At 72.9% G+C, this 55,914-nt stretch carries 52 protein-coding genes and 1 tRNA gene (1 of these 53 only partly in view); 24 read left to right on the plus strand and 29 right to left on the minus strand.

Going from position 1 to position 55,914, the window contains the following annotated elements; translation table 11 throughout:
• Positions 1–105: 105 nt before the first annotated feature.
• The 6 genes from SM793_RS15935 to SM793_RS15960 all read right to left on the minus strand — a co-directional run bounded on the left by SM793_RS15935 (position 106) and on the right by SM793_RS15960 (position 3,162).
• The gene (locus SM793_RS15935; protein WP_320438840.1) at positions 106–951 is read right to left on the minus strand and encodes a helix-turn-helix transcriptional regulator; all 846 of its coding nucleotides are present in this window, start codon (positions 949–951) and stop codon (positions 106–108) included.
• Positions 935–1,462 carry a DUF6879 family protein gene (locus tag SM793_RS15940; protein ID WP_320438841.1) on the minus strand — a complete coding sequence of 176 codons (528 nt, stop codon included), beginning with the start codon at positions 1,460–1,462 and terminating at the stop codon, positions 935–937. Before SM793_RS15940 ends, SM793_RS15935 begins: the two co-directional genes overlap by 17 nt.
• Positions 1,446–1,667 carry a hypothetical protein gene (locus SM793_RS15945; protein ID WP_320438842.1) on the minus strand — a complete coding sequence of 74 codons (222 nt, stop codon included), beginning with the start codon at positions 1,665–1,667 and terminating at the stop codon, positions 1,446–1,448. Before SM793_RS15945 ends, SM793_RS15940 begins: the two co-directional genes overlap by 17 nt.
• A gap of 181 nt (positions 1,668–1,848) precedes the next feature.
• Positions 1,849–2,040 carry a DUF397 domain-containing protein gene (locus SM793_RS15950; protein WP_320438843.1) on the minus strand — a complete coding sequence of 64 codons (192 nt, stop codon included), beginning with the start codon at positions 2,038–2,040 and terminating at the stop codon, positions 1,849–1,851.
• Between the two features lie 70 nt (positions 2,041–2,110).
• Complete coding sequence (locus SM793_RS15955) at positions 2,111–2,302, minus strand: DUF397 domain-containing protein (RefSeq protein ID WP_320438844.1); 192 nt, start codon at positions 2,300–2,302, stop codon at positions 2,111–2,113.
• Positions 2,303–2,310: 8 nt separating this feature from the next.
• Positions 2,311–3,162 (minus strand): helix-turn-helix transcriptional regulator, encoded by an 852-nt coding sequence (locus tag SM793_RS15960; RefSeq protein ID WP_320438845.1) that lies wholly within the window; start codon positions 3,160–3,162, stop codon positions 2,311–2,313.
• A 258-nt stretch (positions 3,163–3,420) separates the two neighbouring features.
• On the opposite strand from SM793_RS15960, the gene SM793_RS15965 reads away from it, so the two are divergent.
• Both SM793_RS15965 and SM793_RS15970 read left to right on the plus strand, forming a co-directional pair.
• On the plus strand, positions 3,421–3,837 hold the full coding sequence (locus SM793_RS15965; RefSeq protein ID WP_320438846.1) for an ATP-binding protein: 417 nt from the start codon (positions 3,421–3,423) through the stop codon (positions 3,835–3,837).
• Between the two features lie 5 nt (positions 3,838–3,842).
• A complete protein-coding gene (locus SM793_RS15970; RefSeq protein WP_320438847.1) occupies positions 3,843–3,971 on the plus strand; it encodes a hypothetical protein in 129 nt (42 codons plus the stop codon).
• Positions 3,972–3,974: 3 nt separating this feature from the next.
• Here the strand turns inward: SM793_RS15970 and SM793_RS15975 are convergent, their stop codons facing one another.
• Both SM793_RS15975 and SM793_RS15980 read right to left on the minus strand, forming a co-directional pair.
• Positions 3,975–4,577 (minus strand): GNAT family protein, encoded by a 603-nt coding sequence (locus SM793_RS15975; RefSeq protein ID WP_320438848.1) that lies wholly within the window; start codon positions 4,575–4,577, stop codon positions 3,975–3,977.
• A 124-nt stretch (positions 4,578–4,701) separates the two neighbouring features.
• The gene (locus tag SM793_RS15980) at positions 4,702–5,985 is read right to left on the minus strand and encodes an adenylosuccinate synthase (protein ID WP_320438849.1); all 1,284 of its coding nucleotides are present in this window, start codon (positions 5,983–5,985) and stop codon (positions 4,702–4,704) included.
• A gap of 126 nt (positions 5,986–6,111) precedes the next feature.
• On the opposite strand from SM793_RS15980, the gene SM793_RS15985 reads away from it, so the two are divergent.
• The 3 genes from SM793_RS15985 to purM all read left to right on the plus strand — a co-directional run bounded on the left by SM793_RS15985 (position 6,112) and on the right by purM (position 10,158).
• Entirely contained in the window at positions 6,112–7,104 is a 993-nt protein-coding gene (locus SM793_RS15985; RefSeq protein ID WP_320438850.1) for a diacylglycerol kinase, read from the plus strand.
• Between the two features lie 304 nt (positions 7,105–7,408).
• Entirely contained in the window at positions 7,409–8,992 is a 1,584-nt protein-coding gene (gene purF / locus SM793_RS15990; protein ID WP_030306023.1) for an amidophosphoribosyltransferase, read from the plus strand.
• Between the two features lie 80 nt (positions 8,993–9,072).
• Positions 9,073–10,158 carry a phosphoribosylformylglycinamidine cyclo-ligase gene (gene purM / locus SM793_RS15995; RefSeq protein WP_045941017.1) on the plus strand — a complete coding sequence of 362 codons (1,086 nt, stop codon included), beginning with the start codon at positions 9,073–9,075 and terminating at the stop codon, positions 10,156–10,158.
• Positions 10,159–10,368: 210 nt separating this feature from the next.
• Here purM and SM793_RS16000 read toward each other — a convergent pair whose 3' ends face one another.
• Together SM793_RS16000 and SM793_RS16005 are read right to left on the minus strand one after the other, a co-directional pair.
• Positions 10,369–10,632, minus strand: a complete 264-nt coding sequence (locus SM793_RS16000; RefSeq protein WP_320438851.1) for a DUF3073 domain-containing protein — start codon at positions 10,630–10,632, stop codon at positions 10,369–10,371.
• A 373-nt stretch (positions 10,633–11,005) separates the two neighbouring features.
• Complete coding sequence (locus SM793_RS16005) at positions 11,006–12,121, minus strand: Glu/Leu/Phe/Val dehydrogenase dimerization domain-containing protein (RefSeq protein WP_320438919.1); 1,116 nt, start codon at positions 12,119–12,121, stop codon at positions 11,006–11,008.
• A gap of 278 nt (positions 12,122–12,399) precedes the next feature.
• Between SM793_RS16005 and SM793_RS16010 the strand changes: the two genes are divergently transcribed.
• Positions 12,400–13,311 (plus strand): hypothetical protein, encoded by a 912-nt coding sequence (locus tag SM793_RS16010; RefSeq protein WP_320438852.1) that lies wholly within the window; start codon positions 12,400–12,402, stop codon positions 13,309–13,311.
• A 542-nt stretch (positions 13,312–13,853) separates the two neighbouring features.
• Complete coding sequence (gene bldC, locus SM793_RS16015) at positions 13,854–14,060, plus strand: developmental transcriptional regulator BldC (RefSeq protein WP_014137253.1); 207 nt, start codon at positions 13,854–13,856, stop codon at positions 14,058–14,060.
• A 408-nt stretch (positions 14,061–14,468) separates the two neighbouring features.
• Here bldC and SM793_RS16020 read toward each other — a convergent pair.
• The 6 genes from SM793_RS16020 to SM793_RS16045 form a co-directional block, all read right to left on the minus strand.
• A tRNA-Asp gene (locus tag SM793_RS16020) sits at positions 14,469–14,542 on the minus strand.
• Positions 14,543–14,688: 146 nt separating this feature from the next.
• Entirely contained in the window at positions 14,689–18,687 is a 3,999-nt protein-coding gene (gene hrpA, locus SM793_RS16025) for an ATP-dependent RNA helicase HrpA (protein ID WP_413815970.1), read from the minus strand.
• 206 nt (positions 18,688–18,893) lie between these two features.
• Positions 18,894–19,457 (minus strand): hypothetical protein, encoded by a 564-nt coding sequence (locus SM793_RS16030; RefSeq protein WP_320438853.1) that lies wholly within the window; start codon positions 19,455–19,457, stop codon positions 18,894–18,896.
• Positions 19,458–19,665: 208 nt separating this feature from the next.
• Positions 19,666–20,451: an alpha/beta hydrolase gene (locus SM793_RS16035; protein ID WP_320438854.1), complete on the minus strand. Its 786-nt coding sequence runs from the start codon at positions 20,449–20,451 to the stop codon at positions 19,666–19,668.
• A 47-nt stretch (positions 20,452–20,498) separates the two neighbouring features.
• Positions 20,499–21,959 carry an MFS transporter gene (locus SM793_RS16040; RefSeq protein WP_320438855.1) on the minus strand — a complete coding sequence of 487 codons (1,461 nt, stop codon included), beginning with the start codon at positions 21,957–21,959 and terminating at the stop codon, positions 20,499–20,501.
• An 81-nt stretch (positions 21,960–22,040) separates the two neighbouring features.
• Positions 22,041–23,024 (minus strand): NADPH:quinone reductase, encoded by a 984-nt coding sequence (locus tag SM793_RS16045; protein WP_320438856.1) that lies wholly within the window; start codon positions 23,022–23,024, stop codon positions 22,041–22,043.
• A 230-nt stretch (positions 23,025–23,254) separates the two neighbouring features.
• On the opposite strand from SM793_RS16045, the gene SM793_RS16050 reads away from it, so the two are divergent.
• From SM793_RS16050 to SM793_RS16060, 3 genes are all read left to right on the plus strand, one after another.
• The gene (locus SM793_RS16050) at positions 23,255–24,445 is read left to right on the plus strand and encodes an acyltransferase (RefSeq protein ID WP_320438857.1); all 1,191 of its coding nucleotides are present in this window, start codon (positions 23,255–23,257) and stop codon (positions 24,443–24,445) included.
• Positions 24,446–24,488: 43 nt separating this feature from the next.
• On the plus strand, positions 24,489–25,337 hold the full coding sequence (locus SM793_RS16055) for an NAD(P)H-binding protein (RefSeq protein WP_320438858.1): 849 nt from the start codon (positions 24,489–24,491) through the stop codon (positions 25,335–25,337).
• 186 nt (positions 25,338–25,523) lie between these two features.
• Complete coding sequence (locus SM793_RS16060; protein ID WP_320438859.1) at positions 25,524–26,726, plus strand: transposase; 1,203 nt, start codon at positions 25,524–25,526, stop codon at positions 26,724–26,726.
• 10 nt (positions 26,727–26,736) lie between these two features.
• Here the strand turns inward: SM793_RS16060 and SM793_RS16065 are convergent, their stop codons facing one another.
• Positions 26,737–28,875, minus strand: coding sequence for a helix-turn-helix domain-containing protein (locus SM793_RS16065; RefSeq protein ID WP_320438860.1), 2,139 nt, complete (start codon positions 28,873–28,875; stop codon positions 26,737–26,739).
• A gap of 373 nt (positions 28,876–29,248) precedes the next feature.
• On the minus strand, positions 29,249–30,412 hold the full coding sequence (locus SM793_RS16070) for a transaldolase family protein (protein ID WP_320438861.1): 1,164 nt from the start codon (positions 30,410–30,412) through the stop codon (positions 29,249–29,251).
• A gap of 303 nt (positions 30,413–30,715) precedes the next feature.
• Between SM793_RS16070 and SM793_RS16075 the strand changes: the two genes are divergently transcribed.
• From SM793_RS16075 to SM793_RS16110, 8 genes are all read left to right on the plus strand, one after another.
• The gene (locus SM793_RS16075) at positions 30,716–31,333 is read left to right on the plus strand and encodes a flavodoxin family protein (protein ID WP_320438862.1); all 618 of its coding nucleotides are present in this window, start codon (positions 30,716–30,718) and stop codon (positions 31,331–31,333) included.
• 30 nt (positions 31,334–31,363) lie between these two features.
• Entirely contained in the window at positions 31,364–32,539 is a 1,176-nt protein-coding gene (locus tag SM793_RS16080) for a 3-deoxy-7-phosphoheptulonate synthase (protein ID WP_320438863.1), read from the plus strand.
• Positions 32,540–32,763: 224 nt separating this feature from the next.
• Positions 32,764–33,537 carry a 2,3-dihydro-2,3-dihydroxybenzoate dehydrogenase gene (locus tag SM793_RS16085; protein ID WP_320438864.1) on the plus strand — a complete coding sequence of 258 codons (774 nt, stop codon included), beginning with the start codon at positions 32,764–32,766 and terminating at the stop codon, positions 33,535–33,537.
• Positions 33,530–35,602 (plus strand): anthranilate synthase family protein, encoded by a 2,073-nt coding sequence (locus tag SM793_RS16090; protein WP_320438865.1) that lies wholly within the window; start codon positions 33,530–33,532, stop codon positions 35,600–35,602. Before SM793_RS16085 ends, SM793_RS16090 begins: the two co-directional genes overlap by 8 nt.
• Before the next feature lie 99 nt (positions 35,603–35,701).
• Entirely contained in the window at positions 35,702–36,505 is an 804-nt protein-coding gene (locus tag SM793_RS16095) for an arylamine N-acetyltransferase family protein (protein WP_320438866.1), read from the plus strand.
• Between the two features lie 7 nt (positions 36,506–36,512).
• Positions 36,513–36,923 (plus strand): YybH family protein, encoded by a 411-nt coding sequence (locus tag SM793_RS16100; RefSeq protein WP_320438867.1) that lies wholly within the window; start codon positions 36,513–36,515, stop codon positions 36,921–36,923.
• Between the two features lie 17 nt (positions 36,924–36,940).
• Complete coding sequence (locus tag SM793_RS16105) at positions 36,941–38,053, plus strand: phenazine antibiotic biosynthesis protein (protein WP_320438868.1); 1,113 nt, start codon at positions 36,941–36,943, stop codon at positions 38,051–38,053.
• The gene (locus tag SM793_RS16110) at positions 38,053–39,480 is read left to right on the plus strand and encodes an aldehyde dehydrogenase family protein (protein WP_413815971.1); all 1,428 of its coding nucleotides are present in this window, start codon (positions 38,053–38,055) and stop codon (positions 39,478–39,480) included. The genes SM793_RS16105 and SM793_RS16110 overlap by 1 nt, the downstream gene beginning before the upstream one ends.
• A 52-nt stretch (positions 39,481–39,532) precedes the next feature.
• Here SM793_RS16110 and SM793_RS16115 read toward each other — a convergent pair whose 3' ends face one another.
• The 7 genes from SM793_RS16115 to SM793_RS16145 form a co-directional block, all read right to left on the minus strand.
• Positions 39,533–40,948, minus strand: a complete 1,416-nt coding sequence (locus SM793_RS16115; RefSeq protein WP_320438869.1) for a lyase family protein — start codon at positions 40,946–40,948, stop codon at positions 39,533–39,535.
• Complete coding sequence (locus SM793_RS16120; protein WP_320438870.1) at positions 40,945–43,086, minus strand: FAD/NAD(P)-binding protein; 2,142 nt, start codon at positions 43,084–43,086, stop codon at positions 40,945–40,947. The genes SM793_RS16115 and SM793_RS16120 overlap by 4 nt, the downstream gene beginning before the upstream one ends.
• Positions 43,083–44,318 (minus strand): FAD-dependent monooxygenase, encoded by a 1,236-nt coding sequence (locus tag SM793_RS16125; RefSeq protein ID WP_320438871.1) that lies wholly within the window; start codon positions 44,316–44,318, stop codon positions 43,083–43,085. The genes SM793_RS16120 and SM793_RS16125 overlap by 4 nt, the downstream gene beginning before the upstream one ends.
• Positions 44,315–45,895, minus strand: coding sequence for a class I adenylate-forming enzyme family protein (locus tag SM793_RS16130; protein ID WP_320438872.1), 1,581 nt, complete (start codon positions 45,893–45,895; stop codon positions 44,315–44,317). Before SM793_RS16130 ends, SM793_RS16125 begins: the two co-directional genes overlap by 4 nt.
• Positions 45,896–46,016: 121 nt before the next feature.
• Positions 46,017–46,574 (minus strand): SRPBCC family protein, encoded by a 558-nt coding sequence (locus SM793_RS16135; RefSeq protein WP_320438873.1) that lies wholly within the window; start codon positions 46,572–46,574, stop codon positions 46,017–46,019.
• Between the two features lie 319 nt (positions 46,575–46,893).
• The gene (locus SM793_RS16140) at positions 46,894–47,325 is read right to left on the minus strand and encodes a GNAT family N-acetyltransferase (RefSeq protein WP_320438874.1); all 432 of its coding nucleotides are present in this window, start codon (positions 47,323–47,325) and stop codon (positions 46,894–46,896) included.
• 31 nt (positions 47,326–47,356) lie between these two features.
• Complete coding sequence (locus SM793_RS16145; RefSeq protein WP_320438875.1) at positions 47,357–48,046, minus strand: TetR/AcrR family transcriptional regulator; 690 nt, start codon at positions 48,044–48,046, stop codon at positions 47,357–47,359.
• A gap of 117 nt (positions 48,047–48,163) precedes the next feature.
• Here SM793_RS16145 and SM793_RS16150 point away from each other — a divergent pair, with 117 nt between their 5' ends.
• From SM793_RS16150 to SM793_RS16165, 4 genes are all read left to right on the plus strand, one after another.
• Complete coding sequence (locus SM793_RS16150) at positions 48,164–48,547, plus strand: VOC family protein (protein ID WP_043467156.1); 384 nt, start codon at positions 48,164–48,166, stop codon at positions 48,545–48,547.
• A gap of 154 nt (positions 48,548–48,701) precedes the next feature.
• On the plus strand, positions 48,702–50,048 hold the full coding sequence (locus tag SM793_RS16155; protein ID WP_320438876.1) for an FAD-binding oxidoreductase: 1,347 nt from the start codon (positions 48,702–48,704) through the stop codon (positions 50,046–50,048).
• Between the two features lie 191 nt (positions 50,049–50,239).
• Positions 50,240–50,761, plus strand: a complete 522-nt coding sequence (locus tag SM793_RS16160; protein ID WP_053648632.1) for a SigE family RNA polymerase sigma factor — start codon at positions 50,240–50,242, stop codon at positions 50,759–50,761.
• Complete coding sequence (locus tag SM793_RS16165; RefSeq protein ID WP_320438877.1) at positions 50,758–51,702, plus strand: hypothetical protein; 945 nt, start codon at positions 50,758–50,760, stop codon at positions 51,700–51,702. Before SM793_RS16160 ends, SM793_RS16165 begins: the two co-directional genes overlap by 4 nt.
• A gap of 145 nt (positions 51,703–51,847) precedes the next feature.
• On the opposite strand, the gene SM793_RS16170 is transcribed toward SM793_RS16165, so the two are convergent.
• The 3 genes from SM793_RS16170 to SM793_RS16180 form a co-directional block, all read right to left on the minus strand.
• Entirely contained in the window at positions 51,848–52,534 is a 687-nt protein-coding gene (locus SM793_RS16170) for a 2-phosphosulfolactate phosphatase (protein ID WP_320438878.1), read from the minus strand.
• A 47-nt stretch (positions 52,535–52,581) separates the two neighbouring features.
• Complete coding sequence (locus SM793_RS16175; protein ID WP_320438879.1) at positions 52,582–53,127, minus strand: Uma2 family endonuclease; 546 nt, start codon at positions 53,125–53,127, stop codon at positions 52,582–52,584.
• 215 nt (positions 53,128–53,342) lie between these two features.
• Positions 53,343–53,567, minus strand: a complete 225-nt coding sequence (locus SM793_RS16180) for a hypothetical protein (protein ID WP_045940986.1) — start codon at positions 53,565–53,567, stop codon at positions 53,343–53,345.
• A gap of 376 nt (positions 53,568–53,943) precedes the next feature.
• On the opposite strand from SM793_RS16180, the gene SM793_RS16185 reads away from it, so the two are divergent.
• Entirely contained in the window at positions 53,944–54,147 is a 204-nt protein-coding gene (locus SM793_RS16185) for a cold-shock protein (RefSeq protein ID WP_030918248.1), read from the plus strand.
• Positions 54,148–54,222: 75 nt separating this feature from the next.
• Here SM793_RS16185 and SM793_RS16190 read toward each other — a convergent pair whose 3' ends face one another.
• Complete coding sequence (locus SM793_RS16190; protein WP_320438922.1) at positions 54,223–54,990, minus strand: IS1096 element passenger TnpR family protein; 768 nt, start codon at positions 54,988–54,990, stop codon at positions 54,223–54,225.
• Positions 54,991–55,074: 84 nt separating this feature from the next.
• On the opposite strand from SM793_RS16190, the gene SM793_RS16195 reads away from it, so the two are divergent.
• On the plus strand, positions 55,075–55,914 hold the 5' portion of the coding sequence (locus SM793_RS16195) for a hypothetical protein (protein WP_320438880.1). It continues 294 nt past the right edge of the window; only the first 840 of its 1,134 coding nucleotides appear in the window; its start codon is at positions 55,075–55,077; its stop codon lies beyond the right edge, outside the window.

The raw sequence follows: 55,914 nt of genomic DNA on the forward strand, positions 1-55,914 counted from the left end.
GGTGCTTCACGAATTTCCAGTCACTCATTCGACCGTCCTTCCGGGCAGGGCTTGGACGGAACAAAGCTAAAGGGCGATCGGTCGTCAAGTCCCGATCATTCCTGTTCAGGACTGAAGATCTTCCCTGCAGTCGTCCGCCCATTCGGAGAGCCTTCGCCTGGCGGCCTCACCGAACAGGGCCTGACGTTCGTACGACTCGAATTCCGCCAGATAGCTGCCGACATCTCTGGGATCGCGAAACACTATGGCGCCGGTCGAAATCTCGACGGTTGCCATGCTGTCGTCGTACACGGTGAAGGTGTTGAGGGGGCAGCCCGGCAGGTGGCCACCGATCGGGATGACCCCGATCCGCACGCTCGGCAGCCGCGAGACCGACACGAGGCGGTCGATCTGGAGTGCCATGTGGGAGGGCGGGACCAGCGGCCACCGGACGGCCTGCTCGGTGAGGACGAACGTGAACCGCTTGGTGGGGTCGTGGAGCACCCTTTGGCGATCGAGTTTTCGGGCCATGGTCCTCGTGTGATCGCCCGGGACGTGAGCCAGGGTCGCCCTGATGTATTCCGGCGTGGAGAGCAGCCCCGTGATCATGGACAGGAGGAAGAACCGGAACTCGCGAGTTCCCTCCTCCAAGTCGGCCAGTTCGGCCTGTTTCGATTCGAGTCCCCTGCGCCGCAATGCGCGCGCGTCCTGCCATTCGGTGAGGGCGATCCGTGCGATCGACATCACCTCGGCAGTGGTTTCCGGAGTGGCGCCGAGTGCGCGGAGAATGCGTTCGACATCGACGGAGGATGGCACCGTCCGGCCGGTCTCGATCTTGCTGATCTTCGACTGGGACATGGCGCAACGCCGAGCGAGCCGGTCTCCGCTGAGACCGGCTCGCTTGCGCAGTTCTCTCAGCGCGCGGGCCAAGTCGGCCTTGCCCCGGCCCAGGTCCTCAGGGGCGAACGTCAAGAGAGTTCACGTACTCCAGGAACGGGACCGATTCGGCCATGGCGATCCGCTGGTACTCCCGGTAGGGGGTCGGGTCACCCTGGTGGAGCTCCCGGTTGATCTGTCGGCCGTCCGGTTCGTAGTGCATGAGGACCACGGCCTCCCGGTCGAACATCCAGAAGTCCTGAACCCCGGCGAGGGGATCCGCCCGATCGGTGACATCGAGGATTCGGATGTCCTCGCCGGCCCGGGCGCTGTGGGCGTAGTAGCGCTGGAACTCGAAGCGGAGGTAGTCGGACAGCGGGCGCCGGACGACATGGACCCGCCCCATCGTGCCGCCGTTCTCGCGGTGTTGCCGGATCAGGCCGGTCCACTGGTCCTCGAATGGACCGGCGAAGCGCTCACCGTCCAGGAAGCGCCGGAACTCCTCCGACTCCTGGGGCACCCGGTACCCGGGCAGGGTCTCGAGCCGCCATGCCTCGCGTTGGAAATCGCGGAACCTGGCCTGCCATTCGTCACCATCCAAGAACACGGAAAGCCTCCCGGAGCACCGGTTCCGGGATCTCCACCAGCCCTTCGCCTTCCGGCGGCGTGAAGCCGTCGTAGAGGTCACCTTGGACGACGAACGAGCCGCGGTCGGTCGCGTAGACGTTCGGGCAGTCGTTTTGGCCGCACTCCCCGGATCCTTCGCCGCTACCAGTAGTGGTCAGCCGAGTGAGCCCCACTGTGTCGGCCATACCAACTCCCTTCGACGGGCCCATGACTGAGCCCACTGAGGTTGAAGCTAGGGAGTGGAATGTGTCGTTGTCCACGCGCGCGCGACGGTATTCCCGTGTTCGACTAAGGATCATGGTCGAGGTGTGCCGGTCGCTTCCGTTGCCCCCTCGCGAGGTGCGAGGGGGCAACGGGGGGAGGGGGCTACTCGGCGACGAAGTGGTCGAACTCGCCGGCCTTCACGCCGAGGACGAAGGCGGCCCACTTGCGGGGGGTGGTGCGGACGATGATGGCGTCGTTCTTGGGGTCGCGGAGTTCGACCATGCCGTTGACGGTGCGGATCTCGAGGGCGTCCTCGCCCTCGCCGCCGGGGGCGGCCTTCTGCCAGGTGTCCATGGGTGACGGGTCCCTTCGGGGTCGGCCGGTGGCCCCTCGCGGTGCGCGAGGGGCCACCGGAAGGATGGGGTCAGGCGTGGGTGAAGTGGTCGAACTCGCCGCGCTTGACGCCTTCGAGCCAGAGCGCGAACTTCGTGGGAGTGGTGACGACGATCGATTCGGGGGCGTCGGACTCGCGGATCTCGATCTGGCCGCCGGCGGTGCGTACTTCGACGCACTGGTTGCTGTTGCCGCTTATCGAGGACTTCTGCCAGTCGGTCATCGGGATTGCTAGCCTTTCAGGTCCGTCATGATGCGCCGGATGAAGTCGCTGGACTCCTCGGGGCCGAGGGCGAGGGAGTCGGACTCGGCGACCATGGCGCGGTAGGCCGCCAAGTCCGCTTCGGAGTCGATGAACTGCGGTCCCTGGGTCAGGTCGATCTGAACGGTGTCCAGTTCGGGAACCGGTCCTCGTGCGAGGAAGAGGTCCTCGCCCGAGCCGGGGTACGTGTCGACACTGAAAGGGATCGCGCGGAGGGTGACGCCGGGGCGCTGGGCATCGTCGAGCAGGCTGGCGAGCTGTTCCCTGAGGACCGCGGGGCCACCGAACTGCATCCGTAGCGCGGCCTCGTGTATGAACGCCGTGAACGGCCGCCCACCGGAGAGGACTTGTTGACGCTCGGTGCGGAAGGCGGTCCGTACGTCGGCGTCGTGGCGCGGCAGCGGCGGGCGCAGGCGGGCGAACATCGCGGCGGCGTAGCGGCTGGTCTGGAGCAGGCCCGGGATCGAGGTCGTGTTCAGGACGAGGAGTGACTCGGCGTGGTGCTCGAGTTCGGCGATGTCGAGCATTCCGGCGGGAAGTCGGCCTCGGAAGTGGTGCCACCAGTGCTTTCCGCGGTCCTGCGTCATCAGGGTGAGGGCCTCGATGAGCGATGGATCGGCGCACTTGCAGGCCGATGCCCAGGAGCGGAGGCGGTCGGCGCTGATGCCCGACTTCCCGGTCTCCATCTGGGAGATCTTGGGGACGTCGGTGCCCAGCTCCGCCGCCATGGCCTTGGGAGTCAGGCCCGCGTGTTCGCGCAGCCTGCGCAGCTCCGAGCCGAGGCGCTGCTGGCGCACGCTGGGCGACAGGCGTGGTGGCATGCGTGCCCCTCCTCGGTGGGTGCTTTCGGTGCAGTTTGCCGCGCCGTGGACAGCGGGTCCACAGAGTAGCTCTATCGGGTGAAGTGCTCCAGAAGTAGTAGCAACAATTGCCCCTTGAATCCTAACGTTGTCGACGCAGGGCAGCCTGACGACCCACCAGCTACTCCGAAGCGCACCCCGAGCCGATGGGGGCAGGCCACGGGTGGTGGGCCTGTGCGGGCAGCCGACTTCATCCCTCAACTGGACTGGAGACAGTCGATGTTGCTTCCGCTCCTGCGCCCTCTCGACACCGACCCCCACCGGGAATTCCGGGTCGATCTCTCCCCGCCCGCGAGCCTCGAAATGGTGGGGGTGGTGCGGCGGCTGCTCCGCGACCTGCTGGTGGCCGCCGGCGCCGATCCGGACGGGGCGTGCCTGATCCTCTCCGAACTCCTCGCGAACGCCCTGCTCCACGGGGCCGGCGCACCCAGCGTCGCGCTCGAACTCCGGTGCGGGCGGCTCTACATCGCCGTCGCCGACGGGTCGACCGCCGCGCCCGCCAGACCTGAGCCGGATCTGGCTCGAACGTGTGGGCGGGGGCTTGACCTCGTCGCCGCTTTGGCCGATGACTGGGGTGTGGAACTCATCGGGGTGTGCGGCAAGGCGGTCTGGGCCGTGGCGGCGGTCGATCGCTGATGGCCGTGGTGTTGCTGACGGGCCTGTTGGTGTCGGTGGTCTTCGTCGGGGTGGTGGCGCAGATCATCGCGACCCGTCAGCCGAGGGAACGGCGCTCCGGCGGAGCGGACTTGGCGCCGCGGAAGGACAAGTAGCGGTCAGCCCGCGGCGAGCCGCTGCTCCAGCCGGGCCCGCGCGGCCGGCCACTCCTCGCGCAGCATCGAGAAGTACGCGGTGTCGCGCCACACGCCGCTGGCGCGCCGCTTCTCGCGCCGGTGGACGCCCTCGAACTGCGCGCCCAGCCGCTGGATCGCGTTGCGGGAGCGGTCGTTGAGCGCGTCGGTCTTCCAGAACACCCGGCCCATGCCCAGGTCCTCGAACGCGTGGGTGAGCAGCAGCAGCTTCGACTCGGTGTTGACGGCGGTGCGCCACACGGACCGCGCGTACCAGGTGCCGCCGATCTCGACGAGCTCGTCCTCCGCGTGGAACGCGTAGTAGCCGGTGACGCCGACGGCCCGCCCGCTCGCGAGCTCGATCACGGCGAACTTCACGGCGTTCCCGGCCGCCACCTCGCCGAGGCGGACGTCCAGCATCGCGCCCAACTCCTCCTCCGACGCGGGCATGCTGAACGGGACCCAGCGCCACACCTCGGGGTCCGGGCCGACGGTGGCCCACAGGTCGGACAGGTGGCGCCGGTCCAGCGGCTCCAGTCGGACGTGACGGCCGGTGAGGGTGGTGGGGGAGGGAAGCTTCGCGGTCATGATCGAAAGGTAGCCCGCGACTGCACTAGATGCAATGGACTATTGCCTTAGTTCAAACTCCCGCAGCCAAGAGCAGGGCCCCGCGGGAGATCCCGCGGGGCCCGGCCCGAAAAAGCCGTGAGTCCTAGACGAACGAGTTGATCTGGATCGTCTCGTACCGGCCCGGGCCGACGCCGATGGCGGAGATCGGGGCGCCCGACATCTCCTCCAGCGCCTTCACGTACGCCTGGGCGTTCTTCGGCAGCTCGGCGAAGGTCTTCGCCCCGCTGATGTCCTCGGTCCAGCCGGGGAGGTTCTCGTAGATCGGCTTGGCGTGGTGGAAGTCCGACTGGTTGTACGGCAGCTCCTCGACCCGCTTGCCGTCCACCTCGTACGCGACGCAGACCGGGATCTGCTCCCAGCCGGTCAGCACGTCCAGCTTGGTGAGGAAGAAGTCGGTGAGGCCGTTGACCCGGGTCGCGTAGCGGGCGATCACCGCGTCGAACCAGCCGCAGCGGCGGTCACGGCCGGTGGTGACACCGCGCTCGCCGCCGATCCGGCGCAGCGCCTCGCCGTCGGCGTCCAGCAGCTCGGTCGGGAACGGGCCCGAGCCGACGCGGGTGGTGTACGCCTTCAGGATGCCGATGACCCGGTCGATCTTCGTCGGGCCGATGCCGGCACCGGTGCAGGCACCGCCGGCGGTCGGGTTCGACGAGGTGACGAAGGGGTACGTGCCGTGGTCGACGTCCAGCAGGGTGCCCTGGCCGCCCTCCAGCAGGACGACCTTGTTCGCCTTCAGCGCCTCGTCCAGGACGAGGGTGGTGTCGGCCAGGAAGGGGCGGAGCTTGTCGGCGAAGCCGAGGTACTCCTGGACCACCAGGTCGGCCGGGATGGCGCGGCGGTTGTAGAGCTTGACCAGCAGCTGGTTCTTGTCGTGCAGCGCCGCTTCGACCTTCTGGATCAGGATCGACTCGTCGAAGAGGTCCTGCACCCGGATGCCGACGCGGTTGATCTTGTCCGCGTAGGTCGGGCCGATGCCGCGGCCGGTGGTGCCGATCCGGCGCTTGCCGAGGAAGCGCTCGGTGACCTTGTCCAGGGTGCGGTGGTACGGCGTGATCAGGTGGGCGTTGCCCGAGATCAGCAGCTTGGAGGTGTCGATGCCGCGCTCGTCGAGCCCGCTGAGCTCGGAGAGCAGCACGCCCGGGTCGATCACGACGCCGTTGCCGATGACCGGCGTCACGTTCGGGCTGAGGATGCCGGAAGGCAGGAGGTGCAGCGCGTACTTCTGGTCGCCGATGACCACCGTGTGACCGGCGTTGTTGCCGCCCTGGTAGCGAACGACGTAGTCGACGGAGCCGCCGAGGAGGTCGGTCGCCTTCCCCTTGCCCTCGTCTCCCCACTGAGCGCCAACGAGCACGAGTGCCGGCACAGGCGTACACCCCTTCCGGTTGGGGCATCCTGCGTAGGCCGCAGTCTGCCCCGAGATAGACGAAGCCCCTGGCGCAATAGCGCAAGGGGCTCTTGCACCGAGAGATTACCTGAGGAAGGACCGGTTGTGTCGTCCCTGTCCACGCCCGCAACCGGCGGCCCGGAGCCGCTTCTCCTGCTCCTCGACCCGGCGGCCCGGCAGTCCGACGGGGAGTCGGTGCGGATCGCGAAGGACGTTCTCTCCGGTGGGGCGGACGTCAAGGTGGCCTGTCCGGAGACGCCTTCCGAGCTCGATCGGGTGCTTTCGCACCGGGGCCGGAGGCGACCGGTGGTGATCGGTTCCGACCTCGCGCTGCAGCGGGTGCTCCAGGCGCTGTACCGCCAACGTGAGCTGGGCGCCGACCCGGTGGGCCTGGTTCCGGTCGGCCGGCCGGAGGAGCTGGCGGCGGCCCGGGCGCTCGGGGTGCCGGTCGCGCCGGTCGCGGCGGCGCGCGCGGTGCTGGCCGGGGCGGCCCGCAAGCTGGACCTGCTGGTGGACGACGGCGGCGGGGTGGCGCTCGGCGGGGTGCGGATCTCGGGCGGCGGGACGAGGCGCCCGGGGGGCCGTCCGGGCGGGTGGCGTTCGCTATGGGCGAAACTGGCTGCGGCCGAGCAGGCGACCGCCCTCACCCCGGGACGGACCGGGGCGGGCGCGGGGCCGGAGGGCAGGGTCACCTGGACCACCCGGCTCGGGCCGGTCGGCCGGGCCGGGCCGATCGAACGGACCGGGCCGATCGAAAGGATCGAGCGGATCGAGCGGATCGAGCCGGCCAGGGGCGAGCACAGCGCCCGGCTGCGGGTCGAGGCCGACGGCCGGCTGCTCGCCGACGTCCACCGGCCGGTCCGGGTGGTCCAGGTGACCCTGCCCTGCGGCGCGGCCGCGGGCGAGGGCGTGATGGAGATCGTGGTCCGCGCCCCGGGCGCCCTGCTGCGCGCCCGGGCGGCGAGCATCTCGGTGGCGGGCCGGGGCTTCGGCTACGAGGCGGACGGCCGCCCGGTCGGCCCGGTCCGGGCCCGTACCTGGACGGTCCACGCCGGGTGCTGGGGCCTGCTGCTGCCGGTCACCCAGGACGCTCCCTAGCTGTCACTGAGTCACCTTCCGGCCGCCCCCGGCGCCGTCCCTGGGTCGTCCGCGCGGCGCGTCCCCCGGGTGAGCAGGCTCACGTTGGGCGAACGGCGGACCAACGCCGGGCGAAGCACCCGCCGCCCCCGGAACGCGCCAACGGGCGCGAACCGCAAGGGCAAGCGCCTCGCCGCCGCAACCGGGGCCGCCGAAAGCCGTGGCCGGTAAGGGGTTTTGTCTACGCGCGTTACGGGGAGCGGGCCGCACAACAGCGGCCGCCCGGGGTCCTGAAGACGGGGCCGACTGTCCTAGACTCGAAGGCGTGCCACGTGGTGACGGAAGACTCAACCACGATCTTCTTCCCGGTGAGAAAGGCCCCCAGGACGCTTGCGGCGTCTTCGGTGTCTGGGCTCCCGGCGAGGAGGTCGCCAAGCTCACGTTCTTCGGCCTTTACGCCCTGCAGCACCGCGGTCAGGAATCCGCGGGCATCGCAGTGAGCAACGGCTCCCAGATTCTCGTCTTCAAGGACATGGGGCTTGTCTCCCAGGTCTTCGACGAGGCCTCCCTGGGGTCGTTGCACGGGCATATCGCCGTCGGACACGCCCGCTACTCGACCACCGGTTCCTCGGTCTGGGAGAACGCCCAGCCGACCTTCCGGGCGACCGTGCACGGCTCCCTGGCCCTCGGTCACAACGGAAACCTGGTGAACACCGCCGAACTGGCGGCCATGGTCGCCGAACTCCCCGGTGAGGAGCACGTCTCCCGCTCCGGGCGGTCGGCCGCGACCAACGACACCGACCTGGTGACCGCGCTGCTCGCCGGCCACCCGGACCTCTCCATCGAGGAGACCGCCAAGGTCGTCCTGCCGAAGGTGAAGGGCGCGTTCTCGCTCGTCTTCATGGACGAGAACACGCTCTACGCCGCCCGCGACCCGCAGGGCATCCGCCCGCTGGTGCTGGGCCGGCTGGAACGCGGCTGGGTGGTCGCCTCCGAGACGGCGGCGCTGGACATCTGCGGCGCCTCCTTCATCCGCGAGGTCGAACCCGGCGAACTCATCGCCATCGACGAGAACGGCATGCGGACCTCCCGGTTCGCCGAGGCCAAGCCCAAGGGCTGTGTCTTCGAGTACGTCTACCTCGCCCGCCCGGACACCTCCATCGCCGGCCGCAACGTGCACCTCTCCCGGGTGGAGATGGGCCGTCGCCTGGCGAAGGAAGCCCCGGTCGAGGCCGACCTGGTGATAGCGACGCCCGAGTCCGGCACCCCGGCCGCGATCGGCTACGCCGAGGCCAGCGGGATCCCGTACGGCTCCGGCCTGGTGAAGAACGCCTACGTGGGCCGCACCTTCATCCAGCCCAGCCAGACCATCCGCCAGCTCGGCATCCGGTTGAAGCTGAACCCGCTGCGCGAGGTCATCCAGGGCAAGCGCCTGGTCGTCGTGGACGACTCGATCGTCCGCGGCAACACCCAGCGCGCGCTGGTGAAGATGCTCCGCGAGGCGGGCGCGGCCGAGGTCCACATCCGGATCTCCTCCCCGCCGGTCAAGTGGCCGTGCTTCTTCGGGATCGACTTCGCGACCCGCGCGGAGCTGATCGCCAACGGCATGACCATCGAGGAGATCGGCCGCACCCTCGGCGCGGACTCGCTCTCCTACATCTCGATCGACGGCATGATCGAGGCCACCAAGCAGCCCAAGGACCGGCTCTGCCGGGCCTGCTTCGACGGCGAGTACCCGATGGAGCTGCCCGACCCGGCGCTGCTCGGCAAGCTCCTGCTGGAGGCCGAGATCAAGGGCGGCCAGCAGGCCCCCGCGGTCCGCGGCAAGCCGACCAGCGGCAGCGACCTGGACGGCGTCCAGTCGCTGCTCGGCGGGGCGGGCGCGGCCGACGCGCTGCGCCGCCCGTAAGAACCCTCGGTGGGGTCCCGCGATCCGGGACCCCACCGCTGTTCCGTCCCCCACCACAGACCCGAAAGGGCCGCACAGCAGTGACTACCGACCAGAACGGTGCCACCTACGCCGCCGCCGGCGTCGACATCGAGGCGGGCGACCGCGCCGTCGAGCTCATGAAGCAGTGGGTGAAGAAGGCCAACCGCCCCGAGGTGGTCGGCGGTCTCGGCGGCTTCGCCGGCCTCTTCGACGTCTCCGCCTTCAAGAACTACGAGCGGCCGCTGCTGGCCTCGGCCACCGACGGGGTGGGGACCAAGGTGGCCATCGCGGCCGCCATGGACAAGCACGACACGATCGGCCACGACCTGGTCGGCATGGTCGTCGACGACATCGTCGTCTGCGGCGCCGAGCCGCTGTTCATGACCGACTACATCTGCGTCGGCAAGGTCGTCCCGGAGCGGGTCGCCGCCATCGTCAAGGGCATCGCCGAGGGCTGCGCCCTGGCCGGCTGCGCCCTGGTCGGCGGCGAGACCGCCGAGCACCCGGGCCTGCTCGGGCCGGACGAGTACGACGTCGCGGGCGCCGGCACCGGTGTGGTCGAGGCGGACGCGCTGCTGGGCGCCGAGCGCGTCCGGGCCGGTGACGTGGTGATCGCGATGGCCGCGTCCGGCCTGCACTCCAACGGCTACTCGCTGGTCCGCCACGTGCTGCTGAACCAGGCCGGCTGGAAGCTGGACCGCAAGGTCGAGGAGTTCGGCCGCACCCTCGGCGAGGAGCTGCTGGAGCCGACCCGGATCTACTCGCTGGACTGCCTGGCGCTGATCCGGGCCGCCGAGGTGCACGCCTTCTCGCACGTCACCGGTGGCGGCCTGGCGGCCAACCTGGCCCGGGTGATCCCGGCCGGGCTGCACGCCCGCCTGGACCGCGGCACCTGGACCCCGCTGCCGGTCTTCCGGACCGTCGCCGAGGTCGGCAAGGTGGCCACCCTGGAGATCGAGAAGACGCTCAACATGGGTGTCGGCATGGTCGCGGTCGTCCCGGCGCACTCGGTGGACACCGTGCTGTCGGTCCTGGAGGACCGCGGCGTGGAGTCCTGGGTGCTGGGCGACATCGTCGACCGCACCGCCGAGCACGCGGACGGCGCGGCCCTCTACAACGCCTACGAGGGCTTCGTGGCCGGCTGAGCACGGGAACGCGAACGACGAAGGCCCCGCCGGCTGCTGCCGGCGGGGCCTTCGTGCGTGGTCCGTGCGTCGTGCGTCCGTGCGTCGTGCGTCTGCGCGGGGTCCTCGTGCGGGACCGCCCGCGGGTGGTCCAGGACCCGCCGATGTGCGGGAACGCCGAAGACCGGCCTGGTGCCCTGGGCACCTGGCCGGTCCGGTCAGACTGGGAGACTACGCGTGACGGCGGGCCCGGGAAGGCCCGGTACCCGACTCCGCGTCGTCGTCCTCGTCGTGATCGGCGTAACGAGCCGCGTACTCCGCGTACGGGTCGTCATCGTCCTCCTCGTCCTCCTCGATCGGCTCCGGCTCGATCGGGGAGGTGGAGGGCGATACGCCCAGCTCGCTGGAGAGACGATTGGCGTCGAACCCGCCGCTGTTGTACTTCAGCTCGCGGGCGACCTTCGTCTGCTTGGCCTTGGCCCGGCCGCGCCCCATGGGTCGACCCCCTCAACGATGGGGCTCACGGCCCCGAGTCTGACACGTGTTCATGATCAAGATAGGTCTGCCCGAATGGGGAGAACCGTCCCTTGGAGCATTAACGGTACCTGTTTCTGCCGCTGGACGGTACGTCGTCAGTGTGACGTGGCGCGCAACGCCCGCACCCGCGACCAGGTCGTCCCAGGTCAAGGGAGGTTTTGCGGCTTTCTGCGCGCTGTCCGGAGGTGTCTCGGGTCCGTTGTTCCCGGATCGATTATCCCCCCTAGGGGGGCTTCGGATCACCCGATCGGAGGCAGAATCGAGAATCCGGTTCCACATTGTGATGCGCGGGGGACGGCAGTCGACCGCCCCCCGCGCACACCGGTCCGGATCAGCCCCGGCGGGCCGTCGGCAGCAGCACCGAGCGCAGCGCGCTGATCTCGCGCATCCGCTTCTCGGCGAGGCGGTCGGCCGCGACGGCCGGCGGCACGCCGTCGGCGGCGGCCCGGGTGAAGATCTCCAGAGTGGTGTCGAAGATCTTCGTCGCCTTGTTCTTGGCGCGCTCGAAGTTGAAGCCGTCGATCTCGTCGGCGACCTGGATGACGCCGCCGGAGTTCACCAGGTAGTCCGGGGCGTAGAGCAGGCCGCGGTCGGCGAGGTCCTTCTCGACGCCCGGGTGGGCCAGCTGGTTGTTGGCGGCGCCGCAGACGACCGAGGTGCCGAACTCGCCCAGCGCGGCCACGGTGTCGTCGGTCAGGGCGCCACCGAGCGCGCAGGGGGCGTAGACGTCCAGCTTGGCCTGGAGCAGCGCGGCGGTGTCGGCGACGACCTCCACCTCCGGGTGGGCCGCCCGCACGCGGTTGACGGCGGCCTCGAACGGGTCGGTGACGACCACAACGGCGCCGTCCGCGACCAGGTGGCCGACGAGGTAGTGGCCGACCTTGCCGACGCCGGCGACGCCCACGCGCTTGCCGCGCAGGGTCGGCTGGCCCCAGCGGGCCTGGGCGGAGGCGCGCATGCCCTGGAAGACGCCGAAGGCGGTCAGGATGGAGGAGTCGCCGGCGCCGCCGTTCTCGGGCGAGCGGCCGGTGACGAACTCGGTCTCGCGCGCCACGACGTCCATGTCCTGGACGTAGGTGCCCACGTCGCAGGCGGTGATGTAGCGGCCGCGCAGCGACTCGACGAAGCGGCCGTAGGCGCGGAGCATCGCCTCGTTCTTGACCTTGTTCGGGTCGCCGATGATGACGGCCTTGCCGCCGCCGAGGTCGAGGCCGGCGAGCGCGTTCTTGTACGACATGCCGCGGGAGAGGTTGAGCGCGTCCTCCAGCGCCGCCTCCTCGGAGGCGTAGGGGAAGAACCGGGTCCCGCCGAGGGCCGGGCCCAGGGCGGTGGAGTGGATGGCGATGATCGCCTTCAGCCCGGAGGAGCGGTCGTGGCAGAGCACGACCTGCTCGTGGCCGTCGCCGGTGGCGCCGTCCTGGGAGTTGCCGAAGATCCTGCCGAGCACGCCGGGTGCGGGGTGCGTGGTGGCGGCGGTCTGTACGTCGGTCACTGTGGTGACTCCAGTATTCGAGGCCCGCTGCTGTGGTGCGGGCGCCTAAGGCGAAGCGTAGTCGCGCGGGCCCCGCCGGTCGGCCCCCTTGGCGAAGCTCGGTACCGCTGTCCGGATACTGGGACGGCAGGGCCGCCATCAGCCTGTTCGCGGACTTCGGGTGCGTCCGCGAACGGGCCGTCACAGGACCGGTCCGACCGGCCACTCCCGGGCGGCGGGGGGTGCGTGGGACGATGCAGGACGTGACCGTCGTCCGTACTTCCGTGCTGCCGCCCTACGCCGCGCACCTGCGGGTCTACGAGCCGCTGGCCGCGTACCCGGAGCCCGAGCGGGCGCGCTGGCAGGCCTACGCGGCGGAGCACGGTCCCGACGCGCCCGAGGCGGACCGCTCGGTGGCCGCGGCGGCCCTGGCGGAGCAGCGCTCGGCGCTGGCCGAGCTGATCGGCCGGACCCCGCGGGCGCTGCCGGACCGGGAGGCCGAGCGGGCCTTCGTCCGGCTGGTGGACGGGGTGCTGTACGTCTGCCCCTGGGCGACCAGGCTGCGCACCTGGCAGGCGCTGGAGGAGCTGCGGGCGGGAGCGCCGGTGGCGCTGCTGGACACCGCGCTGCCGCCGGCCACCCGGGAGGTGGCGGAGGTGGACCGGGAGCGCTGGCGGGCCGACCATCCGGACGCCCGGCCGTGGATCCTCACCAGCCGCTGGGAGGTGCCGGTGCGGTGGTTCCTCCCGTTCGGGGACGAGGATCGATGCTTCGTTCCCGCAGAGACGGGGGAGAAGGGGGAGGAAGGGGAACGGGGGGACGGGGCGTCACTGTTCTATCTGACGCCCATGGCGCAGGCGCGCCGCCGGGTGGCCCGGGCGTACCGGGCGCTGCGCGAGGCGGTGCCGGAAGGGGAGCTGGTGCGGGGGGCGGAGCAGGTCGGGCGGTGGCTGGAGGAGTTCCATCCGCGGTCGCTGGTGGAGCTGGACTACGGGGGGCTGGTGCATCTGCTGGGGCCGGAGCGGCTGTTGGCGGACCGTTCGGCGGGGGAGCTGGAGGACGGCCTGCGGGCGCTGCGGGCGGGGGACGCGGCGGAGGCGCTGCGCGCGTACGAGGCGCTGGCCCTGCGCTGGCGGAAGGTGCTGGCGCTGCGCCACGCGAACTGAGCGGCCGGAGCCGGTGGGAGGGCCGGGTCGAGGCGGCGTCATCGCTGGCCGGTGGGGGTGTCGGTGGTACTTGTAAGACTGTAAGAGTCCTACGGCCCGAGCCGCATGACCAAGGTCCTGGTTCGGGTCAATACCTACCGAACGTGACACTACTCACCGTTGACGCGAACTTACCCCTATGTGCAAAAATGGGACAACCAGCCCAACTTCACGCGAGCGTGCCCACTTTTGGGTGGTTCTGGAGTCGATGTGAGCTTTGCGGGAAAACGGCGGGTCTGGTCTTCTAGTAACCGAATGTCACTATAAGGTGACTGCCCGTTATGGGGTGGTCCATCGCCATCCGTCGGTCTTGAACCCGTGAGGGGTCAATTTTGGCGGTTTGGTCGATAGGGCTGGACGGATGGTGTAGTTGTAGACACCAGGACAAGCCGTTCGTCCTATAACCGACTCGGCCCGTCTATGCCATTTCGGGCATCGCGGGCCAAGGTGCAGAATTTGAAGGATAGAACCGCCCTGGTTCGGTTCTCCCGAGGAGGCCGCTCATGACCGCTCGTACCCCCGATGCCGAACCTCTGCTGACGCCGGCAGAGGTCGCCACCATGTTCCGTGTGGATCCCAAGACCGTGACGCGCTGGGCCAAGGCCGGCAAGCTCACGTCCATCCGCACGCTGGGCGGGCACCGCCGATACCGTGAGGCGGAGGTGCGCGCCCTGCTGGCCGGTATTCCGGCCCAGCGAACCGAGGCCTGACAGGGCCTCGCTCAAGGCTCTTGGAAAGGGGCTGCTTACCGGACTCCGCCGGGTCCGGTAAGCAGCCCCTTTTTCTGTCCCGGCGCACTTCTTCTACAGCTCTGTCGTACCGGTCGCACCGGTACCCGGATCCGCTGTCGTCCTCGCGCGATCCACCGGAATGTTGAACTCCGGATAACGATTCGATGGTGGAGAGATGGGGGGGATTTACTGTGAATAACAGTACAATTTTACATATTAAATTAGCGGGTACGGGGAAGGGTGTCCGAACGGTCGGTTCCCGGAAGGGGTGCGTGACGACCGTCACGCGGACGTTCCCTTGTGATCCGTGCCTACTCCGGGATAGAGGAGTGGCCGGTGAAACACGAGAGGCCCGGAACCAGACGGTTCCGGGCCTCTCGACTGCGGCGATCCTGACGGGACTTGAACCCGCGACCTCCACCTTGACAGGGTGGCGAGCTAACCAACTGCTCCACAGGACCAGAGTGTTTCCTGATCCGTTCGCTTCGTTTGCCGCGCTGCGAACAAGACAGACTGTAGCCCATGCGGGGCCCCCAGGTCGAACCGGCTCCCGGGCGCCCCTCCGGCCCGTCCGCAGCTCAGGCGGGCCCGGAGGGAGGCCGAGGCGTCAGAGCGAGGCCCTGGCTACCTCCATGGCCTTCACGATCCGCTTCTCGGAGACAGGTGACGGGGTGCCCAGCGACTGGGCGAAGAAGCTGACCCGCAGCTCCTCGATCATCCAGCGGATCGCCAGCACCTCGGCCGAGGGCTGCCGACCGGCCGGCACCGCCGCCAGCAGCTCGCCGTAGGCCTGCTGGACCTGCTGCACCTTCACCAACTGCTGGGCGTCCCGCTGCGGATGGTTGGGCAGCGCCTCCAGCCGGCGGTCCACCGCCAGCAGGTAGCGCTTGAGGTCGGGCAGCCGCTGCCAGCCGGTCGCCGTGACGAAGCCCGGGTGCACCAGCGAGGCCAGGTGCAGCCGGATGTCGTTCACCGCGTTCAGCAGCACCGGGCTGCTCACCGACTTCAGCCGGGTCGTCGCCCGGTGGAAGGCGATCAGCGCCGTCGCCGTTTTCAGCGTCGTGTCCGCCGCGAGGTCGTACAGGTCCGCCCTGACCTTGTCGCGCAGCGCCGCGAACGCCGCCTCGTCCCAGGCCGGTCCGCCGGCCCGGGCCATCAGCCGGTCCGCGGCACAGGCCACCACGTCCTCGAACAGCGCCGGGACCGAGCCGTGCGGGTTGTACGACAGCGCGAGCTTGGCCTGGTTGCCCAGCCGGCCCTGGATCGACTTCGCGGGCGAGGTGGTGGAGAGCAGCAGCAGCCGCCGGGTGCCCTCCCACATCGCCCCCTGCTGCGCCTCCGGGGTGTCGAACAGCTTCACGCCGACCGACCCGCCCTCGTCCACCAGCGCCGGGTAGGCGCGCAGCGCGTGGCCCCGGGAACGCTGCTCGAAGGTCCGCTGGAGCACCGGCAGCCCGGCCGGCCAGCCGGTCAGCCCGGACTGCTCGATGCCCCGGCCGGAGGCGGCCGAGGAGAGCGTCTCCTTGAGCTTGGGTTTCAGCCGCAGCCGCAGCTCCTCCAGGTCCTTGGACTCGGCGAGCTTCTTGCGCCCGTCCACCACCCGGAAGGTCACCTTGAGGTGCTCCGGGACCCGCTCCTCGTCCCAGGCCTCCGGGGGCACGGTGACCGCCGTCAGGCGCTTCAAGGTGTGCTCCAGGGCCGGCAGCAGCGGTTCCTGGCGCTCCTGGTGGTTCCTCAGCTCGCGCAGCGCGGCGCGGGCGAAGTCCGGGGCGGGGACGAAGTTGCGCCGCACCGCCTTCGGCAGCGACTTGATCCAGGCCGTCACCAGCTCCTCGCGCAGGCCCGGGATCTGCCAGTCGAAGCCCTCCGCGGTGACCTGGTTGAGCACCGGCAGCGGGATGTGGACGGTGACGCCGTCCGCGTCGCTGCCCGGCTCGAACTGGTAGGTGAGGACGAACCGCAGCTCGCCCTGCTGCCAGTGGTCCGGGTAGTCGGCCTCGGTGACGCCGCCCGCGGCGTCGTTGATCAGCATCGACTTCTCGAAGTTGAGCAGGTCGGGCTGGTCGTGCCGGGTCTTCTTCCACCAGGCGTCGAAGTGCCGGGTGGAGACGATGTCCGCGGGCAGCCGGCCGTCGTAGAACTCGAACAGGGTCTGGTCGTCGACCATGATGTCCCGGCGGCGGGCCCGGTTCTCCAGCTCCTCGACCTCGCCGAGCAGCTTGCGGTTCTCCGCGAAGAAGCGGTGGTGGGTCTCCCAGTCGCCCTCGACCAGGGCGTTGCGGATGAACAGCTCGCGGCAGAGCTCCGGGTCGATCCGGCCGTAGTTGACCTTCCGCGCGGCCACGACCGGCACCCCGTAGAGGGTGACCTTCTCGAACGCCAGGACCGCCCCGGACTTCTTCTCCCAGTGCGGCTCGCTGTAGCTGCGCTTCACCAGGTGGGCGGCCAGCGGCTCGACCCACTCGGGTTCGATCTTCGCGTTGATCCGGGCCCAGAGCCGGGAGGTCTCCACCAGCTCGGCCGACATCACCCAGCGCGGCGGCTTCTTGAACAGGCCGGAGCCCGGGAAGACCGCGAACCGGGCGCCCCGGGCGCCGCCGTACTCCCGCTTCTCCACGTCGAACAGGCCGATGTGCGAGAGCAGGCCGGCCAGCAGCGACTGGTGGATCCGGTCGGCGTCCGGCTCGGCGTCCTCGTGGGCCTCCTCGATGGTGACGCCGAGCTGCTTGGCGACCGTGCGCAGCTGGGAGTAGATGTCCTGCCACTCCCGTATCCGCAGGTAGTTGAGGAACTCGGCCTTGCACATCCGGCGGAACGCGGAGGAGGACAGCTCGCGCTGCTGCTCGCGCACGTAGCGCCACATGGCGAGGAAGGCGAGGAAGTCGGAGGTCTCGGAGCTGAACCGGCGGTGCCGCTCGTCGGCGGCCTGGCGCTTCTCGGCGGGGCGCTCGCGCGGGTCCTGGATGGAGAGCGCGGCGGCGATCACCATGACGTCCCGCACACAGCCGTTCCGGTCCGCCTCCAGCACCATCCGGGCCATCCGCGGGTCCACCGGGAGCTGGGCCAGTTTGCGGCCGAGCGGGGTGAGCCGCTTGCGGAGGTCCTTCTCGGCCGGGTCGAGCGCGCCCAGCTCGTGCAGGAGGCTGATGCCGTCCTTGATGTTGCGCGAGTCCGGCGGGTCCAGGAACGGGAAGGCGGCGATGTCGCCGAGGCCGGCGGCGGTCATCTGGAGGATGACCGAGGCCAGGTTGGTGCGCAGGATCTCGGCGTCCGTGAACTCGGGGCGGGAGAGGAAGTCCTCCTCCGAGTAGAGCCGGATGCAGATGCCGTCCGAGGTACGGCCGCAGCGGCCCTTGCGCTGGTTCGCGCTGGCCTGGCTGATCGCCTCGATCGGCAGCCGCTGGACCTTGGTGCGGTGGCTGTAGCGGGAGATCCGGGCGCTGCCCGGGTCGATCACGTACTTGATGCCGGGGACGGTGAGGCTGGTCTCGGCGACGTTGGTGGCCAGCACGATCCGGCGGGAGGAGGAGCGCTGGAACACCTTGTGCTGCTCGGCCGAGCTCAGCCGGGCGTAGAGCGGCAGGACCTCGGTGTGCTTCAACCTGAGCTTGTCGAGCGCGTCCGCGGTGTCCCGGATCTCGCGCTCGCCGGAGAGGAAGACCAGGATGTCGCCCGGCCCCTCGGCCTGGAGCTCCTCGGCGGCGTCGCAGATCGCCTGGATCTGGTCGCGGTCGCGGTCGACCTCGTCGGTGTCGCCGTCCTCGTCCTCGTCCACGATCGGGCGGTAGCGGACCTCGACCGGATAGGTGCGGCCGGAGACCTCGACGATCGGGGCGTCCCCGAAGTGCCGGGCGAACCGCTCGGGGTCGATGGTCGCCGAGGTGATGATCACCTTGAGGTCGGGGCGGCGGGGCAGCAGCTGCTTGAGGTAGCCGAGCAGGAAGTCGATGTTGAGGCTGCGCTCGTGCGCCTCGTCGATGATCAGGGTGTCGTACTGGCGGAGCTCCTGGTCGGTCTGGACCTCCGCGAGCAGGATGCCGTCGGTCATCAGCTTGACCAGGGTGTCCGGGCCGACCTGGTCGGTGAACCTGACCTTCCAGCCGACCGCCCCGCCGAGCGGGCTGTCCAGCTCCTCGGCGACCCGCTCGGCCACCGTGCGGGCGGCGATCCGGCGGGGCTGGGTGTGGCCGATCAGACCGCGCACGCCCCGGCCCAGCTCCAGGCAGATCTTGGGGATCTGGGTGGTCTTGCCGGAGCCGGTCTCGCCGGCCACGATCACCACCTGGTGGTCGCGGACGGCGGCGAGGATCTCGTCCTTCTTCTGGCTGACCGGGAGCTCGGCGGGGTACCGGATCGCCGGCACCGCGCTGCGCCGCCGCTCGACCAGCAGCTCGGCCTTGTCGATGTCGGAGGCGATCTCGGCGGCGATCTGCGCGCGGGCCTCGTCCTTGCGGACCCGGCGGGCGCCGTCCAGCCGACGGCCGATCCGGACCTGGTCGCGCAGGGTCAGCTCGGGCAGGCGCGCGGCCAGCTCGCCGATGCCGGGCGCGTCGCTGCGGGCGGGCTCGGCGGCGGACTGGACTGCGGGAGAACTCACGGCGGGCATCCCTCTAGGTTCGCAAGGAGGGGCGGTGGAGCGCACCTCGGTTTTCGAGCGTCTCCAGTGTCACAGGGGACGCCCGTCCGCTGCCAACGGCGGTCCGGCACGCCGTGGGAACCGTCCGGATCCGGGCGGTCGCGGTGGGTGAGGGAGCCCGCTGGCCGCGGCTGCCGGAGGACGATCACGGCGCCGACGGCGGTGGCGGCGGCGGGCTACCGGAGGACGATCACGGCGCCGACGGCGGCGATGACCAGGGTGGCGAGGACGGCGGCCACCGTCACGGTGATCCGGTCCCGGAACCGCCGCCGGGGCTCGGCCCGGCCCGAGGGCTCGGTGCTCAGCTCCCACCAGTTGCGGACCCGGTGGTACTGCTCGTCGAAGTCCGGGGACGGGTACAGGTCGCTGTGCAGCAGTCCCGGCAGCGCCCGGCGCCGCCCGCCGGCGAGGAACATCCGCACCTGGGAGCTGGTGCTGCCCTGGGCGTCGACCGTCCGGACGTCGATCCAGCGGATCCGGTCCCAGGCGTAGGTGCGGCCGCGCCCGAAGCCCCAGCAGATGGTGATGCCCTCGGGACCGACCCGGCTCCAGCTGCGGACCGTGGTCCACAGGCCCAGGCCGGAGAGCGCCAGCGTGCCGCCGGCGAGCCAGAGGAAGCCCACCGTGCCGAGTCCGTGCGCGGCGGCGAACCCCTGGGCGGCCAGCACCACGAGCAGGACCGCCAGCTGCGAGCGGGACGGGCGGTAGCGGTCCCGCCCGCGGAATATCAGTTCGTCCACGGCGGGGACCCTACGCCCCGGATGATCAGGTGTCATCAGCGGCTGCCGGCCCGGGTGCTGCGAGCCGGGCCGGTGGACGGTGGGCCCGGAAGGTCGCACGGTGGAGCGGAAGAGGGCTGAGCGGGGTGGCTGGGCGGCGCACTTTGCAAAGCCCCGAGGTGACTTTGCAAAGTGCGCCAGGACTTTGCAAAGTCACCTCGGACAAGCTCTAGCCCTCCTGGAGGACGAACTCGCGGACCAGCCGGGACCACTCGGCGCCCTGCTCGTAGACGACCACGTGGCCGCTGTCGATCTCCGCGTAGGTGCTGCCGGCGATGGCGTCGGCCAGTTCCCGGGAGAGCCCGACCGGGACGGTGGCGTCCTGGGTGCAGCCGATCACCAGGGTGCGGGCGGTGATCCGGGGCAGCAGCGGGCGGATGTCGGCGCTCAGGTTGAGGTCGATGTGGCGCAGCGCGCCCTCGGTCGGCTCGTTGCCCTTGATGATGCCCTCGAGCGCGTCGGGCTCCAGCGAGTTCAGGTGGTCACGGCTGAACGCCGTCAGGGTGCCGAACCGGCCGAAGGCCTCGGCGTCGCCGCTGATGGCGCGCCAGGTGGTCATGTGGTTGCGCAGGTAGGCGTCGTCCGGGTGGCTCCAGCCGGCGGTGAGCACCAGGCTGCGCACCAGCTCGGGGCGGAGCGCCGCGAGGGTGGCGGCGACCACCGAGCCGAGCGAGAAGCCGACCACGTCGGCCGGGCCGTCGCCGGCCGCCTCGATCACGGCGGCGATCTGCTCGGCCAGCAGCTCGGGGGTCAGCTCGCGGCCGTCGTCCTCGGTGTCCCCGCAGCCGGCGAAGTCCGGCAGCAGGACGGTGCGGGCGTCGGTGAAGTCACCGGTGAGGTGGCCGAAGGTGCCCCCGGCGCCGAAGCCGGTGCCGTGCACGAAGACCAGGGGCGGGTGGCCGGAGCCCTCCACGGTGTAGGAGACGCGGGCGCTGGGGCTGGCGGCGAAGGGCATGACGGGGGTTCTCCTCGGGAGTGGGGAAGGGTTGGGGAGGTGCGGGGTCAGGCGAGGCTCTTGGCGGAGGCGTTCTCGGCGGCGGCCCCGGCCGGGCGGGGGGCGCGTTCGAAGCCGAGCGCGACCAGGACGAGCGCGACGATGCCGCCGGTGGCGACCAGGACGGCGGTGCGCAGGCCGTCGCTGGTGGCGGAGCGGAGGGCCTCGCCGGCCAGGCCGTCGGTGCCGGCGTTGGCGATCGCCACCAGGATGCCGAGGCCCACCGCGCTGCCGACCTGCTGGCCGGTGGAGACGATGCCGGAGGAGATGCCCTGCTCGTAGGGGTGCACCCCGGTCGCGGAGGCGGAGAACATGGTGGTGAAGATGACGCCCTGGCAGAGGCTCAGGACGATCAGGCCGGGCAGCAGCGCGACGTACGTGCCGTCCGGCGCCATGGTCAGCGCCGTCGCGGTGGTGCCGAGCGCGCCGAGCAGATAGGAGGCGATCAGGGTGTTGCGGGCGCCGAACCGGGTGGCGAGCCGGCCGCCCAGCATCGAGCCGACGAAGCCGCAGACCATCGGGATCAGGAAGGCGACGCCGGTGCGCAGCGCGCTGTACTCGTGCACGGTCTGGAAGTAGACGGTCAGGAAGTACAGCAGGGTGCCGAAGCTGGCCATGAACAGGAAGGTGGTCAGCACGCCGGTGGACAGGTTGCGGTTGCGGAACAGCCGCAGCGGCATCAGCGGGTCGGCGGTCCGGGACTCGATCACCACGAAGGCGGCGAGCAGGCCGAGGCCGAGCACGGCGGTGGTGAGCACCGTCGGCGAGGTCCAGCCGGAGGCCGGTCCCTGGACCAGGGTGAAGACCACCAGGGTGGCCCCGGCGGTGGCGGTCAGCGCGCCGGGCAGGTCGAACGAGCGGGATGCGTCGCGCGGTCCGTCGGCGCCGATCAGCCGGGGGGCGAGCAGGGCGGCGCCGCCCGCCAGTGGCACGTTGACGTAGAAGACCGCCTCCCAGCCGAAGGCCTGGGTGAGCACCCCGCCGGCGAGCGATCCGATGATCATGCCGCTGGCGCCGGCGGCGGCCCAGACCGAGAGCGCCCGGTTGCGTTCGCGGCCCTCGGTGAAGCTGAGGACGACCAGGGCGAGGGTGGCGGGGAACAGGAAGGCACCGCCGAGGCCCTGGAGGGCGCGGGCCGCGATCAGCAGTCCGGGCGTGTTGGCCAGGCCGCCGAGCAGGGAGGAGCCGGCGTACAGCAGCAGGCCGAGGACGAACATCCGGCGGCGGCCGAACAGGTCGGAGGCCCGTCCGCCGAAGAGCAGGAAGCCGCCGAAGGCGACCGCGTAGGCGCTGACCACCCACTGCAGGTTCTGGGCGGAGAAGTCGAGGCCGCTGCCGATCTCCGGGAGTGCCACGTAGACGATGTTGTAGTCGATCGAGACGATCAACTGGGCGAACGCCAGCAGGGCCAGCAGGAGGCCCGAACGGCGTGGCCCGGTGGCCTGCTCGGCACCGGCGGACGGGGACATGGGGAGCCTTTCGGGGGCGTCGGGGAGCGGACGGGGGACGGGGACGGCGGACGGGGACGGCGAAGCGGTGGCGGTCGTCGGCTACGGGCCGGGTGTCGTCAGGACCACCCGGCGGCCGTTCAGCTCGCCCTTCTCCAGCCGCTGGTGGGTCTCGGCGGCGGCGCTCAGCGGCCGGACCTCCAGGGCCCGGGGCCGCAGCCGGCCGGCCGCGAGCAGCCGGTTGACGGTGGCCGCCGCGTCCGCGAGTTCGGCGCCGGAGGCGTGCGAGATGACGAACCCGCGGATCGAGCCGTCCTTCATGTAGAGCTGCCCGGCGGGCAGTTCGGGTCGGGAGCGGGCGCCGGCGAGCAGCACGATCCGGCCGCGCGGGGCGAGCAGGTCGACGGCGGTGCTGAGGTCGTTGGTACCGGAGGTGTCGAGGTGGAGGTCGACGCCGCCGGGGCAGGCGGCGCGGACCAGGTCGGGCAGGTCGGGGGCGCGGTAGTCGAGGACCTCGGTGGCGCCGAGGGCCCGGCAGTGCTCCGCGTCGGCGGGCCGCGCGGTGGCGACCACCCGGGCGCCGGCCTCGGCGGCCAGCACGATCAGGGCGCCGCCGACGTTGCCGCCGCCGCCCCCGACCAGCACGGTCTCGCCGGTGCGCAGCCCGCCGTGGGTGAACAGGGCGAGGTACGCGGTGGCGGCGGGGTGGACCACGGCGACGGCCGTCGCCGGGTCCACGCCCGGGGGCAGGTGGTAGAGCCGGTCGGCCGGGACGGCGGCCCGTTCGGCGGCCGCGCCCTGCCGGCCGTCGTGGCCGAGGCTGTTGCTCCAGACGCGGTCACCGGGGGCGAAGCGGGGGGCGCCGGGGCCGGCCAGGGCCACCGTGCCCACGAGGTCCCGGCCGATCACGAACGGGAAGGGCAGGGGGGTCCGGAAGAGCCCCGAGCGGACGAAGGTGTCGACCGGGTTGACCGACACGGCGGTCACGTCGACCAGGACATCGGTGGGCCCGGGGACCGGCTCGGGCACCTCGCCGTAGCGGATGTCCGACGCCGGTCCGAGCCTCGGGATGAACGCTGCACGCATGGGGCCGATCCTGCGGGAGGCGCGGACGGGCGGCGGCGGATCGCGGCATCGTTCGTCAACTCCCTGGTCTCGGACGGAAAGCCGGACGGGGGCGGGGGTTCCCCCGACCTGACATAGATGCTACACCGATCGGTGCAATCTCTCATCTGCACGGAGTAGTTTACTTGGCCTCCGGGTCGGGACGGCCTGCTACTGGTCCGACCCACCGCTCAACACCCAAGGACGGAACCATGGCCACCGACCGACTCCTCGCCCAGCCGGGACCGAGACCCGCCGGCGGGAGCGGAGCGCGGACGACGCAGCCCTCCGCCAGTCGTCTGCCGTCCCTGACCGGCCTGCGCTTCCCCGCCGCCCTTGCGGTCTTCGCCTACCACGCCGCCCTGCCGATCCCGACCCTGCGGTTCTTCGCCGACGACAGCACCGAGTTCCGCTTCGTCGACCTCGCCGACCAGGCCGGCGGCCTCGGCGTGGCCTTCTTCTTCGTGCTCAGCGGCTTCGTGCTCACCTGGTCGGCCCGCCCGGGCGACACCGCCACCGGGTTCTGGCGGCGCCGGCTGGTCAAGATCGTCCCGAACTACGTGGTCGCCTGGGCGCTGGCCATGGTCTTCTTCGCCGGCTCCTACACCCCGGTCCGCACGGCCGTCCTCAACCTGCTGATGCTCCAGGTCTGGATACCCGACTTCAACACCTACTTCAGCGTCGACCCGCCCAGCTGGTCGCTCGGCGCCGAGCTGGTCTTCTACCTCTCCTTCCCGCTGCTGCACCGGGCGCTGCGGCGGATCCGGCCGGAGCGGCTGCCGTACTGGATCGGCGGCGCCGTCGCCGCCATCGTCGCCACCCCGGCGCTGGCCTACCTGGTGCTGCCCGACGGCCCGGGCGTCCCCGGCGGCTACGACTCCTCGGTGGTCCAGTACTGGTTCTCCTACGTGCTCCCGCCGGTGCGGCTGCTGGACTTCGCCCTCGGCATCCTGGTCGCCCTCGCGGTGCGCTCCGGCCGCTGGCGCGACATCGGCATGGTGTGGTCCGGCCTGCTCCTGGTGGCCGGCTACGCCGCCACCCGCTGGGTGCCCTACCTGTACGCCCAGCGGGCCACCACCGTGCTGCCGATCGCGCTGCTGGTCGCGTCCGCCGCGATCGCCGACCGGGACGGCCGGTTCACGCCCTTCCGCAACCGGGCGATGACCTGGCTCGGGGAGATCTCCTTCGCCTTCTACCTGCTGCACTTCATCGTGCTGACCGAGCTGCGGGACCTGCTCGGCACCAAGCTGTACTCGACCCCCGAGGGCATCGGCCTGCTGCTGCTCGCGATCGGGGTCACCGTGCTGCTCTCCTGGGCCCTGTACCGGCTGGTCGAGGCACCGATCACGAAGCGGTTCTCCTCGCCGCGCCGCCGGCCGGCCGCTCCCGCCAGGACCTCCTGACTCCCACCCCCTGACCCCGACATCCCGAAAGTGAGCCGTACCCATGGGCAAGATCCTCGTCACCGGGGCGACCGGCCAGGTCGGCGCCGAGGTGCTGGCGCAGCTGCTGGCGGCCGGCGCCGACGTCCGGGCCGGCGCCCGGACCCCGGAGAAGCTGGCGCCGCCCGCCCCGGTCGACACCGCGGCGCTCGACCTCACCGACCCGGACACCTACGGCCCGGCGCTGGCCGGCGTCGACAAGGTGTTCCTCTACGCGGTGCCGCAGGGCACGGCCGGCTTCCTCGCCGCGGCGCGGGAGGCGGGCGTGCGGCATGTCGTGGTGCTCTCCTCGCAGACCGTGGTGGACGCCTTCCCGGTGCAGAAGCCGATCGTGGAGATGCACCGCGCGGTCGAGGACGCCGTCCTCGCCTCCGGGATCGCGTACACCTTCCTGCGGCCGCACAACTTCGCCACCAACATCCTGATGTGGGGCTGGCCGGAGTCGATCCGGGCCGAGGGGCGGATCCGCTTCCCGTACCCCGAGTCGCACAGCGACGCGATCCACGAGAAGGACATCGCCGCGGTCGCGGTGGCGGCGCTCACCGGCGAGGGCCACGAGAACCGGGCGTACTTCATCAGCGGCCCCCGGTCGATCACCCAGCGCGAGCAGCTCGCCGACCTGGCCGAGGCGCTCGGGCGGCCGCTGGAGTTCGAGGAGCTGACCGATGCCGAGGCGCGCGAGGCCCTGGCCCCGATCGTCCCGGTCTGGGTGATGGACGCGGTGGTCGGCTACTGGGCCGCCTCCGACGGCGTCCCGACCGAGGTGTCCGACACGGTGGAGCAGCTCACCGGCCGCCCCGCCCGGACCTTCGCCGAGTGGGCCCGCGACCACGCGGCCGACTTCACCGCCTGACCGGGCACCGGCCCGGCACACCGGAATCCGGACCCGCCGCACCGGCGGGCGGGACTCCGGTGGCCGGGCCACCACCGTCCGCGCCGGACGGGTGGGCCGCGCACCTTAGCGGAGCGGGGCGCGCACCCTAGCGTGAGCACGGCGCAGTCATCCGCCATTCGAGGGGGACCGATGAGCGGCCCGGCCATGATCCGAACCCTGCCGACGGACCCCCAGGCTCCGCCGGAGGGCGCGCAGTTGCTCGACGCCTCGCACGAGGTGCTGCTCAAGGAGCTGTGCGGCGTGCTGTTCGCCTCGCTGCCGCGCAGCGACCAGCGGCGCAAGGGCGCCCAGTACCTGCGCGGGCTGCTGGGCGCACGCGGACGCAAGTCGATCCGCAACATCGCCACGGTGGTCGGCGGGCCGGCCGCCGAGCAGAGCCTGCACCACTTCATCACCAGCTCCACCTGGGACTGGGGCCCGGTGCGCCAGGCACTGGCCCAGCACCTCGCCCGGATCGCCCCGCCGCAGGCCTACGTACTGCGGCCGATGGTCGTCCCCAAGGCCGGCGACCACTCGGTGGGGGTGGACCGCCGCTTCATCCCGGCCCTCGGCCAGGTGCTCAACGCCCAGCAGGCGGTGGGCGTCTGGGCCGCCTCGGAGAGCTTCAGCGGCCCGGTCAACTGGCGGCTGCACCTGCCGCGGACCTGGTTGGACGACGCGCCGCGGCGCAGCCAGGCGCTGATCCCCGACGAGGTCGACGCGGAGAGCCTCGGCGACTGCGCCCTGGAGGCGGTGCTCGGCCTGCCGGCCCGCTGGGGGCTGCCGGTGCGCCCGGTGGTCGCGGACGCCAGGGACGCCGACGGGCTGCGGCTGGTGCGCCGGATGCGGGGCGAGCGGCTGCCGATGCTGGCCCGGATCGGCGGCTCGTTCCCGCTGCGGCCGGTCGCGCCGCTGCCCGGCCACCCGGCCGGACCGGGGCCCGCCTGCCAACTGCTCACCGCGGCCCGGGAACTGCGGCGGCCGGTGGTCTGGTCCGACCCGTCCGGCGAGCTGCGCGGCGGGCTGGTCGCCGCCGTCCGGGTGCGTCCGGCCGGGCCCGGCGGCGCCCGGCAGGGCCGGGGCGGGCGCGGCGGCGGGGAGCTGCTGCTGCTCGGGATGGGCGCGGCCGGCGGGCGCTGGCCGGCCGAGCTGTGGCTCACCGACCTGGTGGACCTGCCGGTGGCCGCGCTGGTGCGGCTGGCCCGGCTGGCCGACCGGGTGGACCTGGACTTCACCCGGACCGCCGACCGGGTCGGGGTGCGGGACTTCGCGGGCCGCTCGTTCGGCGGCTGGCACCGGCACATCACCCTGGCCTCGGCGGCGCACGCGGTCGCGGTGCTGGCGCGTGGTGACGACCGGCTGTACTGAGGCGGCGGGGTCAGCCGGCGGGGCCGGCCCGGTCGGTCCGGTCGGGGCGGTCGGTCCGGTCCGGGCGGTCGGTCGGACCACCCGTCGGACCGCCCGACCGGTCGCCCGTGGGGTCGCCCGCCGCGTCGCCGGGACGGCCGGGGTCGGTGCGGGCGACCCGGTCGAGCAGGGTGCGGCGCACTCGGCTGAGTCGGAGCGCGAGCTGGATCTCGAAGGAGCGTTCGGGCTTCAGCCAGTCCGGCCCGAGCAGTTCGCCGATCCGCTCCAGCCGGCGCGCCACCGTGTTGGGGTGGACGTGCAGCCGCTGGGCGGCGTGGGTCGGGCTGTTGCCGGTGTCGAACCAGGCCTGGAGGGTGCGGGCCAGCTCGGTCAGCCGCAGCCGGTCGTAGTCGAGCACCGGGCCGACGGCCGACTCGATGAACCCCTCGACATCGTGGTTGTCGGCCAGCAGGACGCCCACGAAGCCGAGTTCGCGGGCGGAGGCGGCGCGGCCGACCGCGCCCAGCGAGGTCATCGCGTCCAGGCAGCGCAGCGCCTCCTGGTAGCCGTGGAAGACCGAGGTCGGATCGCTGACCGGCCCGGCGGCGCCGACCGTCACCGGGAGGCCGAGCAGCGGGGTGAGCTCCTCGGCGACCGCGCGGGCGGCCCGGCCCGGGTCGCTGCCGGGCAGCAGCAGCACCGCCCGGCCGTTGTGGACCCGTTTGAGGCCGCTCATCCGGTGCGCGTACAGCCCGGCCCAGGTCGCGGTCCTGCCCTGGGCCTCGCCCTCGGGCCGGGCGACCACCAGGACGTGCGCGGCGGACAGGTCGATGCCGAGCCGGCGGGCCCGGACGTCGAGCTGGCGGGGCGGGCGCTGCGGACTGCTCAGCAGTTCGTCGAGCAGCTCGTCGCCGACGTGGCGGACCGGGGCGACCGAGCGCCGGCCCTCCAGCAGCAGGGCGACCGCGACCGCCTGGGCGATGCTCTGGCAGAACTCCGCGGCCAGGTCCGCCCGTCGGCCGGTCGGCCGGGCGAGCAGGGTGCCCAGACCGGTGGAGCCGGCCCGGACCGGGGCCGCCCACAGCGGTCCGGCCAGCCGGACCGGGCGGCCGGCCGCGTGGGCGTCGACGGCGGTGGCGACCACGGTCGGCCCGTCGAGTTCGGGCAGTTCGCCGGTCGAGGCCAGTACGGTGCCGTCGCTCGCGTACACCCGCAGGCCGAGGTCGAGCCGGCGGCCGGCGTCGCGGACCAGGGCGTGCGGGTCGCGGCCGGAGAGCGCCAGGTCGACCAGGGCGCGGTGGGCCTCGGCGAGTTCACCGACCGGGTCGGCCGCGCCGGGCGGGGCCGCCGGGCCGCCGGGACGGGCCGGGGCGACCGGCGCGGCGGCGGAGGCCGGGATGGCGGAGGCCGGGGCAGCGGTGGAGGCCCGAGCGGCGGCGGAGGCCAGGGCGGCACCCTCCAGCAGCCGGGCCTTCTCGATCGCCACCCCGGCGAGGTCGCCGAGCGCGGCCATCAGCGAGATCTCGTCGGTGGTGAAGTAGCGCACCGCGCGTTCGGCGACGTACAGGGTGCCGAACGGGTGGGCGCGGTGGCCGAGCGGGACGGCCACCACGGCGCGCAGCCCCTCGGCGCGGATCACCGCGTCGACCACCGGGCTGCGCCGGATCCGCTCGTCCACGAGGAAGTCCGGGGTCCAGAACGGTCCCGGGTCGGCCGGTACGCCGCCGCCCAGGCCGAAGCCGTCGGGCACGGCGAGGCCGACCCGCAGCGAGCCGCTCGGGCCGTCGGTGGTGCGGATCCGGACCGGTCCGGGGGCGCTGTCGCCGCCGGCCGGTTCGGCGGTGGTGAGGCAGGAGACGTCGGCGCCCAGCAGCAGCCGGGCCCGGCGGGTGATCACCCGCAGCAGGCTGTCGAGTTCGTAGGGCAGGGCCAGGTCGCGGGCGGTGTCGGTGAGCGCGGCCAGCCCGGCCTCGCGGCGGCGCCGGTGCTGGGACCGGGAGCGGATGGACAGGCCGAGCTGCTCGATCCGGCAGATCGCCTCCCGCTCCGGGGCGGACTCGCAGCTCCGCCGGGCCTGTTCGACCAGCTCCGCCAGTTGGGCGGCCGGAGCCTCGCTGGCCAGCAGTTCCAGGACGTTGAACGCGATTGAGTCGGCGGACCGTCGCGTCATGACCTTCCCTCCCCCTGGGGCGTGTCGTGTGGATCGGCCCTGGTCCGCGACGCTCCCCCGGCCGTCGGCCGGGAGGTACCCCCCAGGGCACGCGCGCCCCGGCCCTGCGGCCGGGAGGTGCCCCCATCGCAGCGGCTCCGCCCCCAGCCGGTGGCCGGGAGGTGCCGCTACCTCCGCCTTGCGGTGCACGCACCCCGACGCCGCGGCCTCGTCCGGGCTGGATCCACAAGACGCGCCCGGACTCCGTGAACGGAAGGAGTGCGTGACGGCCTGCAATCCGGAAGGTATGCGGGGGCGGTTGTTCCCGTCAAGAACAGGTCCGGGCCGTCCGGGCGGGGCCCGTGGTACCCGAGTGACTGATCATCAGGATGATTCAGCGGAGGGGAAGTCGGGCCGGTTCCTGGTCGCCGGGCCTGGCGGCCTGGCGGCCCTCGACGGCGGCGTGCAGGCGCAGCCAGTGGTCGACCAGCAGCGGGACGCTCTGCTCCTCCAGCCGCCGGGCGACCGCGCCGTAGTCGATGCCCAGCCGCCCCAGCCGGTCCAGTACCGCCCGGGCCGCCTCGTACTGGCCGAGCAGGGTGTCGCCCTCCAGCCGCAGCTTGCGGACCGCCTCGTCCAGCACCGGCCGGGTCATCGCGTGCGCGGTGCCCCAGGAGACCAGCCCGGCCACGTACCGGGCCTGGGCGGCGGCCCCGCCGAGCGCCGAGTCGGTCCACAGCAGCCGCTGCGGGCGGGCCCCGGAGGCGCGCAGGGTGCGCCAGCGGCCGTCGCCGAGCCGCTCCTCGTAGGCCCGGTACATCAGCCGGGCCGCGGCCTGGGCGGTGAGGCCGCGCAGCGCGGCCGCGTCCGGGTCGGCGGTCGCGGCCAGCCGCCGGTCGATCTCCCGGTCCACCCGGCCGACCGGGAGCGAGGCCACCGAGGCGATCTCGGCCAGCGGGAGGCCGGCCGCCAGGGCCTGCTCCAGTCCGTCGAAGTAGGCGTCCACCACCTGCCCGTAGCGCCGCACCGAGTAGAGCCCGGTGGCGTGCACGCCGAGTCCGCGGCCGACGCAGTCGCGGATCGCGGTGAGGCCGGCGGCGGTGGCCGGGATCTTGACCAGCAGGTTGGGCCGGTCCACCGCGCGGGCCAGCTCGACGGCCTCGGCGACGGTCGCGGTGGCGTCGTGCGCCAGCCGGGGGTCCAGGTCGGCCGAGACCAGGCCGTCGTGGCCGTGGGTGGCCCGGTGGACGCCGAGGAACTCCTCGCAGACCAGCCGCAGGTCGTGCACGGTGGCGGCCCAGACCGAGCCCTCCGGGGAGACGTGGTGCTCCGCCAGCCGGGCCAACTGCTCGCTGTACAGCGGATCGTGGCACATCGGCCCGGTCAGCAGGGCGGGGTTGGTGGTGGCGCCGCGCAGACCGGTGCGGTCGATCAGCCGGCCGAGCAGGCCCGAGGCGGCCAGGCCGCGGTTGATCCCGTCCAGCCAGGGCGAGACGCCCTCGGCGATCAGCGGCCGCAGGTCTCCGGTTCGGGGTTCGGCAGCCGGCGGTTTCTTCACTGCGGGATCACTGCTCCTCGGCTCTGTGACGGACCGAAAACGGTGCCGTGGCCGAGGATAGGCAGCAATTCGTGCCCGGAAAAGTGAGTGCCCCGGTCAATGTCAGGTCGGCCCCGGGTCAATGCCGGGCTGGGCGGGGGTCAATGCCGGGCATGGTCATTGCGGGGCGGCGGGAGAAGTGACCGCCGAGTATTTGATGGAGTGCGGCCCCACCTGACGAAGTGCCGGGAACTCCGTTGGCCGGTCGGCCGTCCACGGTCAACGATCAGTGGAAGTGCCCACGTCACCGAGGAGTTCACCGCCGTGACCACCATTGCCGTCATCTATTGGTCCTCCACCGGAAATGTCGCCAGGCTGGCCGGGGCGGCGGCCGACGCCGCCGGGAAGGCGGGCGCCGACGTGCGGTTGCGCCGGATCGCCGACCTGCCGGACGACACCTATGTACCGGGCACCGAGGAGGCCGCGCGGGAGCTGCGGGACCGCACCGCGGACGTCCCGGTGGCCTCGCTCGACGACCTGGCCTGGGCGGACGGCATCCTGATCGGCACCCCGGTGCGCTTCGGCCTGCCGGCCGCACCGGTGCTGCGGTTCATCGACGCGACCGCGCCGCTGTCGATCCCCGGCGGGCTGGCCGACAAGGCGGTGTCCGCGTTCACCTCGGGTTCCGCGCCGCACGGCGGCCACGAGACGGCGATCCTCGCGCTGCACAACGCCTTCTGCCACTGGGGCTCGCTGATCCTGGCCACCGGCTCCACCGACCCGGTGCTGTTCCGCCCGCAGAACGGCAATCCGTACGGGGCCAGCGCGGTCTCCCGGAACGTGCCGGGCCAGGTGCACGAGGAGAACATCGCCGCCGTGGAGTTCCAGGCCCGGCGGGTGGTCCGGGTGGCCGGACTGCTCGGCGGCCTCGCCGACCAGTAGGGGCCCCGCCGGTCCGGGAGGGAGACGTCAGTGGACCACCTGCTCCTGGGACAGCTCGCCGACCGCCCCGCCGGGCAGCAGCCGGACTGGCCCGATCCATTCGAACTCGCCGCCGCGAAAAAGGAGTTGGCCGACCGCCCGCCCCTGGTCGCGGCCACCGACGTGCACCGGCTGCGGGCCCTGCTCGGCCGGGTCGCCCGGGGGGAGGCGCACGTCCTCCAGGCCGGCGACTGCGCCGAGGACCCGCAGGAGTGCACCGCCGGCGACACCGCCCGCAAGGCCGCGCTGCTCGACCTGCTGGCCGGGCGGCTGAAGCTCACCACGCACCGCCCGGTGCTCCGGATCGGCCGGATCGCCGGCCAGTTCGCCAAGCCCCGCTCCTGCCCCACCGAACTCTGCGACGGGGTCGAACTCCCGGTCTACCGGGGACACCTGGTCAACGGCCCGGAACCCGACCCGGTCCGCCGCACCCCCGATCCGCGCCGGCTGGCGGTGGGCTACGAGGCGTCCCGCCGGGTGCTGGACCACCTGTCCCGGCTCGCCCCCGGCGATCCGTCCGTCGCCTGCCCGCCGGTGTGGACCAGCCACGAGGCGCTGCTGCTGGACTACGAGCTGCCGCTGCTGCGCCGGGACGCCCGGGGCCGCCCGCTGCTCGCCTCCACGCACTTCCCGTGGATCGGCGAGCGGACCCGGGACCCGGACGGCGCGCACGTCGCCCTGCTGGCCTCGGTGGTCAACCCGGTCGGCTGCAAGGTCGGTCCGACCACCACCCCGGCGGAACTGCTGCGGCTGTGCGCCCTGCTCGACCCCGGCCGGGAACCCGGCCGGCTCACCCTGATCGCCCGGCTCGGCGCCGACCGCGTCGCCGAGGTCCTCCCGCGGCTGGTCAGGGCGGTGCACGCGGCCGGCCACCCGGTGGTCTGGCTCAGCGACCCGATGCACGGCAACACCGTCGCCGGACCGGACGGGCTCAAGACCCGGCTGGTGCCGGAGCTGGTCCGGGAGGTCGAGGCGTTCCAGCGGGCGGTCCGGGCGGAGGGCGCCGCCGCCGGGGGGCTGCACCTGGAGACCACCCCCGACGAGGTGACCGAGTGCGCCGACGACGCGGCCGGGCTGGCCCGGGTCGGCGACAAGTACACGAGCCTGTGCGATCCGCGGCTCAACCCGGGCCAGGCGGTCGCGGTGGTGTCCGCCTGGCGCTCCTGAGCGCGGGGCGCGCAGCCGCCCGTACCGCGCACTCCCCGTACGCCCCGCATGCCCTGCACCACCCGCGCTACCCGCACCCCGACTACCCGCACCCCGACTACCCGCGCTACCCGTACTGATCGCAGTGCTCGCACTGCTCGCACCATCCTGTTCCGACCCGTGCACCACCCCCAACCCACCCGCGGCCCGAGCTGTTGGTCCGCGTCCCCCAGGGAGGTCCGCACATGAGAAACAAGGTGACACTCGTCACCGGCGCGGCGGGCGGCATCGGCGCCGCCGTGGTCCGGCTGCTGGCCGCTCGCGGCGCGCTGGTCGCGGCCGTGGACCGGGACGCCGACCGCCTCGCCGAACTCACCGGCAAGCTGGCCGCCGAGGGCCTCACGGTGACGGCCGTCCCCGCCGACGTCACCGACAGCGCCTCGGTCGAGGCCGCCGTCGACACCGCCGAGCGGGAGCTGGGCCCGATCGACCACCTGGTCAACAACGCCGGTGTGCTGCGGCTCGGCGAGGTCCGCGACCTCACCGACGAGGACTGGCGGACCACGTTCGCGATCAACGCGGAGGGCGTCTTCCGGGTCTCCCGGGCGGTGGTCCACCGCATGATCCCGCGCCGGCGGGGCGCGATCGTCACGGTCGCCTCCAACGCGGGCCTCACCCCGCGCGCCGAGATGTCCGCCTACGCGGCCTCCAAGGCGGCGGCCACCCACTTCACCAAGAGCCTCGGCCTGGAGGTCGCCCGCTACGGGATCCGCTGCAACGTGGTCGCGCCCGGCTCCACCGACACCCCGATGCTCAGCGGGATGTGGGCCGACGGCGTCGACGGCCGGGCCGCCACCGTCGCCGGGGTGCCGTCCGCCTTCAAGGTCGGCATCCCGCTCGGCAAGCTGGCCCGGCCCGAGGACGTCGCGTACGCCGTCGCCTTCCTGCTGTCCGACGAGGCCGGCCACATCACCCTGCACGACCTCACGGTGGACGGGGGTGCCGGGCTCGGTGCGTGACGCGACCCCCTCCCCGCTGGACCGGGTGCTGGCCGCCCGGCCGCCCGCGTTCGCGCTGCTGCACCGGCCCGAGGCCACCGGCCCGGGGGTGGTCGAGCTGCTGCTCGGCGAGGTGTCGGCGCCAGCCACGCTGGCCGACCTGCCGTTGGCCGACCTGCCGCCGGCCGGACTTCCCCCGGCGGAGCCGCCCTCCGACCCCCTGCGCTCCGACCCCCTGCGGTCCGACCCCCTGCGGTCCGACCCCCCGCGCCCCGACTTCCTGCGCCCCGGCGGCGAGCGGCACGAACTGCTCGTCCTGGTCCCCTACCGGCAGATCGCCGAGCGCGGCTTCGAGGCGCCGGACGACGGCACCCCGCTGCTCGCGCTGACCGTCACCGAGCAGTCGGAGCTGCCGCTCGCCGAACTGCTCGACCGCCTCCCCGACGGCCCGGTCGACCTGACCGGAGGTGCCTTCGACATCGGCGACGAGGAGTACGCGCAGACCGTCCGCCGGGTGCTCGCCGAGGAGATCGGGGAGGGGACGGGCGCCAACTTCGTCCTCAGGCGCTCCTTCGTCGCCGCCGTCGGCGGGGACACCACCACCGCCGCGCTCACCCTGTTCCGCCGGCTGCTCCAGCGGGAGACCGGCGCCTACTGGACCTTCCTGGTGCACACCGGGGAGCGGACCCTGGTCGGCGCGACGCCCGAGCGGCACATCAGCGTGCACGGCGGGCGGGCGGTGATGAACCCGATCAGCGGCACCTACCGCTACCCGGAGCAGGGGCCGACCCTCGCCGGCGTGCTGGAGTTCCTGGCGGACCGCAAGGAGACCGACGAGCTCTGCATGGTGCTCGACGAGGAACTCAAGATGATGGCCCGGATCTGCCCGGGCGGCGGCCGGGTGGTCGGCCCGTACCTCAAGGAGATGGCCCGGCTCGCGCACACCGAGTACTTCATCGAGGGCCGGACCCACCGGGACCCGCGCGAGGTGCTGCGCGAGACGCTGTTCGCGCCCACGGTCACCGGCAGCCCGCTGGAGTCCGCCGCCCGGGTGATCGCCAAGTACGAGCCCGGCGGCCGGGGCTACTACAGCGGAGTGGCCGCGCTGATCGGCCGGGACACGGCCGGCGGGCGCTCCCTGGACTCCGGGATCCTGATCCGCACCGCCGACATCGACACCGCCACCGGCCGGCTGGCGATCGGGGTGGGGGCGACGCTGGTGCGGCACTCGGACCCGCGCTCGGAGGTGGCCGAGACCGGCGCCAAGGCGGCCGGGCTGCTGGCCGCGAGCGGGGCCGGGGCGGCCGGGCCGTTCACCCCGGCGGACGGCCGCCGGGGCGGGTTCGCCGCGCATCCCGAGGTGCGGGCGGCCCTGGCCGGGCGCAACCGGGACCTGTCCGGCTTCTGGCTCGCCGAGGTGTCCGGACGGGCCCGTCCGCGCCCCGAACTGGCCGGCCTGCGGGTCCTGGTGGTGGATGCCGAGGACACCTTCACCGCGATGATCGGCCACCAGCTGCGGGCGCTCGGCCTGGAGGTCGGGGTGCGCCGGTTCGACGAGCCGTACTCGCGCGAGGGCGCCGACCTGGTGGTGCTCGGGCCCGGACCCGGCGACCCGCGCGACACCTCCCATCCGAAGATCGCCCATCTCCGGACGGCGGCCCGGGAGTTGCTGGCCGCGCGACGGCCGTTCCTGGCGGTCTGCCTGAGCCACCAGGTGCTCTCCGCCGAGCTGGGCCTGCCGCTGGTCCGCCGCGCGGTGCCCAACCAAGGGGTGCAGCGCGCCGTCGACCTGTTCGGCGCCGCCGAGCGGGTCGGCTTCTACAACACCTTCGCCGCGGCCTGGGACGCCTGCCCGGGCGGACCGGGGGAGTTCGAGGCCCCCGGCGGCGGCGTGGTCCGGGTCGCCGCGGACCCCGCGACCGGCGAGGTGCACGCGCTGCGCGGGCCGGGCTTCGCCTCGGTGCAGTTCCACGCCGAGTCGGTGCTCACCCTCGGCGGCGTACGGATCACCGGTGATCTGATCGCTCACGCGCTCGGATTGCCGGATTCCGTTCGAATAGCGCCCGAGGCCCCCGAATTCCCCTGACGGGCCGTACACGTCCCACAGCCGTTCCGTTCGAAAAAGCATTACCGGAGCCGGAAAACCCCGACCGAGTCACCGAACCACCGACAAGAGGAGATCACCGTGCTGGACGACGCCATGGTGGACGCGTACCTCGCCCGGATCGGCGCCGAACGGCCCGAGCGGGCCGACCTCGCCGCGCTCACCCACCTCCAGGAACGGCAGGTGCTGTCCGTGCCGTTCGAGAACCTCGGCTACCACCTCGACGAGCCCATCCACATGGACGAGCAGGTCCTCGACAAGATCGTCCGGCAGCGCCGGGGCGGCGGCTGCTACGAGGTCAACCCGGCCCTCTCGTTCCTGCTCACCGCCCTCGGCTACCAGGTGGAGATCCTCCCCGGCCGGGTCCACCGTCCCGGCGGCACCCTCGGCGCGGCCCTGTGCCACCTCGCCCTGCGGGTCACCGTCGACGGCGAGCAGTGGCTGGTCGACACCGGCTTCGGCCGCAACAGCCGGCACCCGCTGCGGCTGGCCTCGCGCGAGGTCCAGCAGGACCCGGACGGCGAGTACCGGCTGGCCGACGTCGAGGGCGGCGGCTTCGACGTGTTCCTCAACGGCAAGCCGCTGTACCGGCTGGAGGACCGCCCGGTGCGGATCGAGGACTTCCGCCCGACCCTGTGGTGGTACCGCACCGCGCCCGAGTCCCCGTTCATGCAGGACGTGTTCTGCTCGCTGCGGACCGAGGACGGCCGGATCACCCTCAAGGGCAACCAGCTCTCCACGGTGGCCGGCGGGGAGCGCGGCACCCAGGAGTTCGGCACCGACGCCGCCGTCCTGGAGGCGTACAAGACCTACTTCGGGTTCAGCCTCGACCGGCTGCCCGACCAGCCGTCCGGCGGGGTCACCGCCGCCGTCCAGACCGGATGAGCCCGCCGTGACCACCACCGGACCCCGCCCGGACGCCGGCCCGCCGGCGCCGCCCACCGACCCCGCCCAGCTGCCCCTGGTCTTCGCCGCGGCCTTCAACGCCGGCGACGCGCAGGCCGTGGAGCGGCTGTTCGAGCCCGGCGCGGTCTTCGTCAACGCGCCCGGCGAGGTGGTGACCGGCGACGAGCGCCGCGCCGCCACCGGCCGGTTCCTCGCCCTCGGCCTGCCGATCCGGATCGAGGTCCGGCAGTGCTACGTGGCCGGCGACCTCGCGCTGCTGATCGGGGACTACCTGATCGAGGGCGAGGGCCCGGACGGTCCGCTCCGCGACGAGGGCACGGCCACCGACGTCGCCCGGCGCGGCGCGGACGGCCGCTGGCGCTACGCGATCGACAACCCGCCCGGCACCGCCCGCTGACCCGAGGAAGGACCGCTGTGCCTGCTGCAGCCAACCCCGTCGCCGATCCGCTGCTGGACCTGCCGTTCGACGCCGTGCCGGACCCCGACGAGTACCTGCGCGCCGCGATGCGCTGGCACTTCTCGCCGGAGACCGGCTCGCCGTTCTGGCTGGCCCGGGCCGCGGGCCTCGGCTTCGACCCGCTCACCGAGGTCCGCACCCACGCCGACCTCGCCAAGTTCCCCAACCTCGCCGGCGAGCTGCGCACCGCCCGGGTCGAGGACCTCATCCCGCGCGGCTACGGCGACCGCCCCGAGGTGGTCGGCGTCTACGAGAGCGGCGGCACCACCGGCGCGCCCAAGCGGATCGTGCTGCTGCGCGACTGGCTGGACCGGCTGCTCGGCTGGTCCAGCGCCCAGCTCGACGGCCACGGCGTGCCGCAGGGCGTCAACTGGCTGGTGGTCGCCCCCACCGGCCCGCACATGGTCGGCGATGTGATCAAGGCCCAGACCGCCTACCGCGGCGGCCTGTCCTTCACCGTCGACCTCGATCCGCGCTGGGTGAAGCGGCTGATCTCCGACGGCAAGGGCGCCGAGGCCGGCGCGTACGCCGAGCACATCGTCGACCAGGTCGCGTACCTGCTGGAGACCCAGGACATCGGCGTGCTGATGTGCACCCCGCCGGTGCTGGAGCGGATCGCCCGCCGCGACGGCCTCGCCGCGCTGGTCGGCGAGAAGGTCCGGGCGATCAACTGGGTCGGCACCCAGATGGACCCGGACACCCGCCACCTCTACCGCACCGAGGTCTTCCCGGACGCCGTGCTCTACAGCGGCTACGGCTCGACCATGATCCTCGGCAACGCCAGCGAGCGGCACGGGCTGACCGACGACGACCCCTGCGTCTACGACCCGTACTCGCCGTACATGAGCTTCGGCGTGATCGACCCGGAGACCGGGCGGACGGTGGAGTACGGCGAGCGCGGGCAGGTGGTCATGCACCACGTGTCCAAGAGCCTGCTGATGCCCAACAACCTGGAGCGCGACCACGGCACCCGGATCGCCGCGCTGCCCGGTCACCTCGGCGACGCGGTGGCGGACATCGCCCCGGTCCAGGAGTTCGACAACGAGACCGTGATCGAGGGGGTGTACTGATGACCCAGCCCACGCGGCCCACGCGGCAGCCCGCACAGTCCGAGCCGCCCACGCCGCAGCCGGCCCTGCTCCAGCTGGACGCGCTCGGCCCCGGCGAGCCCTTCCGGGCCCGGCGCCGCACCGAGGTGGCCGACGTCACCGGCGCGCCGTTCGCCGAACTCAGCCTCGTCCCCAAGCTGTTCGTCACCCGGGCGATGCGCGCCCTGCACGCGGCGGAGTCGCTGCCGGCCGAGGAGCGCTTCGCCGCGCTGGCCCGGGCCGGCCGGATCTTCACCACGGAGACCATCGACGGCCTGGACTTCCCGTCCTACGAGCGCGCCGTCGCCCGGGTCTCCGGGGTGCCGATCACGGTCGTCCGGGACGCCACCCGGGCCATCGCCGACTCCGCCGAGAAGGCCGGCTGGTCCGCCTACCGGGCCCGGCCGGCCGGCGCGGTGAGCGACTGGCGGGACGGCGCGACCCTCGACGGCAGCGCCGTCTGGACCCGTCGCGGCGAGGTCTTCGCCGTCCACGCGGCCGGCAACCACCCCGGCCCGCACGGGCTCTGGCTGGAGGCACTGGCGCTCGGCTACCGGGTCGCGGTCCGGCCCTCCCGCCGCGAGCCGCTCACCCCGCACCGGCTGGTCACCGCGCTGCGGCTGGCGGGCTTCGCCGCCGACCAGGTGATGCTGCTGCCCACCGACCACGAGGCCGCGGACGAGATCCTGGCCGGCGCCGACCTGGGCATGGTCTACGGCGGCGACGAGGTGGTCCGCAAGTACGCGGGCAGCACCGTGCTGCCGCAGGGCCCCGGCCGGTCCAAGATCCTCGTCACCCGGGACACCGACTGGCGCGAGCACCTGGACACGATCGTCGACTCGATCGCCCACCAGGGCGGCGTGGCCTGCATCAACGCCACCGCCGTACTGGTCGAGGGCGACCCGGCGCCGCTGGCCCGGGCGATCGCGGAGCGGCTGGCCGGCATCCCGAGCCTGCCGCCGGAGGACGAGAAGGCGGTGCTCTCGGTCCAGCCGGTGGCCGAGGCCCGGGCGGTCGAGGCGTACCTGCTGCGCCGGGCGGCCGGCACCAGGGCCTGGCTCGGCGGGGACGGCGTGGTGGCCGAACTCGGCGACGGCAGCGCGGTGCTGCGCCCGGCCGTGCACCAGCTGGACCGGCCGGACGCCGAGCAGACCGGCGTCGAACTCGCCTTCCCCTGCGTCTGGGTGGCGCCGTGGACGCCCGAGGCGGGGGTGGCGCCGCTGCGGAACTCGCTGGTACTGACCGCGCTCACCGGGGACGACGCGCTGTTCGACCGGCTGCTCCGGGAGCCGAGCATCAGCAACGTCTACCGGGGCGACCACCCGACGTACTGGATCCGGCCCGGGGTGCCGCACGACGGCTACCTGGGGGAGTTCCTGATGCGGACCAAGACCGTCATCCGGGGCTGAACCGGGCGGGGACCTCGCGGGCACCGGCCCGCGAGGTCCCCGCGCCTGCGGTTCAGTGCCGCAGCGCCCGGTCCACCAGGGCGCCGGCCATGCCGGTGTACCCGGCCGGGTCGCACAGCTCCGCGATCTCCACGGAGGTGAAGTGCCCCTCCAGCCCGCCCTGTTCCGCCAGCACCTCGGCCAGCGGCCGGCCCTCCCGGTCGGCGGTCAGCGAGGCCTCGGTGAGCAGCTGCCGGGCCACCGCCTTGCCGAGCTTCGGCGCCAGCCGGGCGGCGATCCGTTCGGAGACCAGCTGTCCGCCGGTGAGCCCCAGATTGGCCCGCATCCGCTCCGGCCGGACCAGCAGCCCCTCGGCCAGCTCCACCGAGGTGTGCGCGGCGCCACCGGCCAGCCGCAGGCACTCCCGCAGCAGCAGCCACTCGGCGTGCCAGGCGCCGCCCGAGCGCTCGTCCTCGGTGACCAGGCACTGGGTCAGTCCGGCGGCGAGCACCGGGACCTGGAGGGCGGCGCTGCGCAGCAGGGTGGCCAGCACCGGGTTGCGCTTGTGCGGCATCGCGGAGGAGGCGCCGCGGCCGGCCGCCGCCGGCTCGACCACCTCGCCGACCTCGGTGCGGGTCAGCGACTGCACGTCCACCGCGATCTTGCCGAGGGCGCCGGCGGTGAAGGCCAGCGCGGCGGCCAGGTCGGCGATCGGGGTGCGCAGCGCGTGCCAGGGCAGCACCGGGCGGGCGAGTCCGGTCTCGGCCGCGAACGCGTCCAGCAGCCGGTCCAGGTAGGCGCCGGCGTCCGCCTCCGGGTCCGGGCCGTCCAGCCGGGCGTACTCCAGGTAGCCGGCCAGGGTGCCGGCGGCGCCGCCCAGCGCGACCGGCAGCCCGTCCGCGAGGACGGCGGCGAGCCGGCGGTCGGCGTCCAGTACCAGCTGGCGCCAGCCGGCCGCCTTGAGGCCGAAGGTGGTGGGCACCGCGTGCAGGGCGAGGGTGCGCCCGGCGAGCACGGTGTCCCGGTGCTCGGCGGCCAGGCCGGCGAGCGCGTGGGCGGTGCGGCCGAGGTCGGCGCGGATCAGGGCCAGTGCCCGGGCGGCGACCAGCATGGCGCCGGTGTCCAGGATGTCCTGGCTGGTGGAGCCGCGGTGCACGTACTCGGCGGCGGCCGGGTCCTCGGCGGCGACCGCCAGGGTCAGTGCCTGGACCAGGCCGACCACCGGATTGGCGGTCTCCCGGCAGGCCAGGGCCAACTGCCGGACGTCGAACAGCTCGGCCCGGGCGGTCCGGGTGATCGCGGCGGCCGCGGCGGGCGGCACGGTGCCGAGACCGGCCTGGGCGCGGGCCAGTGCCGCTTCGGCGTCCAGCATGGCCTGGAGCCAGGCGCGGTCGGTCACGGCCGCCTCGACCGGGGTGCCGGCCCGGACGGGGGAGAGCAGTCCGGTGTCGGGCTCGGCCGGGGCCGGCGGGCTGGGGTGTTCGGTCATACGACGACGCCTCTCGGTTCGGACTCGGCTGACCCGCCGGACCCGGTTGACCCGGCGGACGCCGCGGAGGCGGCCTGCTCCGCGGACCCTACGGACCCTACGGACGCCACGGACCCGGCTGACCCGCCGGACCCTACGGACCCGGCCGCGACCGGGTCGGGGGCGGTGCCCGGCCACTCGGGGGCCGGGGAGAGCGCCAGCACCGCCCGGGCGATGGCGTCGGAGTCGCCGAGGGTCACCGAGTCGACGCCGGGCCGGATGCCCGCCGCGGTGACCCAGTGCACGGACTCCGTCGGCACCCCGTACGCGAAGCGGCGCGGATGCGCCCGGCCGCGGCCGTCCAGCAGCCGGTAGGGCCGCTCGGTGACGGCGAGGCCGCCGGTCGGGTAGCCCGTCCCGGAGGGGCCGGGGATCCGGTAGGCGGCGCACTGCTCGGTGTCCAGCAGGTGCCGCAGCAGCGGATCGTCGGTGCGCCGCAGGTCGGGCTCCGGCAGCCGGGCCTCGACCAGGACCGAGGCCCGGACCGGCGGGCCCGGCACGGCGGTGGAGTGCGCGGCGAAGGCCGGGTCGACGGGGTCGATCCGGATCTCGGTGCCGGGGCCGAGGAGTTCCACCACCCCGGCCTCGATCAGCGCGATCAGCTGCTCGATCCGCTCCACCGGCGGTCCGATGGAGAGGAAGGCGTTCAGCGGGGTGTACCAGCCGTCGAGGTCGTCCCGGTAGGAGTCGCCCGCGATGCCGCTGTGGTCGACCGCCATCCGGATCTCGTTGCGCAGGTCGCGCAGCACGTCCAGGGCGGCCTTGAGCGGGCCGCTGAGGTTCCCGGCCCTGGCCTCGGCGACGTCGTGGCGCAGATGGCCGAGCAGCCAGTCGCGGAAGTCCGCGCGGTCGGTGAACTCGCGTCCGGCGTAGGGGCGGGAGAGCCGGTCCCAGCTCCACCGGTCGGCCTCGGGGATGCCGTGGTCGTCGAGTACGGCGGCCGGGTCGTCGGCGGTCAGGAAGCGGTCGGTGAACGCCTCGCGCTCGGCGCCGCGGGCCCGGGCGGCCAGCAGCGCGCCGTAGTAGACGGCCTCCACCTCGCGGGAGACCAGCGGCCAGAGGTCGGTGGCGAACCGCACCGGCCCGCCCCGGCGGGTGCGTTCCCGCAGCTCGGCGACCACCTCGGCGGTGAGCAGCCGGGGCAGGTGGCGGCCGTACGCGCCCTTCTCGTTCTCGCCGCGCGCGTGGTACGGGATGCCGCGCCGCGAGGTGGCGTACAGCCGGGGTTCGGCGCCGGAGGGCCGGTACACCAGGCCGCCGTCCGCCTGCTCGAACCGGCCGCCCCGGCCGAGGGTGAACAGGGCCATGTGGTCGAAGAAGTTGAGGCCCAGGCCGCGCAGCAGGACGGTCTGGCCCGGGCGCGCGGTGACGTGGACGTCGGCGGGGTTGGCGGGGGTGATGTAGTCGAGGTGGTGGATCCTGGCCAGGCTGGCGGTGCGGGCCTCGCGCGGGGTGGGCCGGGCCGGGAGGTGGCCCTGGGCGAGCACGATGGCGTCCAGCCGGTTCAGCCGGGTGCCGTCCTCCAGCCGGACGCCCTGCGGGCCGCCGGGGAAGCCGTGCGCGTCGGCCATCGCGACCGCCCGGGAGCGGTGCACCCGGACGGTCACGGTCGGCGGGGCGGCGGCGACCACGGCCCGGAAGGCCGCGTGCAGGTAGTGGCCGTAGAAGGCGCGGGTCGGGTAGGTGTTCGGGCCGAGGGCGGCGGCCTCGGCCAGGGCCGCCCCGTCGGGGCTGTCCGGCTGCCGGCCGGGGCCGCCCGGTCCGGTCCCGGCCGGGACCGGCGCCGGGTCGGGACTGCCCTCGGGGGCAAGCGACTTCGCCCATTCGTACAGGCTGGGACCGGGTTCGACGGGACCGTCGATCCGGACGCTGTCGTCGGTGTACACGGTGATCTGCGAGGCCACCGTGTTCATCAGGAGGTGTCGGGACTGGTCGGTGCGCCAGACCCGGCCCGCGCCGGGGGGTGCCGGGTCGACCACGTGCACGGTGACGGTGGCCCCGGAGGGACTGGACCGTTCGTTCGCGCAGAGTCGTTCCAGCACCGATAGACCGCGAGGACCCGCGCCGATGACGCAGATCTGGAGGTGACTGTCGATCATGCCCACGGCTCGAAATCGTAGTTGTGATGATCCGATGATGAAAAGGTCTTGGCGCCGTGCATCCAAGCCACCCGCTCATGCAACTCGCCCTCGGAGAGCGCTCCGAGCAGCCGGTTCCTGACCCGCGCGGCCTCGCCCGCCGGGTGCCAGAGCCGGATCGACTCCCGCGCGGCCCGCTGCACCGCCGCCGTCCGCGCCTGCCGTTCGGAGGCGAACCGGGCCAGTGTGCCGGTGGGTTCAGTGGTCTCGACCATCAACTCGCCCAGCAGTACGGCGTCCTCCAGCGCCTGACAGGCCCCCTGCGCCGCGTAGTGCAGCATCGGATGCGCGGCGTCGCCGAGCAGCACCACCCGGCCGTCCGTCCACCGCCGCACCGGGTCCCGGTCCACCAGCACCCAGGAGCGCCAGCCCTCGCCGAGCGCCAGCAGCCGCCGGGCGTTCGGCGCGGTCAGACCGGCCAGCTGCTCCCCGACCAGCTCCTCGTCCACCGCCACCCCGGCGAGCGCCTCGGTGGCGCCGTTGTCCCGGGAGGCGGCCAGGTTGAGGAACGCCCCGCCGGCGATCGGATAGTGGACGAAGTGGCAGTGCGGGCCGGTCCACCAGGTCACCGAGGTGGGCAGCCGCAGCTCCTCGGGGACCAGCTCCATCGGGACCACCGCCCGGTAGACGGTGATCCCGGAGATCCGCGGCTCGCCGTCGCCGACCAACTGGGCGCGGACCGCCGAATGGATGCCGTCCGCCCCGACCAGCACGTCGCCGCGCACCGAGCCGCCGTCCGCCAGCAGCGCGGTGGCGCCCCCGGCGTCCTGCCGGTAGCCGGTGACGGCGGTCGCGGCGCGCAGCTCGATCCGCGGCTCGTCCCGGCAGGCGCGCAGCAGCAGCCCGTGCAGCTCGGCCCGGTGCACCACCACGTACGGGTTGCCGAACCGCTGCCGGTACCGCTCGGTGAGGGTCAGGCTGGTGACGTGCTCGCCGGTGACACCGTCCATGAAGCGCAGTTCGGCCATGTGCACCCCGGCCGCCCGGACGGCGTCGCCGAGACCCAGCCGCTCCAGCGCGAGGATGCCGTTCGGCGCGATCTGGATGCCCGCCCCGATCTCGGCGAACTCCGGCGCCCGCTCCAGGACCACCGCCCGGTGGCCGGCCCGGGCGAGGGCCAGCGCGGCGGCCAGCCCGCCGATCCCGCCGCCGGCCACCAGGACGGTGGCGGGGGCGCCGTGGCGCGCCGTCACCGGACCGGCCCGTCGTCCCCGGCGGCCGCCAGCTGGCGGGCCAGCTCCAGCCGCTTGATCTTGGTGGTGGCGGTGGCCGGGAGCTCACCCAGCCGCCACTGCACCGGATCGGCCATCGGCGGCAGGCCCGCCGTGGCGGCCCGCCAGGCGGCCGGTTCGACCGGCAGGTCGTCCTTGGTGCAGATCACCGGTACCGCCCGGCCGTCCGCGCCGGGGACGATCACCACCTCGGCGAGCTGGGGGAGGCGGGCGAACAGCGCGTCCTCGGCGGCCAGGGTGGAGCCGAAGCCGTCGATCAGGTCGACCTCGCGGTCCAGCAGGTGCACACAGCCCCAGCGGGTCCGGTAGCCGACGTCGCCCATCCGCCACCAGCCGTCCTCGACCTGCTGGTCGTACCGGGCCTGCTCGCCGAGGTAGGTGACGATCCGGCCGTCACTGCGGACCTCGATGTACCCGGGGTTCTCCGCCGACGGGGGCCGGCCGTCGCGGCTCACCACCCGGACGTCGGTGAAGCCGGGGAAGGGCATGCCCACGCAGCGGCCGTCCGCGTCGGCGCCGCGCCGCCGGGAGAACGAGCGCACCACCGCCGGGCCGACCTCGCTCTGCCCGTACAGCTGGCCGAAGACCGGCGCGGTGCGGGCGGAGGCGCCGAGCATGGTCCGCACGGTGCGGGGGTGGATCGCGTCGAAGGTCGAGGAGAACAGCTTGACGTTGGCCAGCGGGCGGCGCGGGTCCTCGGCGAGTTCCTCCCACTCCATGAAGGAGTTGGGGTGGGCCTCCAGGATCCCGGGGCGCAGCCGGGCGAACAGCTCGGCCACGTGCCCGGCCTCCGAGTGGGCCAGCACCAGGATCGGGAAGCCGCGGAACAGCGAGATCGCCAGCGCGGTGATCAGCCGGGAGTGGACGAAGGAGACATGGATGGCGATGGTCTCCCGGCCCGGGACCACCGGCCGCAGCACGAGCGCCTGCGGCCGGTAGCGGGCCTCCAGGGTGCGGCCGGTGTGCACGGCCAGCTTGGGCGTGCCGGTGGTGCCGGAGGTGTGGGTGATCAGCGTCGGGTGGTCCGGCGGCGCGGTGACCGGCGCGACCCGGGGCGAGCCGGCCAGGGCGGCCAGCTCGACCGCGCCGGGGTGGCTGCCGGAGGCCAGCAGGACGGTGGCGGCCAGGTCGAAGACCTCGGCCGGCAGCTCCTTGGCGAGCTTGACCGCGTCGGTGACCAGGAACGGCTCGTCGGTGCGGCGGACCAGCTCGGCGACGGTCGCGCCGTCCAGCTGGGGCGAGAGCAGCACCGGGACGGCGCCGATCCGGGCCGTGGCGCAGGCGAGCAGGGTGATGTCGAAGCTGTTCGACTTGTGGACCACCACCCGGCGGCCCGGCCGGACCCCGGCGGCCCACAGCCGCGAGGCGTGGTCGTCGACCAGGTCGGCGAGCTCGGCGACGGTGGACCGCCGGCCCAGCTCGGGGGCGATGTCGAGGTCGTGGTCGAGGATCACCACGTTCGCGCCGTTCCGGACGGCGGCCCGCTCGAAGAGCGTGCCCAGTCGGATTCCCCGGTTGGCAATGCGCTGAAGGAGCACCGTTCCGCCCTCTCGTGGGATTAGGGTCGCTGTGCTTTCAGGGGTTTCGTCCCGGGGGGTGTGCCGCCGGGACTTCGTGCCAGGAGCCTTTTTCGGGAGCTGTTCCAGGGGGGGACCGGATTCAGTGCTCCTTCTCGACGACCCGCTTGATCCGCTCCAGGGTCACCCCGAGGTCGGCCGCGACCTTCTCGCCCCACTCGGCGAAGAAGCGGCGCTTCGCGTCCTCGTCCATCCCGGCGGTGATGCCCCGGATCCCCTCGGTGGCGGCGCCCATCCGGAAGTGGTGCACCAGCACGCTGTGGTCCGGGTCCGGGCCCGCGCCGGGGGTCACGTCGAAGGCCCAGACGCTGTCCTGGGCGCGCCCGCCGGTGTCCCGCATGGCCCAGCGGAAGGTCCGGCCGGGCTCGGCCGCGACCACCTCGGCATGGGTGAACCAGATGCCGCGGACCACCGGCGCCCAGGCGACCACGTCCGGGCTGCGCAGGTTCTCGCCGCGGAACACCGAACCGACCTCGGACGGCGCGCCGGAGACCCAGCTGCCGCCCTGGCATTCCGGGCTCCACTCGCCGCAGCGCGGGAGGTCGCTGATCACCGAATAGATCTCGTCGGGGGTGGCGGAAATCCGGATCTCGGCCCGGGAACGGAAAAGCGGGGCGTTCTCTGCGGTGTTTTCTCCCATGGCCGGAATCCTGGGCGGCGGCCCGCGGGAGGGTCAAAGGCGTGCCGACGGGTCCGTCAAGTCCGGCCGTGGACCTGACACATCGCGCCCGGAACCGGTTCGGGGGCCACCCGCCGGATGCTAAAGAAAGGGCCGAAGACGGGCCCTAGGGTCCGTCTTCAAACCCCCGTCGTCCGCCCGAAGGGCGGGCCGTGCGGCGGTGGGGTGCGTGCATCGCAAGGCGGAGGAGGGAGCCACTGCGGAGCATTGGCGACCGACGGCAACGCGGCGAGGTGCGTGCCCCAGCGCCGCACGGCAGGCGCGGGTTTGAAGCCGGACCCTAGAGGTCGAGGCCGAAGTGCAGCGCGGTGACCGCCATCCGGTGCGCGTGGTAGAACCGGTGCGCACCGTGGTTGGCCGTCCCCGAGTCCAGTTCGATCCGGGCGCAGTCCGCCGCCGCGGCCCGCTCCCTGAGCACCGCGAACAGCCGCCCGCCGACCCCGGCCGAGCGGGCCGACGGCGCGGTCACCAGGTCGTCGACGAAGAACAGCCGCCCCCGGCTGGTGGCCAGCACCCGGTGGGCGGCCACCGCCAGGCAGCGCCCCCGCCCGTCGTACGCGGCGGTGAACACCAGCCCCTGGGTGTGCGCCTCGGCCGCGAAGCCGGCGAAGCCGTCCGCCCCGAGCGCCGGACGCAGCGCCAGCATCAGCGGTGCGACGTCCCGGAGCAGCGCGGGCCCGTCCGGCCCGACGTCCACGAAGGTGAGTTCCATCTCCTGCCCCCCGACGGTCGTGGTGGTCCGGCTAGCCCAGTGCGCCGTACACCGCGAGGAACGCCGCCACCCCGTGCTCCACGACCTCGGCGATCCGCTCGGCCGGCATCGGCAGCGCGCCGTAGAAGGTGGGCTGGGCGACGGCGAGGAAGGTCAGCAGGTTGAGCATCCGGGCGGCCTCGGCCGGGTCCGGCACCACCAGCAGCCCGCGCTCGGCGAACTCGGCCATCCAGTGCGTCAGGACCCGGTGGGTCTCCCGGGGGCCGGCCTCCTGCCAGGCCTCCAGCACCGCCGGGCGGATGTGCAGCGCCTCGGCCTCGATGGTGCGGACCAGCGCCCAGTGCTCGGCGAAGGTGGTGAGCGAGTCGACCCGCTCCAGGCCGAAGTCGACGAGGTCGGTGCGCAGGTCGACGATCTTCCGCAGATGGCGGTCGGCGATCCTCGCCTGGGTGGCGGCCACCGTGGTGGCGCCCTCCAGGATCACCGACCGGAACAGCTGCTCCTTGTCGGCGAAGTGGTTGTAGATGGTCCGCTTGGAGACGCCGGCCTCGGCGGCGATGGCGTCCACGCTGGTGCGGGTGAAGCCCTCGCGGCCGAACACGGTGCGCGCCGCGCGGGCGATCGCCACCCGCTTCTCCGGCATGCCGCGGCGCGCGCCGGCCGGGGCGGCGTCCGCGCCGTCGGCCGGGGTGGTCGCGGCCGGGGCGGTCTGTTCGGTCACGGGGAAACCCTCCTTGCAATGCACTACATCGTGTAGTTTACGACATGCTTGACGTGAAGCGGACTTCAAGTCCTACGCTCGTCGGTACGTCCGGAAGTCCCAGGAGGGAAGCGTTCCATGGCCGTTCAGCTGAACCACACGATCGTCCCGGCACGGGACGACGAGGAGACCGCGCGCTTCCTGACCGAGATCCTCGGTCTGGCCGCCCCCGTGCGCAGCGAGCCCTTCCTCGTCGTCCGGCTCGCCAACGACGTCGCGATGGACGTCATGCGGATCGACGGGCCGGTCCCCACCGGGCACTACGCCTTCCTGGTCGGGGACGAGGAGTTCGACGAGATCCTCGGCCGGGTCCAGGACCGCGGGATCACCTACTGGGCCGACCCGTTCCACCGCCACGCCGGTCGGGTCAACGACTGGTTCGGCGGTCGCGGCGCCTACTTCGAGGACCCGAACGGCCACAACCTGGAGATCATGACCCGCGCCTCCGGCGACAGCCGGTAGCGCCCACGACCGCGGATCCCGCGCCCGGGTCCCGCCGGGTCCCGCGCCCGGGCCCCGCCGTCATGACCGCCCGTCAGAACCCGTTCGCCGACGACCTGACAGAGATCGGATACGGACGGGATTGCTCCGCCCCCGCGCGGGTTAGCCTCCCGGCATGATCGAGACCAAGGGGCCGGTGCACCGGCCGGGAGACGACGAGTACGACGCCCGACGGACCGGCTACAACCTCGCGCTGGACCACCGCCCGGCGCTGGTGGTGTCCGCCGCCGACACCGCCGATGTGGTCGCCGCCGTCCGGTACGCCGCCGAGCACGGCCTCGCCGTCGCCGTCCGCGCCACCGGCCACGGCATCTCCGTGCCCACCGACGGCCAACTGGTGATCGACACCGCCGCGCTGGACGAGGTCACCGTCGACCCGGTCGCCCGCACCGCCACCGTCGGGGCGGGCGTCCGCTGGCGCCAGGTGCTCGACGCCGCCGCACCGCACGGCCTCGCCCCGCTGAGCGGCTCCAACCCCGACGTCGGCGCGGTCGGCTACACCCTCGGCGGCGGCATCGGCCTGCTCGGCCGCCGCCACGGCTTCGCCGCCGACCACGTCCGCCGGCTGGAGGTCGTCACCGCCGACGGCCGACTCGTCGACACCGGCCCCGCGGCCGAACCCGACCTGTTCTGGGCCCTGCGCGGCGGCAAGGACAACTTCGGCGTCGTCACCGCGATGGAGGTCGACCTCGTCCCCTGCACCGGCCTCTACGGCGGCGGCCTCTACTACCCCGCCGAATCCGCCGCCGCCGCGCTGCACGGCTGGGCCGAGTGGAGCCGGACCGTCCCCGAGGAACTCGCCACCTCCGCCCAGCTGATCCGCTACCCCGACCTCGACGCCGTGCCGGAGCCGATCCGCGGCCGCTACGCCGTCGTCCTGCGGGTCGCCTGGAGCGGCCCCGCCGAGCAGGGCGAGGAATGGGTCCGGCCGCTGCGCGCCTTCGGCACCCCGCTCCTCGACACGGTCCGCGAGCTGCCCTTCACCGAGGCCGGCACGATCCACCACGAGCCGCCGTTCGCGCACCCCGCGTACGACCGCAACACCGCCCTGCGCGAGTTCACCGGCGCCACGGCGGACGTCGCCCTGGAACTCGCCGGACCGGACGCCGACAGCCTGCTGATCGTCGAGTTCCGGCTCCAGGGCGGCGCGTACTCGCGCGAGCCCGCCGTCCCGAACGCCGTCGGCGGCCGGGACGCCGGCTACCTGGCCTTCTCCACCAGCATGATCGGCCCGGTCGCGCTGGACGGGCTGCGCACCGCGCACGCCGCCCTGCACGAGCGGCTGCGCCCGTGGTCCACCGGCGGCGCGTTCGCCAACTTCCTCGGCCTGGACGACGCCGACCCGGCCGTCGTGCGCACCGCCTACCCGGAGCCCGTGCACCGGCGGCTCACCGAGCTCAAGGCGGTCTACGACCCGGGGAACCTCTTCCGGCTCAACTTCAACATCCCGCCCGCCGGCTGACCCGCTTCCCCGCCGTCCCGCCTCCCCGCTGACCCGCCTCCCGGCCGTCCCGCCCGGTCCTCTAGCCTTCTGACCTCCAACCTCCTGACCTCCCCGGCTGCCCGTTCGGACTGTCCGCGCGGACCACTCCGCGGACCACCCCGGCAACGGTTCACGGCCGGAGTGGGCTCTGGGAGGGCGAGGAGGTACTCATGGGAGCCAAGAAGGCCGAGCGGGACGCCGATTTCAACGCGTTCGTGACCGGTGCCTGGCCACGACTGATGCGAACGGCGTTCCTGCTGACCGGGGACCGCTACCTCGCGGAGGACGTGGTGCAGACCGCACTGGAGCGGACCTACGCCGCCTGGGGGAGGGTCACCAAGGCCGACGAACCGTACGCCTACGTGCGCCGGATCGTCATCAACGAGCACGCCCGCCGCTTCCGGCGCCGGGTCCCGGAGCAGCTGGTCAACGCCGTGCCGGAGCGGACCGGTCCGGACGGCTTCGCCCGCCTGGACGAGCGGGCCGCCCTGCTGGAGGCGCTCGGCACCCTGCCGCCGGGCCAGCGGCAGGCGGTGGTGCTGCGCTACTGGGAGGACCTGAGCGAGTCCCAGGCCGCGGCCGCCATGGGCTGTTCGGTGGGCACGGTCAAGAGCCAGGCGTCGAAGGGCATCGCCAAGCTGCGCGAGCTCTCCTCACTCATCACCATGACGAGCATCGGAGGTGCGGCATGAACCGCGACGAGGCGCAGACGACCGAGGTGGCCGGCGGCGAGGAGGTGGCCCGGGCCCTGGCCGGGCTGGTGGAGACGATGGAGACCGGACCGGCGCCGTACGGGGCGGTGCTGGCCGGCGGTCGGCGGCGGGTGGTCCGGCGGCGGACGTCCCTGGGCGGGGCGCTGGCGCTGACCCTGGTGGCCGCCCTCGGCGGTGTGGCGGCGGTGAGCGGTGGAGCCGGCGGGCTCGGCGGACCGGCCGGCCGCACGATGGCCGTGACGTCGAGCGCGGAGGTGTCGACCGTGCTGACCCCGGCCGCCGGGGGGCCCGCCGCGACCCCGGGCGCCCCTCGCGACCCGCTCGTCCCCACCCGGATCCAGGTGCTCGCCGGCACCAAGGACGGCAAGCCCTGGAGCGTCTGGGCGGCCCTGTGGCCGGCCCCCGGCAAGGAGAGGATCCGCGAGCAGGCCCGGCTGATCTGGCAGGAGGACGCCGACGCCGGCTCCCCCTGGCCCGCGCCCACCGACGACTTCCTCAACCAGTACGGGACGCCGGACGCGGACCACGTGGTCTTCTACTACATCCAGGACGGCAAGCGGCTCGCGCGCTCCGAGGAGACCTTCGTCGCGCCGCCCGGGAGCCCGGTGGGCTTCTACCGGGCGGACAGCGAGGCGCCCCGCGAATTCGGCCACTTCTGGCTCGGCGCCCAGGCCAAGAACGGCGCCGAGGACCCGTTGTACACCGTCCCGAAGGTGGACATCGGCCTGGTGCCCCCGGGCGTCGCCCGGGCCGTGATCGAGTGGGCCGACGGCGTCACCGCCGAGCCCGCCATCCTGTCCCTCGGCGACTCCGAGGCCCGCTGGATCGGCGCCGCCAAGCGCGGCGTCCCGGCCGAACTCCGCCTCTACGCGGCCGACGGCTCGCTGATCGGCAGCAAGAAGGGCTGGGCGGAGAACTGACCGCCCGCTGACCCCGGTCCGACCCGGCGGGCCCCGGAGAGTCCGCTCTCCGGGGCCCGCCGCGTCGGCGGTCGGGGCGTCGGCTATCGGGGCGTCGGCGGTCGGAGCGTTGCCGGTCGGGGCGTCGGCGATCGGAGCGCCGCGGTCAGAGCGCCGCGGGCACGGCGACCGGCCGCAGCACCGTCAGCGAGTCCTCCTGGGCCGCCACCATGGCGAAGGGGAACCGGTCGAGTTCGAGGCAGAGCGCGACGTCGTCGGGATGGGCGCCCTCCCGCACCCCCTCCGCCAGCTCGGCGGCGGCCCGCGACCCGGCGGCCCGGCGGAGGAACGCGTCCGCGTCCGTCCCGCCCCCGGCGGCCCTTTCGGCGATGTACTGGGCGCACGCCAGGTCCTCCTCGGCCCGCCCGTCCTCGCCGGTGACCACATAGGTGACGCTCCCGCACCCCCGGTCCCGCAGCAGCCGCGCCGTCGCCCCCGCCACCACGAATCCCGCGCACAGCACCAGCGGGGCGTCCTTCACCGCCAGGGCGCCGACCGTTCCGGCCGTGGTCTTCTGCACCACCGTCCGCCCGGTGAGGTCCACGTCCCGCAGCAGCCCCGGCGAGTTGACGGCGTCGAACCCGGGCGCCGCCGGCCCGTCCTTGAGCGCCACCCAACCGGGCCGCCGGGCCTTCAACGCCAGGGCCTCGTCCAGCGACCCGGCGAGAACGATCTTCTCGGCCCCCCGCCCGAACGCCCAGGCGGCCACGGTGAAGGCACGCATGACATCGACCACGACCGCGACGGCCGGAACCTCGGCCACCTCGTCGATCCCGAGAAAACTGGAGTCCATGCCCGCCATGATCGCGGACCCCGGCTGCCCCGCCCACCTCTTTCGGGTCAGTACGGCAGCAGGCCCCCCGTGACCAGGTCGAAGCCGAACGGCTCGGGGATGTGCAGGGTCTCGCCGAACTCGACGTCCTCACGGCGGTGGTACTTCGCGCCGTCGGGCCGGCTGAACAGTGTGACCGTCTTCTGCCGGGCGTCGACCAGCAGGTAGAGCGGGATACCCATCAACGGGTAGTCGCGGACCTTCCCCACCCAGTCGTTCTCCGGGTTCGAGGGGGAGACCAGCTCGACGGCGATGGCAGCGAGCTCGGCCGGGACCTGGTTGGCCGAGGTCGCCAAGGCATCCCCGGGCAGGTAGGTCAGATCCGGGTTGCGGCTCTTGCCGACAGCGGGCGAGACCAGATCGGTGTTCTCGCTCGGCAGCAGTTCGGCCGGGGTGTGCCGGTCGAACTGGCGGCGGACCAGCAGCAGGTTCCGCTGATGGATGCCCGAGGGGCTGACCGTCATCACGATGGTGTCGCCCGAGATCTCCACCTTGAAGCCGTCGGGCAGGCTCCGGCGGGCTTCGTCGAGGAGGGCGAAGTGCTTCGGGTTCATGCGCGCGGTCTCCTGGGATCGGCCGGGCAACACGCCTTAGCGTAGTCCGCCACCGGGCTCGCGCATGCGGAAGGCCCGGAGAGCGAGCCCTCCGGGGCGGGGTGGCGTCGGCACCGGCGTCAACCGGCGCCGCACGTCCTCATGCTTCTGGTGGCGGAGTCGATGGCTGTCCGCCCTCGCGCCGGTCGGCATCCGAGTCGACCGGGCGCCAGGGGTCACAGCCGGAAGAGCTTGGCGAAAGGTGCAGTGATCCGCTCCGTTCGTGAGCCGAAGTCGACGAGCACGGCGAGTTCGCCCTCGACGCCGATGGCGCGGCCGAGTCCGTACTCGTCGTGCGTCACCCGGTCTCCGACGGCGAATTGCTTGGGCGGCGGCGGGGCCGGAGCCCGACGGAAGGGGCTGGTGGGGAGGTGGCGCCGGGGCGCGGCTGAATTCGTCATCCTTGCCAGTATGCGCCTGATTTCGGTGGAGCGGGTGGCTTGATCCGCCGGATATTTTGGATCTTGGCCCACGGGCGGGGGCGACGGTGCGCGCCCCGGCGCGCGAAGAGCCGCCGGCAGGGGCTGACTGCCCGGCGACACCGCAGGTCGGAGCCACGCCGAGGAACTGGCCAGGGCGAACTCCCCCGTTGCGGTGCGGACCCTGCTACAGTCGTGGTAGTTGCAGTTGTGGTTCCCATGAACTTTGTGTGCGCCTGCTGGCTCTTACTGCAGGCGTATTTTGTTACCCGGCCATTCCCCGGGTGGGTCATCATCGCGGCGACGCGAAACTCGCGACCTGTGAGTTTCGGACGTCCCATTCGAAGGATATTTTTAAATGGCTAACGGCACTGTGAAGTGGTTCAACGCGGAAAAGGGCTTCGGCTTCATTGAGCAGGAGGGTGGCGGTCCGGACGTGTTCGCCCACTACTCGAACATCAACGCCAACGGCTTCCGTGAGCTGCTCGAGGGCCAGAAGGTCGAGTTCGACGTCACGCAGGGCCAGAAGGGCCCGCAGGCGGAGAACATTCGTCCGCTCTAGTACTTCCCGCTGACCGGCTCCGCCGATCGGCCCCAGGCCCGCACCGCGCACGCGCGGTGCGGGCCTTTCGGCTTTTCACGGGACATCGGCCCGGCTTCGGGGCTCGTCGGCGCGGGGTATGTCGGGTGACAGGTCCCCGCAGCGAATTCGCGGTTTCCTGGAGTGAGGTCGCCACACCGGGTCGGTCGTCCAGGCCGCGATCGAGTTCGGCGACGGCGGCCGGCCGGTCCGCACCGAGCGCGGGTGCACGCCGCTCTTGCGTGGCCGCCGGAGCTGCCGCACCGGAGCTGCCGTATCGGAGCCGACCGTCCGCTGTGCCCCCGGCGTCGAACGACACGAAAAGGCCCCCGCAGCGAATTCGCTGCGGGGGCCTCCTGGTTGTGGCCAGGGCCGGGGTCGAACCGGCGACCTTCCGCTTTTCAGGCCGAGCCGGGGCGCAGGAATGCCCTCTTTTGAGCGGTTCTGTCGTCCGTGGAAGTGCGGCTGTGGACGTCGTTGTGTACGGCGGTTGGCGTCAGTGTTGGCGTCAACCGGAGTCTCGGACCGGACTGTGCTGGTCAGTCGAGGGTGTGCAGTTGCTGGTGGATCGCGCAGGTCGAAGCGGGCCGGGTCGAAGTCGGCTGCTGTCTTGAGACCGAGCCGGCGAAGCAGGTCCTCGTGCTCCGGGTTGGCGGAATCATGGAGGGTCTGCTTGAGGCCCTCGTACCCGCCTGGGCCGCCGCAGTCCTCAGACGGGCAGGCTCCCGCGCCGTCCACGCAGACGGGGTAGTGGTGGCCCGCGTCGGCCGTCATCCGGCGCTCGACGGTGATGCGGATGACCTGGTGCAGCCTGTCGAGGCGGATGCCTGCCGGTACCCGGACGAGACGCCAGAACGGGCTTGGCGGATTCCATCATCGGGAGTCGGGGGTCCCGCTAGGGTCGCAGCGATGAGCGAGTACCAGTACTACGAGTTCCTGGCGATCGACCGGCCGCTGACCAGCGACGAGCAGGAGCAACTGCGGGCGCTGTCCACCCGGGCCCGGATTACCGCGACCAGCTTCACCAATGAGTACCACTGGGGCAACTTCCGCGGCGAACCTCGGCGGATGGTGGAGCAGTACTACGACGCTCACCTCTACCTGGCCGACTGGGGAACCCACCAGGTGATCCTGCGCGTGCCCAAGAGGCAGCTCACGCTGCGGGCGCTGGAGCCGTATTGCTTCGACGAGTGTGTCGAGGCATGGACGACCAAGACCCACCTCGTTCTGGACCTGCGCAGCGAGGACGAGGGCGGGGACTGGGAGGAGGGCGCCGAGGACTCGCTCGGTGCCATCGCCGGGGTGCGGGCCGAGCTGGCTTCCGGGGATCACCGCGCCCTGTACCTCGCGTGGCTGTCCGCCATCGGCACCTGGGCGTTCCAGGACGACAACGAGGAGGCTTACCAGGAAGCGGTCGAGCCCCCGGTCCCGGCCGGGCTCGACCGGCTCACCGCGCCGCAGCGAGCGCTCGCGGACTTCCTGCGTGTCGACGCCGACCTGCTCGCGGTCGCCGCCCAAGCCAGCCCGCCCGCCCCAGAGCCTCGGAAGAGGCCCGGACAGAAGGAGCTGGCACCGCTGATCGCCGCGCTTCCTGAGAAGGAGAAGGACGGCCTCCTACTGCGTCTCGCGCTGGGGGGCGAGCCTCAGCTGGGAGCCGAACTCTTGCGCCGCCTGCGCGGCGAGCCGCCCGTCGCGACCGTGCCGGGGCAGCGCTCCACCGCCGAGTTGCTGGACGCTGCGCACACGCTG

The sequence above is a fragment of the Kitasatospora purpeofusca genome (assembly GCF_034043715.1).
In the GTDB taxonomy this organism is placed as follows: domain Bacteria; phylum Actinomycetota; class Actinomycetes; order Streptomycetales; family Streptomycetaceae; genus Kitasatospora; species Kitasatospora purpeofusca_A.

What these genes read in the sequence shown, in the direction of transcription:
- SM793_RS16155 (WP_320438876.1), top strand. Translation starts at nt 48,702, where the DNA reads ATGATCGAGACCAAGGGGCCGGTGCACCGGCCGGGAGACGACGAGTAC.
- SM793_RS15945 (WP_320438842.1), bottom strand. Translation starts at nt 1,667, where the DNA reads ATGGCCGACACAGTGGGGCTCACTCGGCTGACCACTACTGGTAGCGGC.
- SM793_RS16040 (WP_320438855.1), bottom strand. Translation starts at nt 21,959, where the DNA reads ATGTCCCCGTCCGCCGGTGCCGAGCAGGCCACCGGGCCACGCCGTTCG.
- SM793_RS16060 (WP_320438859.1), top strand. Translation starts at nt 25,524, where the DNA reads ATGATCCGAACCCTGCCGACGGACCCCCAGGCTCCGCCGGAGGGCGCG.
- SM793_RS15955 (WP_320438844.1), bottom strand. Translation starts at nt 2,302, where the DNA reads ATGACCGACTGGCAGAAGTCCTCGATAAGCGGCAACAGCAACCAGTGC.
- SM793_RS16160 (WP_053648632.1), top strand. Translation starts at nt 50,240, where the DNA reads ATGGGAGCCAAGAAGGCCGAGCGGGACGCCGATTTCAACGCGTTCGTG.
- SM793_RS15950 (WP_320438843.1), bottom strand. Translation starts at nt 2,040, where the DNA reads ATGGACACCTGGCAGAAGGCCGCCCCCGGCGGCGAGGGCGAGGACGCC.
- SM793_RS16085 (WP_320438864.1), top strand. Translation starts at nt 32,764, where the DNA reads ATGAGAAACAAGGTGACACTCGTCACCGGCGCGGCGGGCGGCATCGGC.
- SM793_RS16045 (WP_320438856.1), bottom strand. Translation starts at nt 23,024, where the DNA reads ATGCGTGCAGCGTTCATCCCGAGGCTCGGACCGGCGTCGGACATCCGC.
- SM793_RS15960 (WP_320438845.1), bottom strand. Translation starts at nt 3,162, where the DNA reads ATGCCACCACGCCTGTCGCCCAGCGTGCGCCAGCAGCGCCTCGGCTCG.
- SM793_RS16000 (WP_320438851.1), bottom strand. Translation starts at nt 10,632, where the DNA reads ATGGGGCGCGGCCGGGCCAAGGCCAAGCAGACGAAGGTCGCCCGCGAG.
- SM793_RS16185 (WP_030918248.1), top strand. Translation starts at nt 53,944, where the DNA reads ATGGCTAACGGCACTGTGAAGTGGTTCAACGCGGAAAAGGGCTTCGGC.
- SM793_RS16110 (WP_413815971.1), top strand. Translation starts at nt 38,053, where the DNA reads ATGACCCAGCCCACGCGGCCCACGCGGCAGCCCGCACAGTCCGAGCCG.
- SM793_RS16050 (WP_320438857.1), top strand. Translation starts at nt 23,255, where the DNA reads ATGGCCACCGACCGACTCCTCGCCCAGCCGGGACCGAGACCCGCCGGC.
- SM793_RS16010 (WP_320438852.1), top strand. Translation starts at nt 12,400, where the DNA reads ATGCAGGACGTGACCGTCGTCCGTACTTCCGTGCTGCCGCCCTACGCC.
- SM793_RS15965 (WP_320438846.1), top strand. Translation starts at nt 3,421, where the DNA reads ATGTTGCTTCCGCTCCTGCGCCCTCTCGACACCGACCCCCACCGGGAA.
- SM793_RS16115 (WP_320438869.1), bottom strand. Translation starts at nt 40,948, where the DNA reads ATGACCGAACACCCCAGCCCGCCGGCCCCGGCCGAGCCCGACACCGGA.
- SM793_RS16035 (WP_320438854.1), bottom strand. Translation starts at nt 20,451, where the DNA reads ATGCCCTTCGCCGCCAGCCCCAGCGCCCGCGTCTCCTACACCGTGGAG.
- SM793_RS16055 (WP_320438858.1), top strand. Translation starts at nt 24,489, where the DNA reads ATGGGCAAGATCCTCGTCACCGGGGCGACCGGCCAGGTCGGCGCCGAG.
- bldC (WP_014137253.1), top strand. Translation starts at nt 13,854, where the DNA reads ATGACCGCTCGTACCCCCGATGCCGAACCTCTGCTGACGCCGGCAGAG.
- SM793_RS16180 (WP_045940986.1), bottom strand. Translation starts at nt 53,567, where the DNA reads ATGACGAATTCAGCCGCGCCCCGGCGCCACCTCCCCACCAGCCCCTTC.
- SM793_RS16065 (WP_320438860.1), bottom strand. Translation starts at nt 28,875, where the DNA reads ATGACGCGACGGTCCGCCGACTCAATCGCGTTCAACGTCCTGGAACTG.
- hrpA (WP_413815970.1), bottom strand. Translation starts at nt 18,687, where the DNA reads ATGCCCGCCGTGAGTTCTCCCGCAGTCCAGTCCGCCGCCGAGCCCGCC.
- SM793_RS16170 (WP_320438878.1), bottom strand. Translation starts at nt 52,534, where the DNA reads ATGGACTCCAGTTTTCTCGGGATCGACGAGGTGGCCGAGGTTCCGGCC.
- SM793_RS16175 (WP_320438879.1), bottom strand. Translation starts at nt 53,127, where the DNA reads ATGAACCCGAAGCACTTCGCCCTCCTCGACGAAGCCCGCCGGAGCCTG.
- SM793_RS16120 (WP_320438870.1), bottom strand. Translation starts at nt 43,086, where the DNA reads ATGATCGACAGTCACCTCCAGATCTGCGTCATCGGCGCGGGTCCTCGC.
- SM793_RS16135 (WP_320438873.1), bottom strand. Translation starts at nt 46,574, where the DNA reads ATGGGAGAAAACACCGCAGAGAACGCCCCGCTTTTCCGTTCCCGGGCC.
- SM793_RS15975 (WP_320438848.1), bottom strand. Translation starts at nt 4,577, where the DNA reads ATGACCGCGAAGCTTCCCTCCCCCACCACCCTCACCGGCCGTCACGTC.
- SM793_RS16165 (WP_320438877.1), top strand. Translation starts at nt 50,758, where the DNA reads ATGAACCGCGACGAGGCGCAGACGACCGAGGTGGCCGGCGGCGAGGAG.
- SM793_RS16140 (WP_320438874.1), bottom strand. Translation starts at nt 47,325, where the DNA reads ATGGAACTCACCTTCGTGGACGTCGGGCCGGACGGGCCCGCGCTGCTC.
- SM793_RS16150 (WP_043467156.1), top strand. Translation starts at nt 48,164, where the DNA reads ATGGCCGTTCAGCTGAACCACACGATCGTCCCGGCACGGGACGACGAG.